Origin of the sequence: Streptomyces hawaiiensis, assembly GCF_004803895.1 — a bacterium.
Classification (GTDB): domain Bacteria; phylum Actinomycetota; class Actinomycetes; order Streptomycetales; family Streptomycetaceae; genus Streptomyces; species Streptomyces hawaiiensis.
In genome coordinates this window covers 7,449,464-7,506,617 of record NZ_CP021978.1, presented here as the reverse complement: position 1 = coordinate 7,506,617, position 57,154 = coordinate 7,449,464, and the positions used below count along the sequence as shown (strand labels likewise).

Below are 57,154 nucleotides of genomic sequence, written 5' to 3'. Positions count from 1 at the left end.
GCATGGCGGTGAACCCTTTCCTCAGGTCGTGCTCGCGGTACGGCGCTGGACCAGCACGGCGGCGACGATGATCGCGCCCTTGGCGATCTGCTGGACGTCGCTCTGCAGGTTGTTCAGGGCGAAGATGTTGGTGATCGTGGTGAAGATCAGGACGCCGAGCACGGAGCCGGTGATGGTGCCCCGGCCGCCGGTGAGGAGGGTGCCGCCGATGATCGCGGCGGCGATGGCGTCGAGTTCGTAGAGGTTGCCGTTGGTGTTCTGGCCGGACCCGGCCAGGATGATCAGCAGGAAGGCGGCGATGCCGCAGCACAGCCCGGACAGCAGGTAGAGGTAGAGCCGCTGGCGGCGGACGTCGATGCCGGCGAGCCGGGCCGCCTCGGGGTTGCCGCCGACGGCGACCGTGCGGCGTCCGAAGGTGGTGCGGTTGAGGACCAGCCAGCCGATGACGGTGACGACGGCGAACACCATGACCAGCGGCGGGATGCCGAGGACGTAGGCGTCGCGCTCCCCCAGGTCGAGGACGGACGGCACGGTGACGATCTGCGTCTTGCCGTCGGTGATCTGCAGGGAGAGGCCGCGGGCGGAGGCCAGCATGGCGAGGGTGGCGATGAACGGCACCATCGCGCCGTAGGCGATGAGCACCCCGTTGACCAGGCCGCAGCCGACTCCGACGACGACCGCCGTGAAGAGGATGCCGGCGAAGCCGTACTCCTGGGTGGCGACGGTGGTGGCCCACACGGAGGCGAGGGCGACGATCGCGCCGACCGACAGGTCGATGCCGCCGGAGACGATGACGAAGGTCATGCCGACGGTGACGACACCGATCACCGACGCCTGGGTGAGGACGAGTTGGAGGTTGCGGGTGTCGAGGAACTCGTCGGGCTTGGTGATGCCACCGATGAGGATCAGCGCGGCGAGCACGCCGAGCAGGGACAGGGTGCGGACGTCGGCGCGGATCAGCATGCCGCGCCAGGCGGGGGGCTGGGCCGGGGGCACCTTGTCGGTGCTGCTGTCCCGCGGCGGGGAGACGGGCTGCGTCATGACGCCGGGCTTCCTTCCATGACCAGGTCGAGTACGCGGTGTTCGTCGAGTTCGCGCGCGGGTGCCGTGTGGACGACACGGCCTTCGCGCAGCACCAGGACGCGGTCGGCGAGGCCGAGCACCTCGGGCACTTCGCTGGAGACCAGCAGGACGGCGAGGCCCTCGTCCGCGAGTCGGCGGATGACCGCGTAGAGCTCGGCGCGGGCTCCGACGTCGACGCCGCGGGTGGGTTCGTCGAGCAGCAGCACCTTGCAGCCGCGCAGCAGCCAGCGGGCCAGGACGGCCTTCTGCTGGTTGCCGCCGGACAGGGTGCGCACGGGCACGGACGGGTTGTCGGGCCGGAGCGACAGCTCGCGGGTCGCGGCCCGGGCGGCGCCGAGTTCGGCGCCCCGGTCGATCCAGCCGCCGCGCGCGAAGCGGGACATGGAGGAGACCGACACGTTGCGGGTGACGGACTCCAGCATCAGCAGGGCCTGCGCCTTGCGTTCCTCGGGGGCGAGACCGAGTCCGGCCCGGACGGCGGCCCGTACGCTGCCCGGCTTCAGCGCCTTGCCGTCGACCAGTACGTGACCGGACGTCGGTTTGCGGGCGCCGTAGACGGTCTCCAGGATCTCGGAGCGGCCCGAGCCCACGAGTCCCGCGAGGCCGACGATCTCGCCCGGCCGCACCTCCAGGTCGAACGGCTCGAACTCTCCTCGCCTGGACAGCCCTTGGATCTTCAGCACGGGATCGAGGGGCGGCGGTGCGATGGGCCGGTCCGGGAAGACGTACTCGACGTTGCGGCCCGTCATCAGCGCGACGACCTCGCGGGTCGGGGTCGACTTCGCCGGGAGCCCGTTCGCGACGGCCCGTCCGTCCTTCAGCACCGTCACCCGGTCGCCGATGCGGCGGATCTCCTCCAGGCGGTGCGAGATGTAGACGACGGCGACTCCGGCGGCGGTGAGGTCGCCGACGATACGGAAGAGGTTGTCGACCTCGTCCGGGTCGAGGGCGGCGGACGGCTCGTCCATCACGATGAGCCGTACGTCGTGGGAGAGCGCCCGCGCCATGGACACGATCTGCTGCTGCGCCGCCGACAGCTCCCCCACGAGCCGGGCCGGATCGATCTCCGCATGCCCGAGGCGCTTCAGCAGAGCGGCCGTCGAGGACTTGGCGGCCTTCCCCCGTACGACGAAGCCGGCGGCGGTCGGCTCATGCCCGAGGTGGACGTTCTCGGCGACCGACAGGTGCTCCACCAGGTCGAGTTCCTGGTAGATGGTGGCGATGCCCAGGCGCATGGCGGCGATCGGCGAGCGGAGGGTGACCTCGTCGCCGCGCCAGCGGAGGCGGCCGGTGTCGGGCTGGTGGGCGCCGGCGAGCACCTTGATGAGGGTGGACTTGCCGGCCCCGTTCTGGCCGAGCAGGCAGTGCACCTCGCCGGCCTGGACGTCGAGGTCGACGCCGTCGAGGGCCCGGACTCCGGGGAACGACTTGGTGATGCCGGACATGCTGAGCAGCGGTGGTTCTGATGCCATGAGGTCCCCTTGGCGGGCGTGCGGGCCGGTTTCAGGGCAGGGCAAAGCAGGGCGCGGTGCTGATACGCCGTACGGAACTGAGTGCTTACGCGGGTGAGAACAGGTGGTCGCTGATGAGCCGGGCCGCGCCGATGACTCCGGCGGTGGGGCCGAGCTCGCCCAGAACGATGGGCAGGTTGCCGGTCGCCAGCGGCAGCGACTGGCGGTAGACCTGGGTTCGGATCGCGGCGAGCAGGGTGTGGCCGAGGCCGGTCACCCCGCCGCCGATCACCACCAGGCCCGGGTTGAAGAAGCTGACCAGGCCGGCGATGACCTGACCGGTGCGGTTGCCGCCCTCGCGGATCAGCTCGAGGGCGGTGGCGTCACCGGCGGCGGCCGCGGCGGCGACGTCGACGGCGGTGAGGGAGCCGTTCGTCTCCAGCCGCGAGGCCAGTTCGGCCGAGAGCCCCTGCTTGACGGCCTCCACGGCGTCGCGGGCCAGGGCCGCCCCGCTGAAGTGGGCCTCCAGGCAGCCCCGGTTGCCGCAGGCGCAGGGGCGGCCGTCGGGGACGGCCTGGATGTGCCCGATGTCGCCGGCGCTGCCCGTCGTACCGCGGTAGACCTCGCCGCCGACGACGATGCCGCAGCCGATGCCGGTGCCGATCTTGACGCAGAGGAAGTCGGCGACGGTGCGGGCGACGCCCGCGTGCTGCTCCCCCATCGCCATGAGGTTCACGTCGTTGTCGACCATGACGGGGCAGCCGAGTTCCTGGCTGAGCGCCTCCCGCACGGGGAAGCCGTCCCAGCCGGGCATGATCGGCGGTGCCACCGGGATGCCCTCGGGGAAGCGGACCGGGCCCGGGACGCCGATGCCGGCGCCGTCGAACCCTTCCGCGAGTCCGGAGGCCCTCAGTTTCGCGGCCATGGCGAGGACCTGCTCGAAGACCGCGACGGGGCCTTCGCGCACGTCCATGGGATGGTTGAGGTGGCCGAGGGTCTCCAGCTCGGCGTTGGTGACGGCGACGTCGATCGAGGTCGCGCCGATGTCGACGCCGAGGAAGCGCAGTTCAGGGTTGAGCCGGACGTTGTGGGAGCGGCGGCCACCGCGCGAGGCGGCGAGTCCGTCGGCCACGACCAGGCCCGTCTCCAGCAGCCGGTCCACCTCCACGGCCAGCTTGGACCGCGAGAGGTCGACCTGGTCGCCCAGCTGGGCACGGGAGTTGGGCCCGCCGTCACGCAACAGCTTGAGAAGTCGGGCCTGATGGGCGTTGGCGGGTCGTGCGGTCATACGTCTCACGAGCCCCTCCCCGCCTCGATCGGCCTGTGCGTGCCGGTCTTCCGCCACCTCGGTGGCTTGCTTTCGAAGGGAACGTAGCAGCGGCTGCCGGAGGTGGGAAGAAGTCACGCGGGAATTGCCCTCTACTTTTTCCACTCACAGGACAAAGGAGTGGTCACGAGTGCCTTGCCTCGCAGGACGGGCGTGACGGCACTACGAGCGCGAACGCGTGTGACGGCACTACGAGCGCGAACGCGATGTGACGGCACTACGAGCGCGAACGCGTGTGACGGCACTATGAGCGCGAACGCCCGTGGTACGACCGGCGTGTGTGTTCGGTGTGTTCGCGCATCAGCTGGGTGGCGCGCTGTTCGTCCCGGCCGGCGACCGCGGCGATCAGTTCGCGGTGCTCGATCCAGGACTGGTGGCCTCGTTGGCGGGCCACCGGCGTGTAGTACCAGCGCACACGCCGGTCGACCTGGGCGGCGAGTTCGGCGAGGACCGCGTTGCCGGCGAGCTCCATGATCTTGGCGTGGAAGCGGGCGTTCATGGCGACGGCCCCGTCCACGTCGTCGGCCTCGACGGCCTTCTCGCCCTCCGCGCACAACGCTTCCAGGGCGGCGATGCCCGCGCTGTTCGCGCCCGCCGCCGCGAGGCGGGCCGCCTCGGCCTCCAGGAGCGTACGGACCGTGAGCAGCTGGTCGGCCTCCTGCTCCGTCGGCTCGTGCACGAACGCGCCCTGCGCGGGCCGCAGATCGACCCACCCCTCGGTGTTGAGCCGCTGCAGTGCCTCGCGCACCGGCTGCCGGGAGACCCCGAGATGCCCGGCGAGTTCACTCTCGACGAGATGCTGACCGGGCTGCAGCGCACGGGTGGTGATGAGTTCGAGCAGTGCCTCGTAGACACGGTCGCGCAGCGGACCCGGGCGTTCCAGCTTGGGTACCGCCCCCTGGGGCAGGCCTGTCGACAGCATCGCGGTCCCCCTCCTCGGCAGGGCCGTGCACAGCGCGGCGCGGGCCGGTATCGCCGCAGAGTCAGTATCGATTGTCTTTCGTCTACAGTCTACGGCGCACAAGAGCCAGCGTTTCGGGGAGTTGACCGCGTCACACCGCCCTGGCCCTCACGGGCAGCGCACGACCTGCCCCGCGTACGACAGGTTCCCGCCGAAGCCGAACAGCAGCACCGGGTCGCCCGTGACGACGGCCCCCTGCTCGATGAGCTTCGAGAAGGCCAGCGGGATGCTCGCGGCCGAGGTGTTGCCGGACTCGGTGACATCGCGCGCGACGACAGCGTTGACGGCGCCGATCTTCTCCGCGAGGGGTTCGATGATGCGCAGGTTCGCCTGGTGCAGCACGACCCCGGCGAGGTCGGCCGGCTCCAGACCGGCCCGCTCGCAGGCCCGGCGCGCGATGGGCGGCAGCTGCGTGGTGGCCCAGCGGTAGACGCTCTGCCCCTCCTGGGCGAAGCGCGGCGGGGTGCCCTCGATGCGCACCGCGTTGCCCATCTCGGGCACCGAGCCCCACAGCACCGGCCCGATGGCCGGCTCGTCGGCGGCCTCCACCACCGCGGCGCCCGCCCCGTCGCCGACGAGCACGCACGTGGTGCGGTCGCTCCAGTCGGCCACCTCGGACATCTTGTCGGCCCCGATGACCAGCACCCGGCTCGCGCCCCCCGCGCGCACGGCGTGGTCGGCGGTGGCCAGGGCGTGGGTGAAGCCGGCGCACACGACGTTGAGGTCCATGGTGGCGGCCTGCGGGATGCCCAGGCGGGCCGCGACCCGGGCGGCCATGTTGGGCGAGCGGTCGACGGCGGTGGAGGTGGCGACCAGCACCAGGTCGATGTCCGCCGGGGTCAGTCCGGCGGCTGCGAGGGCCTTGGCGGCGGCGTGGGCGGCCAGTTCGTCGACCGGTTCGTCGGGTCCGGCGATGTGGCGCGTGCGGATGCCCACCCGGCTCCTGATCCACTCGTCACTGGTGTCCACCAGGCCCGCCAGGTCCTCGTTGGTGAGCACCTTGGCGGGCTGGTAGTGGCCGACGGCGGCGATGCGCGAGCCGTTCATTGGGTGGATCCCCCTCGTTGCCTTGGGTAGCGGATCCTCCAGTCTGATCAGTGACTCACGGGTACGACGGCAGCCAAGGCGACAGGAAACCGGCCCCGGGGTTGTCAGCTTCGGTCAGCACCTCAAACTCCCGGGCACCTGTCGAACCCCCTACCCGGTGAACAGTTGCGTCGCCTTTCGCACCAGTTCGTACAGCCCGTAGGCGAGGGGTACGCCCACCCACGCCCAGGCGAGGGCGATCAGCCACCGCCGGTCCGGGCTAGGCGGACTCTGAGCGCTGTCGCCGGACATGGGCGGCCTCCTTCGGGGCGGGGACGTGGTGGCGGGGGTCGACGGGCCGGATCAGTTCGTTGGCGACGAAACCGATCACGAGCAGCCCGATCATGATGACGAACGACAGCCCGTACAGGGACGCGCCGTGCCGGCCCGCCTCCTCCTGCCGGTCGGCGATCCAGTTCACGATCAGCGGGCCGAGCACCCCGGCCGTGGACCAGGCGGTGAGCAGCCGCCCGTGGATGGCACCGACCTGGTACGTACCGAACAAATCCTTCAAATATGCCGGAACCGTGGCGAAACCACCGCCGTAGAAGGAGAGGATGACCAGCGCGCTCAGGATGAACAGCGGCTTGGAGGAGTCGCCGAACAGGGCGATGAGCGCGTACATCAGCGCGCCGGCGCCCAGGTAGAGGCGGTAGATGTTCTTGCGGCCGATGAGGTCGGACGTCGACGACCAGCCGATGCGGCCGGCCATGTTCGCCGCGGACAGCAGGGCGACGAAGCCGGCGGCGGCCGTCACCGACACGGGGGTGGAGGTGTCCGAGAAGAAGTCCGTGATCATCGGCGCGGCCTTCTCCAGGATGCCGATGCCGGCGGTGACGTTCATGCAGAGCACGATCCACAGGAGCCAGAACTGCGGGGTGCGGATGGCCCGGTTCGCGGAGACCTGCGGGCCGGCCGGAGCCTGCCGCGCGGTTCCCGGCACCCCCGGGGCACTGCTCGGAACCCGCACCAGGAGGACACCCAGCAGCATGAAGACGGCGTACGACAGCCCGTGCACGAGGAAGGCCAGCGCGATGCCGGAGCTGTCGCCGCCGAACGACTCCAGCATCTGGGCCGACCACGGCGAGGCGATGAGCGCCCCGCCGCCGAAGCCCATGATGGCGATGCCGGTGGCCATGCCGGGCCGGTCCGGGAACCACTTGATCAGCGTGGAGACGGGCGAGATGTAGCCGATGCCGAGACCGATGCCGCCGACGAAACCGTAGCCGAAGACGATCAGCCAGTACTGCTCCAGGGACGCTCCCAGCGCGGAGAGCAGGAAGCCGGAGGAGAAGCAGAGCAGGGCGACGGTCATGGCCCAGCGCGGGCCCTTGCGCTCCACGAGCGTGCCGCCGAACGCGGCGGACAGGCCCAGCATGACGATGCCCAGCTGGAAGGGCAGCGCGCTCTGCGTGCCGCTGAGGCCGAGCGCGGACTCCAGGGGCGGCTTGAACACGCTCCAGGCGTAGGCCTGGCCGATGGAGAGATGGACGGAGAGAGCGGCGGGCGGAACGAGCCAGCGGCTCCAGCCCGGGGGCGCGACTGGGGGACTCATGAACCCCGGACGGTAGGGATCCGCACGGGGGTTGAGAAGGCGGCGCGTCGACCGTATGCGGTGAGCGGTATCCAGCATGCGCCGAACGGTCGGCGCACAGACCCTTGCCGCCCCAACCTCCATACTGTAGACAATATTTCGTCGACACAAGCCGTCCGCGAGCCATACGAGGCCCGTGGGCGGCCGGACGGCAGCCACCTCCGCGGTATCCCTCAAACCGAACGGAGTGTTCCTGTGAAAGTGGCAGTTCTCGGCGCCGGTGCCATCGGCGCCTACGTCGGCGCCGCGCTCCACCGCGCGGGTGCCGAGGTGCATCTCATCGCCCGTGGACCGCATCTGACGGCCATGAGGCAGCACGGAGTCCGGGTGCGCAGCCCACGCGGCGACTTCACCGCGCACCCCCACGCCACCGACGACCCGGCCGAAGTCGGCCCGGTCGACCATGTCTTCCTGGGCCTGAAGGCCAACGCGTACGCGGCGTGCGGGCCGCTGATCGCACCCTTGCTGCACGAGACGACCTCGGTCGTCGCGGCCCAGAACGGCATCCCCTGGTGGTACTTCCACCGGCACGGCGGCCCCTACGACGGCCACCGTGTCGAGAGTGTCGACCCGGACGGCGCGGTCAGTGCGGTGCTCGCGCCCGAACGGGCCATCGGATGCGTCGTCTACGCGGCGACCGAGCTCGAAGGGCCGGGCCTCGTCCGGCACTTGGAGGGCACGCGGTTCTCCATCGGCGAGCCCGACCGCAGCCGCTCCGCCCGCTGTCTCGCCTTCAGCGAGGCCATGCAGGCGGGCGGACTGAAGTGCCCGGTCGAACCGGACCTGCGGAGCGACATCTGGCTCAAGCTGCTCGGCAACATCTCCTTCAACCCGATCAGCGCGCTGGCCCGCGCGACCATGCGGCAGATGTGCCTGCACGGCGGCACCCGCAAGGTCATCGAGATCATGATGACCGAGACACTGTCGGTCGCCGAGGCCCTCGGCTGCGAGGTCGGGGTCTCCATCGAGCGCCGGCTCGCGGGGGCCGAGCGGGTCGGTGACCACCGCACCTCCACGCTCCAGGACCTGGAGCGCGGCAAGCCGCTCGAACTCGACGTGCTGCTCGCGGCGGTCGTCGAGCTGGCGGAGATCACCGGCGTGGAGGTGCCCACCCTGCGCACCGTGCACGCCATCTCGGACCTGCTCGCGCTGAGGAGCGCCGCATGAGGAAACGCGACCGGACCCCCAAGACCTACACCCGGCTCACCCACCCCCTCGTCAGGGACTCCCGCGACGAGCCGTTCCGGCAGGCCACCTGGGAGGAGGCCCTGGACCGGGCCGCCCTGGGCCTCGGGCGCCACCGCGACGCCTTCGGCATGTTCAGCTGCGCCCGCGCCACCAACGAGATGAACTACGTGGCGCAGAAGTTCGCCCGGGTCGTCATGGGCACCAACAACGTCGACTCCTGCAACCGCACCTGTCACGCCCCGAGCGTGGCGGGCCTGTCGGCGGCGTTCGGCTCGGGCGGCGGGACGTCGTCGTACGAGGAGATCGAGCACACCGACGTCATCGTGATGTGGGGCTCCAACGCCCGGTTCGCGCACCCGATCTTCTTCCAGCACGTGCTGAAGGGGATCAGGAACGGCGCCCGGATGTACGCGGTCGATCCGCGCCGGACCTCGACCGCCGAGTGGGCGGAGAGCTGGATGGGGCTGAACGTCGGCACGGACATCCCGATGGCGCACGCGATCGGCCGCGAGATCATCCACGCGGGGCTCGCGAACGAGGCGTTCATCGATCGGGCGACCAGCGGCTTCGAGGAGTACAAGGCCCTGGTCGAGCCGTGGACGCTGTCGCTCGCCGAGAAGGTGACCGGCGTACCGGCCGCGGCCATACGGGAGCTGGCGCATGCCTACGCCTGTGCCGAACGGGCCCAGTTGTGCTGGACCCTGGGCATCACCGAGCACCACAACGGCACCGACAACGTCCGCGCCCTGATCAACCTGTCCCTGCTCACCGGCCATGTCGGCCGCTTCGGCTCGGGCCTGCAACCCCTGCGCGGGCAGAACAACGTGCAGGGCGGCGGCGACATGGGCGCGATCCCCAACCGGCTGCCCGGCTTCCAGGACATCCTGGACGCGAGCGTCCGGCTGAAGTTCGAGTCGGCCTGGGACACCGTGATCCAGCCGCACTACGGCCTGAACCTCACGGAGATGTTCGAGGCCATGGAGGACGGCACGCTCAAGGCCGTCTACTGCATCGGCGAGAACCCGGCGCAGTCCGAGGCGGACAGCGAGCAGGCCGTCCGGCGGCTGAAGGCGCTGGACTTCCTGGTGGTGCAGGACATCTTCCTCACCAAGACGGCCGAGCTCGCGGACGTCGTCCTGCCGGCCACCGCCGGCTGGGCGGAGACCGACGGCACCACCACCAACAGCGAGCGGCGGGTCCAGCGCGTCCGCAAGGCCGTCACCCCGCCCGGCGAGGCCCGCGAGGACATCGACATCCTCTGCGACCTCGCCGCCCGCCTCGGCCACGACTGGAAGTACGCCGACGCCGAGACCGTGTGGAACGAGTTGAGGGCCGTCTCGCCCGACCACTACGGCATGACGTACGAGCGTCTGGAGGAGCACCAGGGCATCCAGTGGCCCTGCCCGAGCACGGACGGGATCGAACCCACCTATCTGCACGGCCGGTTGTGGGAGACCGACCCCGCCCGGCGCGGCCCGCTGGCTCCGTTCGGGATCGTGCGGCACGACCCGCCCGTGGACCTCACCGACGAGCGGTACCCGGTCCGGCTCACCACCGGGCGGCGGCTCGACTCCTACAACACCGGGGTGCAGAGCGGAAGTTACGCCTCGCCGCTGAGGCGCGGCGAGTACATCGAGCTGAGCCCGGAGGACGCCGAGCGCTACGGGGTCGTCGTCGGCGAGCAGGTGCAGGTGGCCTCGCGGCGCGGGTCGGTGACCGCGCCTGTGTGGGTGGACCCCGCGCTGCGGCCGGGGCTCGCCTTCATGACCATGCACTTCCCGGACGAGGTGGACACCAACCAGCTGACGATCGAGGCGAACTGCCCGATCGCGGGGACGGCGGAGTTCAAGGCGTCGGCGATCCGGATCGAGAAGCTGCCCATCGCGACCATCGTGGGGTGACGTAAGTGGACCTGCACTTCGGTGACAGCAAACCGACGGACGAGGAACGGGCGGCAGTCGACGCCCTGCTCGGGCCTCCGGAGTCCTCCTGGGAGGGCGCCGCCCGCGATGAGATGCGAGCCGCCGATCTGAGGTGGGCGCGTGGCGGGCGTGAGGCACGGGACCGCCGCGAGCTGCTGCTGCCGGGGCTGCACGCGATCAACGACCGGATCGGCTGGATCAGCGAGGGCGCCCTGGACTACCTGTGCCGGCGGCTGACGGTGCCGCCGGCGGAGGCGTACGGGGTCGCCACCTTCTACGCCATGTTCTCGGTCGAGCCGCGTCCGGCGACCGTGCTCCACGTGTGTACGGACCTGGCGTGTGCGGCGGCCGGGGCGCCGCAGCTGTGCGCCGGGATCGAGGAGCGGCTGGGCCTCGGCAGCGGCGTGAGTGTCGAGCGCAGCCCGTGCCTGGGCCTGTGCGAACGGGCCCCGGCCGCGCTGGCCGTCAAGGCCGGGGACCCCGTGCGTACGGCGGTCTCGGCGCCGGCGAGCGTCCAGGAGGCCGTGCTCGCCGCGAGTTCGCCCGGCTCCGCGCCCGAGGAGCCGCCGGTCGCGCTGGCGGTGCCCCAGGCGGGGCAGGACGGTCTGCTGCTGTTGCACCGCGTCGGCGTGGTCGACCCCGCGTCCCTCGACGACTACCGCGCCCACGGCGGCTACACCGCCCTGCGCCGGGCCTTCGAGCTGGGTCCCGCCGGGGTCATCCGCGAGATCACCGACTCGGGCCTGGCCGGGCGCGGCGGCGCCGCCTTCCCCACCGGCCGCAAGTGGCAGGCCACGGCGTCCCAGCCGGACCATCCGCACTACCTCGTCTGCAACGCCGACGAGTCCGAGCCGGGCACCTTCAAGGACCGGGTGCTCATGGAGGGCGACCCGTACGCGCTCGTCGAGGCGATGACGATCGCCGGGTACGCGACGGGGGCACACAAGGGCTATCTCTACCTGCGCGGCGAATACCCGCGCGCCCTGCATCTGCTGGAGCACGCGATCGCGCAGGCACGCGCGCGCGGACTGCTCGGCGACGACGTCCTCGGCCAGGGCTACGCCTTCGACATCGAGATCCGGCGCGGTGCGGGCGCCTACATCTGCGGTGAGGAGACGGCCCTGTTCAACTCCATCGAGGGTTACCGGGGCGAGCCGCGCTCGAAACCGCCGTTCCCCGTGGAGAAGGGCCTGTTCGGCAAGCCGACGGCCGAGAACAACGTGGAGACGCTGGTCAACGTCCTGCCGATCCTGACCATGGGCGCCCCGGCGTACGCGGCGATCGGCACCCCGCGCTCCACCGGACCGAAGCTGTTCTGCGTGTCCGGGACCGTGCAGCGGCCGGGTGTCTACGAGCTGCCGTTCGGCGCGACACTGGGCGATCTGCTCGCGCTCGCCGGGGTGCGTGACGGGCTGCGGGCAGTGCTGCTCGGCGGCGCGGCCGGCGGGTTCGTACGCGCCGACGAGCTGGACATCCCGCTCACCTTCGAGGGGACGAGGGAGGCCGGCACGACACTGGGCTCCGGAGTCGTCATGGCCTTCGACGACAGCGTGCCCCTGCCCCGGCTGCTGCTGCGCATCGCGGAGTTCTTCCGGGACGAGTCGTGCGGTCAGTGCGTGCCGTGCCGGGTCGGGACGGTACGGCAGGAGGAGGCGCTGCACCGGATCGTGGAGCGCACCGGCGTCGACGCCGCCGGCGACATCGCGCTGCTGCGGGAGGTCGGCCGCGCCATGCGGGACGCCTCGATCTGCGGTCTGGGGCAGACCGCGTGGAACGCCGTGGAATCCGCCATCGACCGTCTGGGGGCGTACGAATGACCGTCACACCGCTGGGGATCCCGCGCCGCATGCTGGAGTTCACCCTCGACGGCGAGGAGGCCCGGGTCCCCGAGGGCTCGACCATCCTGGACGCCTGCCGGGCGGCCGGGAAGGACATCCCGACCCTGTGCGAGGGCGACACCCTGCGCCCCAAGAACGCCTGCCGGGTCTGTGTCGTCGAGGTCGAGGGGCCAGGACGCTCGTCCCGGCCTGCTCCCGCAAGGCCGAGCCGGGCATGGAGGTGCGCACCGGCACCGAGCGCGCCCGGCACAGCCGCAAGGTCGTCCTCGAGCTGCTCGCGTCCTCGGTCGACCTGTCGACGACGCCGAAGGTCGCCGGGTGGCTCAAGGAGTACGAGGCGAAGCCGGACCGCTTCGGCCCGGACGCGGCGCGGCTGAACGAGGAGCCGAGGGTCGACAACGACCTGTACGTGCGCGACTACGACAAGTGCATCCTCTGCTACAAGTGCGTCGACGCCTGCGGCGACCAGTGGCAGAACTCCTTCGCGATCTCGGTCGCGGGGCGCGGTTTCGACGCCCGGATCGCCGTGGAGCACGACGCGCCGCTGACCGACTCGGCGTGCGTGTACTGCGGGAACTGCATCGAGGTGTGCCCCACGGGCGCGCTGTCCTTCAAGTCCGAGTTCGACATGCGCGCGGCGGGTACGTGGGACGCGTCGCGGCAGACGGAGACGACCACGGTGTGCGCGTACTGCGGAGTGGGCTGCAACCTGACGCTGCACGTGCAGGACAATGAGATCGTGAAGGTCACCTCGCCGCACGACAACCCGGTGACCCACGGCAACCTCTGCATCAAGGGCCGCTTCGGCTACCAGCACGTACAGAACCGGGGCTGATCAGGACATGGGACGAGTCACGGAACGACGCAAGGTGCTCCGCATCCGGGACGGGGTGGTCTCCAGCCGCCCGGACACGCTCGTCGCCGAGGAACCGCTGGAGATCCGGCTGAACGGCAAGCCCCTGGCGATCACCATGCGCACCCCGGGCGACGATTTCGCGCTGGCGGCGGGCTTCCTGGTGAGCGAGGGGGTGCTCGGCGGGCAGCGTGACCTGCGGAACATCGTCTACTGCGCGGGCGCCACGGCCGACGGGTCGAACACGTACAACGTGGTCGACGTGCAGACGGCCCCGGACGTGGTGATCCCCGACATCACGCTGGAACGGAACGTCTACACGACGTCCTCCTGCGGGCTGTGCGGCAAGGCGTCGCTGGACGCGGTGCGTACCACGGCCCGGTGGCCCGTCGCCGACACTCCCCCGCTCCGGGTCTCACCCGAGCTGCTCGCGGACCTTCCCGACCGGCTGCGCGCGGCCCAGCGGGTCTTCGACCGGACCGGGGGCCTGCACGCGGCGGCCCTGTTCTCGGAAGGCGGCGAGCTGCTGGACGTCCGGGAGGACGTGGGCCGGCACAACGCGGTCGACAAGCTGGTCGGCCGGGCCCTGCAGAACGGGGAGCTGCCGCTGTCCCGGGCGGTGCTGCTCGTGTCGGGCCGGGCCTCCTTCGAGCTGGCGCAGAAGGCCGTGATGGCCGGCATTCCGGTCCTGGCGGCGGTGTCGGCCCCGTCCTCGCTGGCGGTGGACCTGGCCGCCGAGACGGGCCTGACGCTGGTGGGCTTCCTGCGGGGCAGCTCCATGAACGTGTACGCGGGTGAGGACCGAATCGTCCTGCGGGCCGCGGCCGCCCAGGGCTGAGCAGGTCCTTCCGCGACACGGCGGCGGGGCCCCGACCGGCGGGGAGCGCCCCCTGCGCCGCAGGGGCCCCGTCTCGGCCTGCCGTCATGACCTCAGCCGGTCACGCCGGATATCCGCCGCAGCATGTCCGTGAACCGCTCCCGTTCGGCCGCCGACAGCGGGGCGAGCAGTTCGTCGTTGGCGGCGCGGGCCGCCACCTCGCAGCGCTTCAGCAGCCGGGCGCCCTCCCCGGTGAGGGACACCGCGTTCTTGCGGCGGTCCCTCGGGTCCGGCTCGCGTACCACCAGGCCGGCCGTCTGGAGGTCGTTGAGGACGCCGACCAGGTCCTTGGGGTCCAGCCGGACCCCGCGCCCGAGGTCGGCCTGGGCGACGGGGCCGAGGTCGCGGACCGCGGACAGCACCACGTGGTGCCACATCCGCATGTCCTCCTCGGCCAGCGCCTCGGCCACCAGGGCGCGGCCGCGGGCGGCGGCGCGGCCGAGCAGCCAGCTGGGCAGGGAGCGGATCGCGGGGAGGGGGGCTTCCGACATGGCCGCAGCCTAACCAAGAAATCGTTGGTTCTTCCTATGATCCTCCTATACCGTTGGGCCCCCCAACGAATCCGTCGGGACCACCGACGATCCCGGAGGTGCGATGCGCCGCGTCCGCTACGAATCCCGAGGCGGCCCCCTGTTCGTGGAGGAGGCGTCGCTCCCCGAGCCCGGCCCCGGAGAGCTGCTCGTGCGCGCGGAGGCGATCGGCGTCACGCTCCCGGTCGTACGCAAGGTCACCGAGGCGGCCGAGCCCGCCCCGCTCGGCGGCGAGATCGCCGGGGAGGTCACCGCCGTCGGCGAGGGCGTCACCCGCTACGGCACCGGCGACCGGGTGACCGGGCTGTGCCTCGGCCACGGCTACGCCGACTTCGCACTGCTGCACGAGGCCATGGCCTCCCCGGTCCCGCGGGACGCGAGCGCCCTCGACGCGGTCGCCCTGGTCCGCAGCGGCCTGGTCGCCCTCGGCGCCCTGGAGGCGGCCCGCCCCCAGCCGGGCGAGGCGGCCCTGGTCACCGCGGCCGCGAGCGGCGTCGGCCACCTGGCCGTGCAGCTGGCCGGGACGCGCGGCGCCGGACGGGTCGTGGGAGCCGTCTCCGACCCGGCCAAGGCCGACTTCGTCCGGGCCCTCGGCGCAGACCACGTCATCACGTACGGCGACGACAGCTGGGGCACCCCGGTCGACTACGCCCTGGACGCGGTCGGCGGCGAGCTGCTCGCCCCGGCCCTCGCCGCACTCGCCCCGGAGGGACGGCTGGTGGCGTACAGCTCGGGCGGCGGCACGATCCAGGCGCACGACCTGCTCCTGGGCGCCAAGTCGGTGATCGGGTTCCAGGTGGCCCGTATCGCCCGCGGGAGGCCGGAGTTGTACGAGCAGTGGCGCGAGGAACTGTGGCAGTTGTTCGCGGCGGGAGAGCTCAGGCCCGTCGTCCACGGGGAGTTCACCCTGGAGGACGCGGCCAAGGCACACGGGGAGATCGAGGGGCGGTCCAACCTGGGCAAGGTCGTCCTCATCCCCTGACGCACGCTTCTTGTGGGGGGTCTGTGAACCCAAGTACCGCCTGTCGCCCGCACATGGGACGTGGGATCTCCGAATGACCGGAAGTCTGTTCCATGTCCCGGTGGTCCAGCCGACAGACGCATGAAGGGCAGGTCGCACCATGCCGTCAAGTCTTCGCGCACGTCTGAGATCCACCCTGACAACCGCCCTCGCCGCCGGGGCGCTGCTCGCGCCAACCGCCCCGGCACACAGCCAGTCCGGCACGGCCTTACCGGAGTTCGAACAGCGGGTGCTCTTCAAGGCGTCCCAGGACCCGGGCTACGCCTGCTTCCGGATCCCGGCGATCGTGCGCACCACCGGCGGCACACTGCTGGCCTTCGCCGAGGGCCGCGTCCTCAACTGCGGTGACGCGGCCGACATCGACATCGTCCTCAAGCGCTCCACCGACGGCGGCCGAACTTGGGGCCCACTCCAGGTCGTCACCGAGGGCGCGGGCGACACGCACGGCAACCCGGCGCCCCTCGTGGACCGCAGGACCGGCCGGATCCTGCTGGCCGAGACGTACAACACCGGCCGCACGGACGCCGGCAACTGCACCGTCCCCTGCGACCGCACCCCGCACCTTCAGTACAGCGACGACGACGGCCGGACCTGGTCCGAACCGCGCGATCTGAGCGACGAGATCCTGCCCGAGCACTGGAACTCCTGGTACGCGACCGGTCCGGTGCACGGCATCCAGCTGACCCGCGGCAAGCACGCCGGGCGGCTCGTGTTCGGCGTCAACACCGAGACGTGGAACGGCAGCCGGGTCTCCGCCAACCACGCCGCGCTCATCGTCAGCGAAGACGGCGGCGACTCCTGGCGGGTCGGCGCCACGGACACCTGGCCCATGGCGCAGGACGGCATGTTCCGGCAGAAGCCGTCCGAGGTGACGCTCACCGAGCGCGCCGACGGCGCCCTGCTCGTCAGCGGCCGGGAACAGGACGGCACCGACCTGGGCCACCGCTCCCAGACCCTCAGCCTGGACGGTGGCGACAGCTTCGACACACCGTTCCGCGACCTCCCGGACCTGTACACGCCGCAGGTCCAGGGCGCGACGCTGCGCCTGGGCCACCGGATGCTGCTGTCCGCCCCGGCCGACCCCGACCGCCGCCGCACGATGATGGTCCGTTCCTCCTACGACGGCGGGCGCACCTGGGAGAGCGTGGACCGGGGCACGGTCGTCACCACGGACTGGTCCGGCTACTGCGACATGGCGGCCGTGGGCGACACGACGGTGGGCCTGCTGTACGAGGGCGGCGCGGTCGACGCCCGTGACGAGATCCGCTTCGCCCGCTTCACCGAGGACTGGCTGAAACCGCGCCGGGGCGCCGACCCGACCACGCGCGACGCGGCGGCGGGCGCCAAGCCCGCGGTGGTGCTCGGCGGTGCCGGGCGGACGGCCGGTGTCAGCGGCGGCGCGCTGTCCTTCGACGGCACCGACGACGCCGTACGCCTGCCCTACCGCTCTCGGCTCCCGCTCGGGGAGGGGGACTTCACGGCCTCGCTGCACTTCCGCTACACGGCCACGACCGGCGAGCAGCCCTTCCTGTGGATGGGCGGCATCGGCAGCACCCAGCCGCAGATCTGGCTGCGCGGGGAGCCGGCGAGCGACCGGGTCCGGGGACTGATGACCACCCGGTCGGGCGCGACGACCGTCAGGTCGGCCTCGGTCTGGACCGACGGCGCCCACAACGACGGCCGTTGGCACCATCTGGCGCTGCGCCGCGGCGGAGGGCGGCTGACGCTCTTCCTCGACGGCGAGGTGCTCGGCACCGCGGACGTGCCGGGCTCGGTCAGCCGCAACTCCCCGTTCGGCGTGCACATCGGCCAGCGCATGGACAGCCGGGCGTTCCTCACCGGGGCGATCGACGACGTCCGGGTGTGGGACCGGGCCCTGAGCGACAAGGAGCTGACCTCCGGCGCCTCGGGCGCGTCCTCCCGGGGCTCGGTGCTGTGGCTGCCCATGGACCAGGTGAGCGGCAGCAACTAACGTCACGAGGCGTGCCCGACGACTCAGGAGCAGCACGAGCACGACAGCGCACGGGAACCGGGATCGGCCTTCTGCTGGTCCTGGTGCTCGGCGCCGCCCTGCTCATCGCCCTGCCGGACGACGACGGTTCGAGCGACGACGGTGCCTGCCGGGGCCTCACGGTCGGCTCCTGGAAGGCGGACGACGGCCTCACCGCCGAGTTCGCCCGCTACGGCGACGACGCGAACCGCACCGACGACTGGACCGGGGGTGACGGCACCCACTCGGTGCGGCTGCCGGACGGCCGGGTGCTGTGGCTGTTCTCGGACACCTACCTGGGCCGGGTGTACGGCCCGCCCAACCCGCACGGCGAGTCCTACGCCTGGCGGGACGCCACCACGCCGCTGGTGCGCAACTCCGCCGTGCTGATGCGCGACGGCCGGCTCGAATCCACCCTGCCCGCCCCGCTGTTCGCCGACCCCGCGCCGAACCAGTGGCGCTGGCCGGTCGCCGCCCTCGTCGAACCCCGCTCCCCCGGCTCCTCGGAGCAGGTCGTGCGGGTGCTGCTGTGGGTGCGCACGGCAGGGCAGGCCCCGTGGATCTACGGGGTGCCCACCGCCACCGAGGTCGCCACCCTGTCGCTGCCCGGCCTGCGCCTGGAGTCGATCGTCGAGGTGCTCGACCAGCAGCCGGTCCCCGACCCTTCCCGGCGCGTGCTGTTCGGCACGACGCTGGTCGAGGAGGGCGGCTGGACCTATGTGTTCGGCGGCGACGACGGCCGGCCCGCCTCCCGTCCCGCCTCGCACGCGTACGCGGCCCGGGTACCGGAGGGCGGGCTCGCGGATCCGGACGCCTGGCAGTACTGGAGCGGCTCGGCGTGGGTGCCCGGCGCCCGCCCCCGGCCCGTGCTCGGGGACGGGCGGCGCACGGGCGTGGGCAGCGCGTTCACGGTCGTCCGGGACGGTGGCACGTACGTGCTGTTCACGATGGCCGCCGGCCCGAAGGGGCTGACCACGGTGGCGTCCTACTGGGCCTGCTCCCCGGCCGGGCCGTGGCACGGTCCGGCGAAGGAGTTCAGCCCGCCGCTGCCGCAGGGGCAGGTGGCCGCGTACAACCCGCAGGCGCATCCGGTGCTCAGCGGCGGCGGACGGCTCGTCCTGAGCTACGACGTCAACTGGCTGGAGACGACGGGCGCCGCCGCCCAGCTCAGCCGGAACGTGTCCCTGTACCGACCGCGGTTTTTGTCGTTGCGACTGGCTGCGGCGCGGTGACCTCGCTCGCCGCTTCCCGCGCGCGGCGCTTGGCGATCACCGCGCACACGATCAGCTGCGTCTGGTGGAAGAGCATCAGCGGCAGCACGGCGAGCGCCGCCTGCGCGCCGAACAGGACGCTCGCCATGGGCAGCCCGGCGGCCAGGGACTTCTTCGAGCCGGCGAACTGGATCGCGATCCGGTCCGCCCGGCCGAAGCGCAGCGCCTTGCCGCCGTACCAGGTGAGCAGCAGCATCACGGCCAGGATCACCGCCTCGACGACGAACAGGCCCCCCAGGCGCGCGGGGCTGACCTGGTGCCAGATGCCCTGGACCATGCCCGCGCTGAACGCGGTGTAGACGACGAGCAGGATCGAGCCGCGGTCCACCAGCCCGAGGACCTGCTTGTGGCGGGTGACGAAGCCGCCGATCCAGCGTCGCAGCAGCTGCCCCGCGAGGAACGGCACCAGCAGTTGCAGCACGATCTTCAGCAGCGAGTCGGCGGAGAACCCGCCGCTGCTGCCGAGCAGCGAGGCCGCGAGCAGCGGGGTGGCGATGATGCCGACGAGGGAGGAGAAGGAGCCCGCGCAGATCGCGGCGGGCACGTTGCCGCGGGCCATCGAGGTGAAGGCGATCGACGACTGGACGGTCGAGGGGACGAGCGTGAGGAAGAGCAGGCCCTGGTAGAGCGGGTGCGTCAGGATCACCGGCACCAGCCCGCGGGCCGCGAGCCCGAGCAGCGGGAAGACGAGGAAGGTGCAGGCCAGGACCGTGGCGTGGAGCCGCCAGTGCCGCAGGCCGTCGAGGGCCTCACGTGTGGAGAGCCTGGCGCCGTACAGGAAGAAGAGGAGGGCGACCGCGGCTGTGGAGGCACCGGAGGCGACATCGGCGGCCGACCCGCGCGCCGGGACCAGTGCGGCGAGGCCGACCGTCCCGAGGAGTAGCAGGATGTAGGGGTCGATCGGCATCCAACTCGGCCAGTGCAGGCGTTTCACGGTGCTCCACTTGCTGGGTACTTCGGTCGGTCCGGGGCCGCAGCGGCCCCCTTCCATCCTGCTCCCCTACCTGGCGATCGGGAATCCCGTATACGGCTCTCACTGCCATCACGTTCCGCGATAACCTGGGGGTCATGTACGACCCGTCCCAGCTGCGCACGTTCCTGTCGGTGGCGCAGACGCTGAGCTTCACGCAGGCCGCGCGGCGGCTCGGGCTGCGGCAGTCGACGGTCAGCCAGCACGTGCGGCGGCTGGAGGACGCGACCGGGCGGACGCTGTTCACCCGGGACACGCACTCGGTGGAGCTGACGGAGGACGGCGAGGCCATGCTCGGCTTCGCGCGCCGGATCCTGGAGGTGCACGAGCAGGCGGCGGCGTTCTTCACGGGCACCCGGCTGCGTGGCCGGCTGCGGTTCGGCGCCTCGGAGGACTTCGTGCTGACCCGGCTGCCCGAGATCCTCGAGGGCTTCCGGCACGAGCACCCTGAGGTCGACCTGGAGCTGACGGTGGAGCTGTCGGGCACGCTGCACGAGCAGCTGGCCGCCGGGAAGCTGGATCTGGTCCTGGCCAAGCGGCGGCCCGAGGACCCGCGGGGCGAGCTGGTCCGGCACGACCGGCTGGTGTGGATCGGCGCGGAACGCCTCCGGCTCGACCCGGACCGCCCGGTGCCGCTCATCGTCTACCCGCCGCCGGGCATCACCCGCGCGCTCGCTCTGGAGGCCCTGGAGCGGCAGGGCCGCCAGTGGCGCGTGGTGTGCACCAGCGGCAGCCTCAACGGCCTCGTCGCGGCGGCCCGGGCCGGTCTCGGCGTCATGGCCCATTCCCGCGGCCTCATCCCGCCGGGCCTGGTCCGGGTCCCGGACCGGGCGGGGCTGCCGGAACTGGGGCAGGTCGACTTCGTGCTCGTCCACGGCCGGCGCCGGCCCTCCGCCCAGGGCGCGGCGGACGCTCTGGCGGCGGCGATCCTGGCGGGCGGGGACCGGCTGCACCGCAGTGAGCGCAAGGGCCTGTGACGAACCGGAGTGACAGAATCCGCCGCCGTCCCGCTGACAGAGGAGAGCCCGCCCGAAGGCGCATCGCGCTACAGCCGGGCTCGTACAGATTCGGTGGAGATTACGGCACCGAAACTTACTCAACCGTCAGGATTGTGTCCGACCCTTCCCCATGTGAGCGCTTTTTCCCTCGCTGACCAGCGCAGACAAGAGCGATGCTCGCCTTCGTACCCCCTCCCGCCCCCTGGCCGGGTGGGGTAGCTTTCACGGCGCTGTGCGGAGTGTCACTCGACAGGAGCGCTGAGGAGCGGGGAGCGGGGTTTGCGCGAGTTCACCAACCCTCCGTTGGCGTTGGCACCTCCGGTGGGCGGTCTGGCCGACGTGGTCTTCGAGCATGCCCAGGAAGACCCGCTGTACATCGCGCTGGGCCGCAAGGACGAGTCCGGCCAGTGGCGGGACGTCACCAGCGCGGAGTTCCGCGACGAGGTGCTCGCCCTGGCCAAAGGCCTGCTGGCGAGCGGCATCCGGTTCGGCGACCGGGTCGCGATCATGTCCCGCACGCGCTACGAGTGGACCCTGTTCGACTACGCGCTGTGGACGATCGGCGCCCAGGTCGTACCGGTCTACCCGACGTCCTCGGCCGAGCAGTGCTTCTGGATGCTGTACGACGCCGAGGTGACGGCCGCGGTCGTGGAGCACGAGGACCACGCGATGACGATCGCCACCGTCATCGACCGGCTGCCCCAGCTGCGCCGGCTGTGGCAGCTCGACTCGGGCGCCGTGCACGAGCTCTACGATGCGGGCGCGCACCTCGACGACGAGGTGGTGCACCGCCACCGGCAGGCCGTCACACCCGACTCGGTCGCCACGATCATCTACACCTCGGGCACCACCGGCCGTCCCAAGGGCTGTGTCCTCACACACGGCAACTTCATGTACGAGGCGGACACCGTCATCGAGCGCTGGGAGCCGGTGTTCCACTCCAGGCGCGGCGACGAGGCGGCGACCCTGCTGTTCCTGCCGCTCGCGCACGTCTTCGGGCGGATGGTCCAGGTCGCGGGGATCCGCGGCAAGGTGAAGTTCGGCCATCAGCCGCAGCTGAACGCGGCGGCCCTGCTGCCGGACCTCGCCGCGTTCAAGCCGACGTTCTTCCTGGCGGTGCCGTACATCTTCGAGAAGGTGTTCAACGCGGCCCGCCGCAAGGCCGAGAAGGAGGGCCGCTCCGGCCCCTTCGAGAAGGCCGTCGACATCGCGATCAAGTACGCGGACGCGATGGAGGCCAAGGCCTGGGGCACCGGCCCCGGCCCGTCGGCGGGCCTGCGCATGCAGCACCAGCTGTTCGACAAGCTGGTCTACGCCAAGATCCGCGCCGCGATGGGCGGCCGCATCAAGCACGCCATGTCCGGCGGCTCGGCGATGGACCGCCGGCTCGGCCTGTTCTTCGCCGGCGCGGGCGTGCACATCTACGAGGGCTACGGCCTGACGGAGTCCACGGCCGCCGCGACCGCCAACCCGCCCGCGCGTACCCGCTTCGGCACGGTCGGACAGCCCATCCCCGGCATGACCGTGCACATCGCGGACGACGGCGAGATCTGGCTGCACGGCGAGAACGTCTTCCAGGGGTACCTCAACAACCAGAAGGCCACCGACGCGACCCTGCACGACGGCTGGCTCGCCACCGGGGACCTCGGCGCGCTGGACGGGGACGGCTTCCTCACCATCACCGGCCGCAAGAAGGAGATCCTGGTCACATCCGGTGGCAAGAGCGTTTCGCCCGGAGTGCTGGAGGAACGCGTCCGGGACCATCCGCTGGTCAACCAGTGCATCCTCGTCGGCAACGACCGCCCGTACATCGCCGCCCTGGTGACCCTCGACCAGGAGGCCGTGGAGCACTGGCTGGCCATGCGGGCCAAGCCACAGCTGTCCCCGGCGGAGCTGGTGCGTGACGCGGATCTGGAGACGGAGGTGCGCCGCGCGGTGGTCGCCGCCAACACCCTTGTCTCGCAGGCCGAGTCGATCCGCACCTTCCGCATACTGGCCCAGCCGTTCACGGAGGAGCACGGGTTGCTGACCCCGTCCCTGAAGCTGAAGCGGAAGGCGATCGAGAAGGCGTACGAGAACGAGGTCGAGGCGCTCTACCGGGCGTGACATGCGCCCCTCGGGGCAGGTGTGACTTCGGAATTCTCCCGTCAGGAATGCATCACCGCCCGTGATCGTTGACGATGGGAAGCACACCTGACCACTTACCGAAGGATCGAGAGCTCGTGAGCAAGGTCCCCCCGATCATCCTGAACAACGGCGTCGAGATGCCCCAGCTGGGCTTCGGCGTCTGGCAGGTGCCGGACGACGAGGCCGAGACGGCCGTCGCGGCGGCGCTGGAGGCCGGGTACCGCAGCATCGACACCGCGGCGATCTACGGCAACGAGGAGGGCACCGGCAAGGCCATCGCCGCCGCCGGTCTCCCCCGCGAGGAGCTCTTCGTCACCACGAAGCTCTGGAACGCCGACCAGGGATACGACTCCACGCTGCGCGCCTTCGACACGTCGCTGGAGAAGCTCGGCCTGGACTACGTCGACCTGTACCTGATCCACTGGCCGACGCCGGAGCGGGCTCTGTACGTCGACACCTACAAGGCGTTCGAGAAGCTGCACGCCGACGGCCGGATCCGGGCCATCGGTGTCTCCAACTTCCTTCCCGAGCACCTGGAGAAGCTGATCGGTGAGACGTCGGTCGTCCCGGCGGTGAACCAGATCGAGCTGCACCCCCACCTCCAGCAGCAGGCCGCCCGTGAGTACCACGCGGAGCGGGGCATCGCCACGGAGGCGTGGTCGCCGCTCGGCCAGGGCAAGGGCCTGCTGGAGGTCCCCGCGATCGTGGCCATCGCCCGCAAGCACGACCGCACCCCGGCCCAGGTGGTGCTGCGGTGGCACCTCCAGCTGGGCAACGTGGTGATCCCGAAGTCCGTGACGCCGTCGCGGATCAAGGAGAACATCGAGGTCTTCGACTTCAGCCTCGACGACGAGGACCTGGCGGCGATCAGCGCCCTGAACGAGGACCGGCGTCTGGGCCCGGACCCGGCGGAGTTCAACGGAGCCTGAGCCGCACCGGAAGCGCCCCGGTCCCGATGCCCTGGTGGGCCGGGACCGGGGCGCCACCGGTTCTCCGCCCGCTCGGACCGGCCGCCCGACCGGCCCTACGACCACCGCGTTGACGTCGTCCCCGTCCGGGCACTTTCGACGTCGAGGGCCGCCGACGCTACGCGGGCCGGACCGCCGTGTGCACCGTGTGGGCCTCCAGCACGAACACGTCCGGGCGGCGGTGCAGGCTGGCCTCGTCGTCGGGGTCGAGCAGACGGTCGACGGTCGCGAGGTCCTCGGCGTCGAGCCCCTCGGCGAGCTTGTCGCGCATGTGCGACAGGGACGCCACGACATACGCACGCGCCCGGTCCGAGGCGGGCGCCGGGAGGTCGAGCAGGAAGCTGTGCGTCCTCGTGTGCTTGAGGCCCGCGGCGGCCAGCAGCACCGGCCAGTCCTCCGTCTCGGCGACGTGCCCGGGCAGCTCGGTGCGCATCCGGGTGAACCACTCCGACTCCACGGCGTCGATCCGCGCCTGGAGGCCGGGCCTGCCGATGCCGATGTCGCGCGGCAGGAACCGCGGGGGCAGACCGCCCTCCAGGAGAGCCAGCGTGCCGCCGGGTGCCAGCCGTGCCGCGAACGCGGCGAGTGCCGCCCGCTGGTCGCCGAGGTGGTGCAGGCTGCGACTCGCCCACAGCAGGTCCGCCGGATAGTCCAACTCGCCGAGGACATCGGGGAGTTCCCCGGCCAGGGTGCTGAAGCGGTCGGCGACCCCCTGCCGCTCGGCCCGCGCCCGGGCCCGTTCGAGCAGCGGCTCGGAGCCGTCCACGGCCACGATCCGCGCACCCGGGAACGTCTCCGCGAACAGGCACGACACGACGCCCGGCCCGCTGCCCGCGTCGACGATCAGGCCCGGCTCGGTCACCTCCTTCGCCAGCCAGCCCAGTGCCCGCTCGTACAGGGGCGCGAAGAGCTCCGCCGAGGACTCCAGCATCGGGCCCATCTCGGCCCAGTCGAGGTCTGTGTGGCCGTGATGACGGCCGTGCTCAGGCTTGTGGTCGTGGTCGTGGTCGTGGTCGTGCCGGTGCGCCATGGTGGTCAGCCTCTCGCTCGGATGCGGTCAGCGTGCGCCGACGCACCGGGCTGAGGCCACTGCTGTTGCCGGTCCCGCAAAATCCGCCGGGGCCCGAGCCCCGGCGGATCCGCGGATCAGCACGGACAGGTCAGGACAGCGGCGGGTACGCGTTCTGCATCAGCTGCCGGAACTGGGCGGAGAACCAGTGCCCGGACAGCGGCGCGTCCGGCAGGGCACCGGACATGTTGTTGTTGTTGCGCGGGTTGCCCTCGTACGTCGGGTCGCACATGCGGTCGAAGCCCTTGCCCTCAGGGTTCGGGATCTCCTTGCTCGCGCCGTCGGACTCGCCCGGGGGCTTCATCCACACGTAGGCGTCGATCCCGGCGGCCGGGCTGGCCTGCGGCCGCTCGCCGAGGCCGGCTCCGGACTGGTTGCACCAGTTGCCGGGGTTGATGCGGCGGTCGTAGCGGCCGCCGTCGACGTAGGTGTCGACGGAGGTCTGGGCGCCGGGGCCGGTGGGCCGGGCGGCGCCGCCCCAGCCGTTGCGGGAGGTGTCGATCAGCATGCCGATGCCGGAGTTGAAGCCGGCCGAGACCAGCTGGTTGCGGAACGCCTGGGCGAAGGACAGCTCGTCGACGTAGCGGTTCCAGTCGACCCACTTCGACTCGCGGACGGACTTGCCGGCCACGTTGTCGCCGATGGAGAAGTGATCCTCCTTCAGGGCGCTGTAGTTCGCCGTGTTGGTGATGAAGCCGTGGACGTCGTTGACGGTCGCGCCCTCGGCGGTCGCCGCCTCCTTGAACAGGGTCGCGGAGGGACCGAAGTTGTCGTCCCAGCCGATCCAGCCGTGGTGGCCGGCGTCGACGTAGTTGTAGACGTTCGGCACGTCACCGAGCTTGTTCAGCGCGTATCCGACGCCCTTGATGTAGTTGCCGTTGGCCTTCATCACGTCGCACTGCGGGGTGGCCGTCGGGCGGCTGCCGGTGTTGGTGACGAGGTTCGGCAGCGAGTCGATCTCGACGGTGGTGACGATCCGCAGCGAGGAGTACTTCGCGTCGGCGAGGATCGCCTTGATCGGGTCGATGTACTGCGTCTTGTACTTGTCGATCTCGTCGGGCTTCAGCTCGCCGTTGGAGGCGAGGGCCGCGCAGTCACGGCCGGGCAGGTTGTAGATGACGAGCTGGACGACGAGTTCGCCGGAGCCCTTCTGGCGCAGCGCCTCGTCGAGGTGGGCGCGCAGGCCCATGCCGCCGTTGACGCCGTTGATGGCCGCGGTCCGGTCCAGCCAGACACCCGTGGGCTGGTTGGAGATGCGGCTGCCGCCCGGCTCGGCGGCGGCCTTCGCGGACCACTCGGGGTTCACGTACACCTTGGCGCCCTCGTAGGGGTTGTTCACCCGGTTGGCGGGGCCGCCCGGGTCCGGCGGATCGGTGGGTCCGCCGGGGCCGCCGCCGTCGTCGACGTTGCAGGTCACGCCGTCGAGAGTGAAGGTGGCCGGGATCGCGTTGCTGCCGCTGTAGCTGCCCTGGAAGCCGAAGCTGACCGAGCCGCCGGTCGCCAGCTGGGCGTTGTAGCTCTCGTTGGCGGCGGTGACGGCGGCCCCGCTCTGGCTGAGTTTGGCGTTCCAGCCGCTGGTGACCTTCTGGTTCCCGGCGTACGACCACTTCAGCGACCACGAGGACTTGGCGGCGCTGTTGTTGGTGAGGGTCACGGCGGCGGTGAAGCCGGTGCTCCACTGGTTCTGGATCTTGTAGTCGACGGTGCAGGGAACGGCGGCGATGCCGGCATTGCCCGGGTCGACGGCGAAGGCGGTGCCGGTCGCGCCGGCGACCAGGGTGATGGCGGCCAGTAACGCGGTTCTCGTACGGCTCATGAGTGGGGGTCCCTCTTCCGTTGGGTTCCTTGCGATTTCCGGGGTTCCGTGGGGGGTCTTCCGGTGCGGTGAGGATTTCGCGGGCATGCCGGAGCCGGTGCGGCGCCTTACGCGGCCGAGGCGGGGCGGCAACTGTCCGCCGCACGCGGCGTCTCGCGCCGGCGGCGGCTCAAAGTACTGAACGCGGGGGGTGTCGCATGAGCGACTCCTTGCAGGTCGGGCGTGCCGTGACGGACGCGTCGACTGATGGAACCGCTCCCACTGGTGTCAAGGAAGGTAGCGCCAAGTGACAGTAAAGAACAGGGGAGTTACTGACTTTTGCTCAACGCGCGGCATCGAATCTTTTCGACTCTTCAAGGACCTTGACCGATACCTGACGTGTCCTCACTATGGGAGCGCTCCCACTGGTTCAAGCCTTGACTTCTCCGAGCCGCAAGGAGGAACCAGCACCATGCATCCCCCACCCCGGAGACGCGGAGCGGTACGGCGGTTGTGGACCGCCGCCCTCGCAGCTCTCGCACTTCCGTTGACGATGCTCTCCTCAGGGTCGACTCCCGCGCAGGCAGCGGCACTTCAGTGCAGTGTCGACTACAAGACGAACGACTGGGGCTCCGGTTTCACGGTGGACCTGACCCTCACCAACCGCGGCACGGACGTCATCGACGGCTGGACGCTGACCTACGCCTACGCCGGCAACCAGCGGCTGGGCAACGGCTGGAACGGCACCTGGTCGCAGTCCGGCCAGAACATCACCGTGAAGAACGCCTCCCACAACGCACGGGTCGCCGCGGGCGCCGCCGTCTCCACCGGCGCCCAGTTCTCCTACAGCGGCGGCAACACCGCGCCGACGTCCTTCTCGGTCAACGGCACGCCCTGCACCGGCGCGCACCAACCGCCGATCGCCGTGCTGACCAGTCCGAGCGCGGGCGCCGTCTACACCCAGGGCCAGGCGGTGCCGCTGGCGGCCACCGCCGCCGCCGCGGACAACGCCACGATCAGCAAGGTGGAGTTCTACGACGACACCAAGCTGCTGGGCACGGACACGAGCGCGCCCTACGCGCTGTCCGTCTCAGACTTGACCGTGGGCAGTCACTCCCTGGTGGCGAAGGCCTACGACAGCATGGGCGCCTCCGCCGACTCCACCCCGGTCGGCATCACCGTCGCCTCCGGCCCGACCGTCGTCGCCTCGCCGCTCCAACTGGGCGTCCAGTCGGGCAAGTCGGGCACTTACGAGGTGAAACTGTCCAAGCAGCCTTCAGCGAACGTGACGGTGGCCTCGGCCCGAGCGAGCGGCAACTCGGGTCTTTCGGTCTCGGCCGGCGCCTCGCTGACCTTCACGCCGCAGAACTGGAACACCGCGCAGAAGGTGACCGTCACCGCCGCGGGCTCCGGTAGCGGATCCGCCGTGTTCGAGTCGACGGCGCAGGGCCACGCCAAGGCCTCGGTCACCGTGACACAGCTGGCGGCGGCGAAGGTGTACGACGCCCGCTTCCTGGAGCTCTACGGGAAGATCACCAACCCGGCGAACGGCTACTTCTCCCCCGAGGGCATCCCCTACCACTCGGTCGAGACGCTGATCGTCGAGGCGCCGGACCACGGCCACGAGACCACGTCGGAGGCGTACAGCTACCTCCTGTGGCTCCAGGCCATGTACGGCAAGGTGACGGGTGACTGGTCGAAGTTCAACGGGGCGTGGGAGCTCATGGAGAAGTACATGATCCCCACCCACGCCGACCAGCCGACCAACTCCTTCTACAACGCCTCCAAGCCCGCCACCTACGCGCCCGAGTTGGACACGCCGAACGAGTATCCGGCCAAGCTCGACACCGGTGTCTCGGTCGGCCCCGACCCGATCGCGGGCGAGCTGAAGAGCGCGTACGGCACGGACGACGTCTACGGCATGCACTGGCTGCAGGACGTGGACAACGTCTACGGCTACGGCAACTCGCCCGGCAAGTGCGAGGCGGGTCCGTCGGACACCGGCCCGTCGTACATCAACACCTTCCAGCGCGGCTCGCAGGAGTCGGTGTGGGAGACGGTGCCGCAGCCGACCTGTGACGCCTTCAAGTACGGCGGCAAGAACGGCTATCTGGACCTGTTCACCGGTGACGCCTCCTACGCCAAGCAGTGGAAGTTCACCAATGCGCCGGACGCCGACGCGCGGGCCGTACAGGCCGCCTACTGGGCGGATCTGTGGGCGAAGGAGCAGGGCAAGGGCGGGGACGTCTCCGCGACGGTCGGCAAGGCCGCCAAGATGGGTGACTACCTGCGCTACTCGATGTTCGACAAGTACTTCAAGAAGATCGGCAACTGCGTCGGGCCGTCGACCTGTGCGGCCGGCACCGGCAAGGACGCCTCGATGTACCTGATGTCCTGGTACTACGCGTGGGGCGGTGCCACCGACACCTCGGCCGGCTGGGCCTGGCGCATCGGCTCCAGCCACGCCCACGGCGGCTACCAGAACCCGCTGGCCGCCTACGCGCTCGCCAACTACGCCCCGCTGAAGCCGAAGTCGGCGACGGGTGCGGCGGACTGGGCCAAGTCCCTGGACCGGCAGCTGGAGTTCTACCGCTGGCTGCAGTCGAACGAGGGCGCCATCGCCGGTGGCGCGACCAACAGCTGGGCGGGCCGGTACGCGACCCCGCCCGCCGGGAAGTCGACGTTCTACGGCATGTACTACGACGAGAAGCCCGTGTACCACGACCCGCCGTCCAACCAGTGGTTCGGCTTCCAGGCGTGGTCCATGGAGCGCGTCGCCGAGCTGTACCAGCAGACGGGGAACGCGAAGGCCAAGACGGTCCTCGACAAGTGGGTCGACTGGGCGCTGTCCAAGACCACGTTCAACCCGGACGGCACGTTCCGCATCCCGTCGACGCTCCAGTGGTCGGGCCAGCCCGACACCTGGAACGCCTCCAGCCCCGGCTCCAACAGCGGGCTGCGCGTCACCGTCGCCGACTACACCAACGACGTCGGTGTGGCGGCCGCGTACGCCAAGACCCTGACGTACTACGCGGACCGCTCCGGTGACACGGAGGCCGCGACGGCGGCGAAGAAGCTGCTGGACGGCATGTGGGCGAACCACCAGACCGATCTGGGGATCGCCGTCGCGGAGAACCGCGCGGACTACAACCGGTTCGACGACCCGGTGCACGTCCCGAGTGGCTGGACGGGCACGATGCCGAACGGTGACGCGATCAACTCGTCGTCGACGTTCGACTCGATCCGCTCCTTCTACGAGGACGATCCGGCCTGGTCGAAGATCGAGAGTTATCTCGCGGGCGGTGCGGTGCCGTCGTTCACGTACCACCGGTTCTGGGCTCAGGCGGACATCGCGCTGGCCATGGGCTCGTACGCGGAGCTTCTCGAATAACCCCGCCGGACGCTCCGCGGGTGGGGCCGTGCTCGACTGCGGGTCCGTCGTGGTTGGTCGCGCAGTTCCCCGCGCTCCCGAGCAGCGTCCGAAGCTCCGCGTTCGTGGTCTCGTCACCTGACGACGAGGCCGACCGGCCGGGCGGTCCCCACCCGCACTGGGGGCCGCCCGGCCCTCGCACGTTCCCCCTCACGGAAGGACCCCCACCGTGCGAAGAACCCGTATCCTCACGGCGGTGCTGGCGCTGGCGGCCGGTCTGCTCTCGGGTGCCCCCACCGCCCTGGCCGCCGATCCTCCGGCGACGAAGCTCGCCGCGGACACGTACACCTGGAAGAACGCCCGGATCGACGGGGGCGGGTTCGTACCCGGCATCGTCTTCAACCGCTCCGAGAAGAACCTGGCCTACGCCCGCACGGACATCGGCGGTGCCTACCGCTGGCAGGAGTCCTCGAAGACCTGGACGCCGCTGCTGGACTCGGTCGGGTGGGACGACTGGGGGCACACGGGCGTCGTCAGCATCGCGTCCGACTCCGTGGATCCGAACCGGGTGTACGCGGCGGTCGGGACGTACACCAACGACTGGGATCCGAAGAACGGCGCCGTCATGCGCTCCGCCAACCGGGGCGCGAGCTGGCAGAAGGCGCATCTGCCGTTCAAGCTGGGTGGCAACATGCCGGGGCGGGGCATGGGCGAGCGGCTGGCCGTCGACCCGAACCGCAACAGCGTGCTGTACTTGGGCGCACCCAGCGGCAAGGGACTGTGGCGGTCGACGGACTCGGGGGTCACCTGGTCGCAGGTGGCGAACTTCCCCAACGTGGGCGACTACGTGGCGGATCCGAGCGACACGTCCGGCTACTCCAGCGACAAACAGGGCATCGTCTGGGTCACCTTCGACGAGTCCACCGGCACCGCCGGGAACCCTACGAAGACGATCTACGTCGGGGTCGCCGACAAGGACAACGCGGTGTACCGGTCGACGGACGCGGGCGCGACCTGGCAGCGGCTGGCCGGGCAGCCCACCGGCCACCTCGCCCACAAGGGCGTCCTGGACGCGAAGAACGGCCACCTCTACCTGGCCTACAGCGACAAGGGCGGCCCGTACGACGGCGGCAAGGGCCAGGTGTGGCGGTACGCGACCGGGACGGGGACCTGGACGAACATCAGCCCGGTGGCCGAGGCCGACACCTCCTACGGCTTCAGCGGGCTGACGGTGGACCGGCAGAAGCCGGGCACGGTCATGGCGACCGCGTACAGCTCCTGGTGGCCGGACACGCAGATCTTCCGCTCCACGGACAGCGGTGCGACCTGGAGCAAGGCCTGGGACTACACGTCGTATCCGAACCGCGAGAACCGCTACACGATGGACGTCTCCTCCTCGCCGTGGCTGACCTGGGGCGCGAACCCGCAGCCGCCCGAGCAGACGCCGAAGCTGGGCTGGATGACGGAGGCCCTGGAGATCGACCCGTTCGACTCGAACCGCATGATGTACGGCACGGGTGCGACGATCTACGGCACCGAGAACCTCACGAACTGGGACAGCGGAAGCAAGTTCGCCATCAAGCCGATGGTCCAGGGCCTGGAGGAGACGGCGGTCAACGACCTCGCCTCTCCCCCGTCGGGTGCCCCGCTGCTGAGCGCGCTGGGTGACATCGGCGGCTTCCGCCACACGGATCTGACCAAGGTCCCGCCGATGATGTTCACGCAGCCGAACTTCACGACGACGACGAGCCTGGACTTCGCCGAGTCGAACCCGAACACCGTCGTCCGGGTGGGCAACCTGGACTCGGGCCCGCACATCGCGTTCTCGACGGACAACGGCGCCAACTGGTTCGCCGGGACCGACCCTTCGGGCGTGAGCGGTGGCGGCACGGTCGCCTCGGCGGCCGACGGCAGCCGGTTCGTCTGGAGCCCCGAGGGCGCCGGCGTGCACCACACGACGGGCTTCGGCACGTCGTGGCAGGCCTCCTCCGGGATCCCCGCCGGGGCGATCGTCGAGTCGGACCGGGTCGACGCGAAGACTTTCTACGGCTTCAAGTCCGGGAAGTTCTACGTCAGTACGGACGGCGGGGCGACCTTCAAGGAGTCACCGGCCACCGGCCTGCCGGGTGGTGACAGCGTCCGCTTCAAGGCGCTGCCGGGCGGGAAGGGCGACGTCTGGCTGGCGGGTGGCGCGACGGACGGCGCGTACGGCCTGTGGCACTCCACGGACGGCGGGACGAGCTTCACCAAGCTCTCCGATGTCGAGCAGGCCGACACCATCGGCTTCGGCAAGGCGGCGCCCGGCGCCTCCTACCAGACCCTCTTCACCAGCGCGAAGATCGGCGGCGTGCGCGGCGTCTTCCGCTCCACGGACAAGGGCGCGAGCTGGACACGCATCAACGACGACGCCCACCAGTGGGGCTGGACGGGTGCGGCGATCACCGGCGACCCGCGGGTGTACGGCCGTGTCTACGTCTCCACGAACGGCCGGGGCGTCATCTACGGTGACAGCTCCGGCGGCGGCACGACGGATCCGGGGCCGGGCCCCGACCCGACCCCGACCGGCGCCTGCAAGGTGACGTACAAGGTCACCAGCCAGTGGTCGGGCGGCTTCCAGGCGGACGTCCAGCTCACCAACACGGGCACCGGCGCCTGGAACGGCTGGTCCCTGAACTGGACCTTCCCCGACGGCCAGAAGCTGACCCAGGCGTGGAACACCGAGGCGGCACAGTCGGGTTCGGCGGTGACGGCGAAGAACGTCGGCTGGAACGCGAACGTGGCGGCGGGTTCATCGGTGAGCTTCGGCTTCACGGCGAACCGGTCGGCCACGAACACGAATCCGGCCGCCTTCAAGCTGGGTGATCAGACCTGCACGGTTGCGTGACCGGGCGGTTCGAGGGCGTGTACCGAAAACGGTATGCGTCCTCTCCGCATGCCAGAACCGATCACAAGTCACGCAAGGCCGTCCTGGTACCCGCCACCGCCGTCGTCCTCTTCATCGGCGTGGGCATCGGCTCCGCCGGGAACGGCGGTGACGGCGGTGACGGCGGTGACGGCGGTGACGGCGGTGACGGCGGTGACGGCGGTGACGGCGAGAAGACCGTACCGGGTGACCGCCCAGCTCAGCGGCGATTTCAGCGGCGGTTTCAGCCAGCCGGCGCGCCGGCCTTCCGGAAGGCGCGCAGGCTGAACACCGGGTCGGGGCGCGGGCGGTCCTGGTCGGGGAGCTGGGCGAGCCGGGTGGCGAATCCGTCGGCGAGGGGGTCGCCCGGCGGCAGGGTGACGAACCAGCCCCGGCGCAGGTCGGCGATCGTGCGGCGAGGGCTGCGGCCCTGGCCATGACCGGTGAAGCGGGCCTGCCCGGCCGGGACCAGGCCGTGGGCGGCGGCGCAGGACTCGACGTCCGCCGCCGCGTCCCGGACCGGGCTGGGCGGCCGGGAGGACAGGACGACATCGATGTCACTGCCCACGTTGTGGGAGGCGGCCTTGTCGACCGTGGTGACGTAGATCCCGCCCGGCCGCAGCACCCGCGCGCACTCGCCGACGATGGCCCGCACCTCGGCGGGCCCGGCGGCCAGGTGCAGCAGCCACACGCTGCACACGGCGTCGAACTGCCCGTCCCGGAAGGGCAGCCGACGGCTGTCGGCGCGCACGACGGCACCCGGGAGCCGGGTGGAGGCCTGCCGGGCCATCGCCGGGGCGAGGTCGACGCCGGTCACCCGCATGCCGTCACGGGCGGCAGCGAGCCGACGGGTCACGATGCCGGTGCCGCAGGCGACGTCGAGCAGACCGCGGGTGTCCGGCGGTACGAGACTCAGCACGGCTTCCGCGGCGGCCGCCGCCCGGGGCTCGCCGCCGCGCGAGGCGTCGTACCGCTCCGCTTCCTTGTCGTAGTCGAGCACCCGGTCAGTGTGCCCCGTGCCCGGGGGCGAGGTCCTCCACCCTGCGGGCGAGCTCGAAGTCCTTCTCGGTGACGGCGCCGCCCGCGCTGTGCGTGTGCACGGCCAGGCAGACGGTGTTGTAGCCGAGCGTGAGGTCGGAGTGGTGGTTAAGTTCCTCCTGCACCTGGGCGATGTGCACGACCATCGCCGTCGCCGCGAAGTGCGAGCCGAGCCGGTAGGAGCGGATGAGGTGGTCCTTGTCGAGCGACCAGCCCGGCAACTCGGCCAGCCGGTCCTCGACCTCCTTCTGCGACAACGGTTCGACGGGCATGGGCCGCGCTCCTTCCCTGGCTGCTGTGTCCTCTCAGCCTGCCACAGCGGGGCGTCCGGGACCCTGGTCAGAGGGGTGTACCTGTCCGGCACGACCGGTTCTCGACTACGGTCCCGGCATGACCACTCACCCGTCCACCGCCGAGAAGGGCGTGGGCCCGCTGCTGCGGGCCTGGCGGGAGCAGCGGCGGGTCAGCCAGCTGGAGCTGGCCCTGCGCGCGGACTCCTCGGCCCGGCACATCAGCTTCGTCGAGACCGGCCGCTCCCGCCCCAGCGAGGAGATGGTGCTGCGGCTGGCCGAACATCTGGACGTCCCCGTGCGGGAGCGCAACGCGCTGCTGCTGGCGGCCGGTTATGCCCCCCGCTACCCGGAGACCCCGCTGGACGACCCGGCGCTGGGCGCGCTGCGGGAGGGCATCGAACGGCTGATCAGCGGCTACGAGCCGTATCCGGCGCTGGTGGTGGACGCGCTGTACAACGTGGTGGCCGCCAACCGGGGGATCATGACGCTGGTCGAGGGCGTCGGCGAGTCGCTGCTGGAACCGCCGCTGAACGCGATGCGGCTGGCCCTGCACCCACAGGGCCTCGCGCCCCGCATCCGCAATCTGCGCGCCTGGCGGGGGCATCTGCTGGAGCAGATGGAGCGGCAGATCGCACTGCACCGCTCGGAGCCGCTGCGGGCGCTGTACGAGGAGGTGGCGGCGTATCCCGTGCCCGACGCCGATCCGGCGGACGAGCCGTCGGAGCCGGTGCCGTACTTCGCGCTGCCGCTGCGGATCGAGCACGAGGGGCGGACGCTGTCGTTCATCTCCTCGATCTCCACGTTCAACACACCGATGGACGTGACGGTCGCCGAGCTGGCCATCGAGACACTGCTCCCGGCCGACCCGGCGACGGTGAAGTACCTTCAGGCGCTCGTGCTCTGACGGGCCCTCAGGGTCATGTGCTGAAGGACGGCGAACCCGGCCACGACCAGGGCCTGGAGCACCGTCCACACGGCGCCCGGCGTGCTCGGCGTGAGCCACAGCGCCAGGGCCGCGAGGCTCACCGCCGCCCAGGCGAGGTTGGCCTCGATGACGGCCCGCACGCCGAACGCCGGCGGCTTTCTGCGGGCCGCCAGCACGCCCACGCCCGCCGTGTAGAGGGCGAGGAACACGCCCAGGGCGAGCAGCAGCGTGGCGCCGACGCCGAGGAACCGTCCCAGCGGGCCGGAGAACGCCAGGTAGGCGAGCGCGTTGGCTCCGGTCACGAGGGCGTCCAGGGCGAGGAAGCGGCGCAGCATCGACTGCGGCTCGGAGGTCCGGGCGAGTGCGGCGAGCTGGATCGCGGACATGGGGAATCACCCTCCGTCGGGTCGTGGTGCGGCGGCTGGGCCGGGTCCCGGACCGGAGTGCGCCGGTCCGGGAGCCGGTACGTTCACGATCCCGGTCCGGCGGCGTCCGGTCGATTACCCGCGGGGTCATGCCCGGGGGGTTCCTCCGCTTTCGGCGATCTCCTCGGTGCGAGCCCTGTGACGCGGCCACCAGGTCGTGACAGACTGATCACAGACTTGGGCACGTTCGGGGAGGCGTGGCGTGAGTGAACGGCGGGCCGCACCCACCGTGGGCCAGGTGGTCCTCGGCAAGCGGTTGCAGGAGCTGCGCGAGGCCGCGGGCCTCAGTCGTGACGAGGCCGCCAAGGTGCTGCGGGTCGCCCCGGCGACCGTCCGGCGGATGGAGACCGCCGACGTCGCGCTGAAGATCCCGTACGTGCAGATCCTGCTGACGGCCTACGGGGTGGCCGAGGAGGAGGTGACCGCGTTCGTCGATCTCGCGGAGGAGGCGAACCGGCCGGGCTGGTGGCAGCGGTTCCACGACGTGCTGCCGGAGTGGTTCAGCCTGTACGTGAGCCTGGAGGGCGCCGCCCGGATCATCAGGTCGTACGAGCCGCACTTCGTGCCGGGGCTGCTGCAGACCGAGGGGTATGCGCGGGCCGTGCTGAAGGCCGGCACCATCGCGAACGCCGGGCCGGAGGCCGTCGAGCGGCATGTCTCGCTGCGCATGGAGCGGCAGCGGCTCCTGGACCGCCCGAACCCGCCCCACCTGTGGGTCATCATGGACGAGACCGTGCTGCGCCGCCCGGTGAGCGTCGACGGCCGGGTGATGCGCGACCAGCTGGACAAACTGCTGGAGTACGCCGCGCGCGACCGGGTCACGCTCCAGATCGCCGAGTTCGCGGACGGCCCCCATCCGGGGACGTACGCGCCGTTCTCGCTGTTCCGCTTCGCCGAGCCGGAGCTGCCCGACATGGTCTTCACCGAGTATCTGACCGGCGCGCTGTACCTGGACTCCCGCAAGGAGGTCTCGGCGCATCTGGAGGTGCTGGACCACATGACGGCCGGGGCGGGCTCGGCGCAGCGCACGGAGGAGCTGCTGCGGGAGTACCGCGAGCACTACTGAGGGTCCTCGCCTCCCGCCCTGACGTCATGGCACGGGTTCTGACCCATACGGGCGCCGTCGGCAGGTGTGCTCCCCGGACCGCCCCTAGCGTCGGGATGACGGCAGGCAAGGGAGCGCACGCGAAGGAGGTCCGATGCCCGGATTCGAGGTGCTGTACCAGGCGGCCGCGCTGTGCCTGATGTACCCCGACGACGACTTCCGCGCCCGGCTGCCGCTGTTGCGCGAAGCCGCCCCGCAGCTGCGCGAGTTCGCCGACCACGCGGCCGTCACCCCGCCGATGGAAATGGCCGCGCACTACGTCGAGGTGTTCGAAGCCGGGCAGGACCACAGCCTGTACCTGAGCGTCTGGCGCGAGGCGGCGCCGGCGCCCTCCGAGGAGCTGTACCGCGCGCACGGCCTGGAGACCACCGGCGAGGAGCCGCCGGACTTCCTGCCCGCGGTCCTCGAACTCGCGGCCCGCACCGGCACCACCGACCTCCTGACGGACCACCGCGACGGCCTCGACCGCCTGCGCACCGGCCTCACGGCCTTCGGCACGCCGTACGCGACGGTCCTGGACGCGGTGTGCGCGACACTGCCGCCCGCGCACACCGGGGCCTAGTGAGCTGGTCCGGAGATGCGTGAGCAGTAACGGCAGATGCGGTCGAGGATCTGGTCGGCGGTCTTGGTCGATTTGAACGGTTGAGCCTCGTCCGTTCCAGACCTTGATCCAGTCCTCAAATGCGGCCTTGAGGCTGTCCAGTGAGCAGAACACTGCGCGCTCCAGGCAGCGCCGCTCCACCTCGGCGAACCACCGCTCGACCTGATTGATCCACCACGAGTACGTGGGGGTGAAACGCAGGCGGAAGAGGGGGTGCGCGAGCAGCCACTTGTGCACCGCCGGTGCCTTGTGAGCCGACGGGAGTTCGGACTACGCGGCGCCGCCCTTCTTCTCCTCCCGCCCGTTCGTCTCGTCCCGCCCGTTCCTCTCGTCGTCCACGATCTCCGCGTCGACCACGCCCTCCTCGTCCTGCGGGGTGCCGGAGGGCTCCTCCGTGGGGGTCTGCTGGGTCTGGGCGTACATCGCCTGGCCCATCTTCTGGCTGACGGAGGCGAGTTTCTCGACGCCGGCGCGCAGGGCGGCGGTGTCCGCCTGCTGTTCCAGCCGCTCCTTCACCTCGGCGACGGCCGACTCGACCTCGGACTTCGTGTCGGCCGGGACCCGGTCGCCGTTCTCGCGGAGGAAGTTCTCGGTCTGGTAGACGAGTTGCTCGGCCTGGTTGCGGGTCTCGGCGGCCTCGCGGCGTTTGCTGTCCTCCTCGGCGTACTGCTCGGCCTCGCGCATCATGCGGTCGATGTCGTCCTTGGGCAGGGCCGAGCCGCCGGTGACGGTCATCTTCTGCTCTCGGCCGGTCGCCAGGTCCTTGGCGGAGACGTGCATGATGCCGTTGGCGTCGATGTCGAACGCCACCTCGATCTGCGGCACACCGCGCGGCGCCGGCGGCAGGCCCGTCAGGTCGAAGACGCCGAGCTTCTTGTTGTACGCGGCGATCTCCCGTTCGCCCTGGTAGACCTGGATGCCGACCGAGGGCTGGTTGTCGGCCGCCGTCGTGAAGATCTCCGAACGCCGGGTCGGAATGGTCGTGTTGCGCTCGATGAGCTTGGTCATGATGCCGCCCTTGGTCTCGATGCCCAGGGACAGCGGGGTGACGTCGAGCAGCAGGACGTCCTTGACGTCGCCGCGGATGACGCCTGCCTGGAGCGCCGCGCCCACGGCCACGACCTCGTCGGGGTTGACGCCCTTGTGCGGCTCCTTGCCGGTGAGTTCCTTGACCAGGTCCGTCACCGCGGGCATCCGCGTCGAGCCGCCGACGAGGATGACGTGGTCGATCGCCGAGAGCTGCACGCCGGCGTCCTGGACCGCCTGATGGAAGGGCGCCTTGCAGCGGTCCAGCAGGTCTGCGGTGAGCTCCTGGAACTGAGCCCGGGTCAGCTTCTCGTCGAGATGCAGGGGTCCTTCGGCGGAGGCCGTGATGTACGGCAGGTTGATCGTGGTCTCGGTCGAGCTGGACAGCTCGATCTTGGCCCGCTCGGCGCCCTCGCGCAGCCGCTGCACCGCCATCTTGTCCTTGCCGAGGTCGACGCCGTTCTGGCCCTTGAAACGCTTGATCAGGTACTCGACGACCCGCTGGTCCCAGTCGTCGCCGCCGAGGTGCGTGTCGCCGTTGGTGGCCTTCACCTCGATGACGCCCTCGCCCATCTCCAGCAGCGACACGTCGAAGGTGCCGCCGCCGAGGTCGAAGACCAGCACCGTCTGGTCGTTCTCCTTGTCCAGTCCGTAGGCGAGTGCCGCGGCCGTCGGCTCGTTGATGATCCGCAGCACCTTCAGGCCCGCGACCTCACCGGCTTCCTTGGTCGCCTGCCGCTGGCTGTCGTCGAAGTACGCCGGGACGGTGATCACCGCGTCCGTGACGTCCTCGCCGAGGTAGGACTCCGCGTCCCGCTTCAGCTTCTGCAGCACCCGCGCGGACAGCTCCTGCGCCCGGTAGCGGGTGCCGTCCACGTCGCCCTCGTCGGGGAAGCGCCAGTGCGCGTCGCCCATGTACCGCTTGACCGAGCGGGCGGTACGCTCCACGTTCGTCACGGCCTGCCGCTTGGCCACCTCTCCGACCAGCACCTCGCCGTTCTTGGCGAACGCCACGACCGATGGTGTGGTCCTGGCCCCCTCCGCGTTGGCGATGACGGTGGGCTCACCGCCCTCCAGCACGGCGACCACCGAGTTCGTGGTTCCGAGATCGATCCCGACCGCTCGTCCCATCGCTGTCCCCTTCCGCCAGGGCGACGACACTCTCCACCCACTCCAGCACAAAACTTGAGTGCGCTGTTGTCAATGCCGCGATGGGGTGATCGGCCCGCGCAGCGCCACGGCGCGCCGAGGCCGGTCGGTGACGAGCACGTCGACGCGCGGGTGGGCGAGGAAGGCCCGCATGAGGGTGTCGTCGTTGACGGTCCAGACCATGGTGAACAGGCCGTGCCGGGTCGCCTCGCGCAGCACGTTGGTCCTGGCCAGCCGCTGGTGCACGGCGACGCCGTGCGCCCCGCAGGCCCGGATGCGGCGGGCGGGGAACAACTCGCTCAGCCGGGTCCCGGGCAGCCGGGCCAGGGCCAGCTCCCTGCGGTCGCGCCCGAGGGACAGGGCGGTGCGCACGGCGGGGAAGGCCCGGGTCACGGCGGCGACGGACCGGTCCTCCAGGGTCGTCACGACGAGCCCGTCCGCGCCGAGCAGGGCGACCGCCCGGTCGACCACCTCCTGCTCGTAGCCGACCTCCTTGAGGTCCAGGTGGGCCACGAGTTTCCCGGCGATCAACGCCATGACCTCGTCCACCACGGGCACGGCGTATCCGGCCCGCTCGCACAGCTCGGCGTGCGTGAGCGCGGACAGCGGCGGCCCGGCGGGGCCGACCCGGGGGTCGTGGTAGACGACGAGGACGCCGTCCCTGGTGCGGCGGATGTCGAATTCGGCGTACTCCGCGCCGGACTCGATCGCGTCCTCGTACGCCTCCCAGGTGGCGGGGCCGGCGCGCTCGGAGCCGCCCCGGTGGGCGGAGACGGCGGGCTGTGGCGTCATGGTCGTCGGTTTCCGGAGGGCGAGCGGGGAGGCGGGACGGGTGCGAAGCCGTCGTCGGGCGCGGGCAGCAGCGAGCCGGAGCGGGTTCTGACCCGTCCGAGCAGGACCCAGCCGATCACCACGAGGACGACGAAGGGCAGCCAGGCCAGCGCGTAGGCGGTGCCGTAGGCGCGCAGGTCGAGGATGGAGCGGTGCTCGTCGACGTTCGTGCCGTTCACGCCGAAGAAGGCCAGCAGCGGGGTCGGCGGCAGGGCGATCAGGGTGGCGGCGGCGACCAGGCCGGAGACCGTGCGGTCGCGGCGCTCGTCGCGTTCGGCGAGTTCGGCGTCCAGGGCGGCGGAACGGGCGCTGATCACCGAGGTGAGCCGTTCGACCATGCGGGCCGAGTTCTCCAGGCTGTCGCGGATGCCGAGGGCGTCGCGCAGGGAGGACTGGAAGGCCTCCGTGACCATCTCGGGGATCAGCAGGCTGTCCACGTAGGCCTCGACGCCGAAGGCCAGGTCCAGCTGGAGTTCGTTGACGCCGGCGGACAGGCGGGAGATCAGGGAGCGGATCTCGGTGGGCGAGTCGGTCAGCGCCTGCTCGTTGGCCTTCATCATGGCGAAGGCCGCCAGCCGGGTGCGCTGGAGCACGGACAGGGCGGAGATCATGCCGACGGCGACGAGGGCCAGGCCGTTCTCCACGTGCGGGGCCCAGCCGGCCTGGACGGAGACGCCCCGGCCGAGGGCGGACAGGGTGAGGCCGTGGTTCCTGAGGTGCGGTGCGAGGCTCGCGTCGTAGGGCGTGGCGGGGTTCCACGGCATCCGGCCGCGGTAGACGATCTCGTTCAGCAGGACGGCCTTGCGGGCCTCGTCGGCGCTGAGCAGTTCCCGTTGTAACCGGCCGCCGGGAAAGACGAGTTGGTGCACGTTCTGGCCGAGGGCGAGCGGCCGGCCGCCGAGTCGCGCGGTCAGTGTCTGCAGGAGCGGGCGGTCGTCGAGTTCGATGCGCTCCCGGTCGAAACAGGTGGTGGCCAGCCAGACGGCGAGGTCGCCGGCGGTGGTCTCGCCCGCGAAGGCGCAGTCGACGACGAGGGTGGCGTCGCCGCGGGGGGTGGTGACGACGAGGATCCGCAAGGTCGCGAGGCCGAGGCCGTGGTCGCCGTGCGGCAGCCGCAGCCGCCGGGGCGCGACCTGCTCGTCGAGGACCGGGACCGGCAGCACGTCCTGGCTGGTCAGCAGGTGGGTGGCGAAGCGGCCGTAGTCGTAGCGGTCGACGAGGGCGCCGAGGGCGGTGTCGTGGGGGCGGAGCCGTCCGGAGAGGCTGAACAGCAGCAGGACGCGGGTCCGGTCACGGGTGGCGGAGTCGAGCACCGTCGCGTTCGTGGACGTTCCCGGCAGCATCGCGTTCCTTCCGGCCCGGCGGTTCGAGGCGTCTGGTTTCATACCCCGGCCGGGGGTGGTGAACCGACGACGACGCGCGGGCCGGCCCTGGTGGGCGGGCCCGCGCGTCGGGGTGCGGCAGGTCAGGCGAGCTTGGCGGTCAGCGTGATGGGCGTGGCCTTGAGGGCCTGGCTGACCGGGCAGCCGACCTTGGCCTCGTCGGCGGCGGCCTGGAAGGCCTCCTCGTCGATGCCGGGGACGGTGCCCTCGACGGTGAGGTGGATGCCGGTGATGCCCTCACCGGGCTGGAAGGTGACGTCGGCCGAGGTGATGAGCTTGGTGGGCGGCGTCCCGGCCTTGTTGAGGATGTTGGAGAAGGCCATGGAGAAGCAGCTGGAGTGGGCGGCCGCGATCAGCTCCTCGGGGCTGGTCTTGCCGTTCGCCTCCTGGGCGCGCGAGGCCCACGTGACCGGCTGCTCGCCGATGGCGCCGGAGGAGTCGAAGGTGACGACACCGTTGCCCTCGAGCAGGTTGCCTTCCCAGACGGTGTGTGCGGAGCGCGTGGTAGCCACGAGTTCTTCCTTTCGCGTACGGACTCGCGTGCGGGCCCGTCTCCGGGCCCCGTGCCCCCCATCCGATCACACTACGGCTCAACTCACGCGAAAGACCTCCCCTCTGGCGGTGAACGGCAGCCGCGCTCCTCGCGGGATCAGGTACGCGTGCTCGCGCCGCACCCGCAGGACGTCGCACCAGCCGTCGGTGATGATCAGGACGGGCGCACCGGGCGGGAAGTCGTCGGCGCGGTGCAGCAGGTCGATGCCGGGTTGCAGGACGGTGCCGCCGCGGCCGTGGACGCGGACCCGGCCGGCGATCTCGGTGACGGGCAGGTAGCCGACGTCGTGCGGGGCGGCGTCGCAGAACACGACCCGGGCGGCCGGCACGTCCCGCGCCCCGGCGTAGGACGCGATGGCGCCCAGCGCCTTGCCCAGCAGGACGCGGTTCATGGAGCCGGAGGTGTCCAGGACGACTCCGAAGGTGCAGCGGGCGATCTCCTCGGGCGGGAAGTACCGTCCGGCGCGCGGGATGCCGGGGGTGGCCGCCTGGCGCCGCGAGGGGCGGGCGTAGGAGCGGACGGGCTCGGGGCGGGGCACGAACTCGTCGAACCAGCGGGCCAGTCGGGCGTCCCACGGCAGCGGCGGATGGCTGAGCGCGCGGATCTCCTCGACCAGGCCGCCGGGCAGGAAGCCCCGCTCCTGCCGCTGGTGCAGGTCGAGGCCCTGGGCGAGGCCGCGGCGGTAGAAGGCGTCGAGGTCGACGTAGTCTCCGGGCGGGCCGAGCGGGCCGCCGAGGATGTCCCCGACACCCTTGCCGCGCAGGGTGGCCGGCCGGCGTTTGCGACGCAGATCGCCGGTGATGCGGTCGTAGACCTCCTCGGCGGACAGGCCCGCGAGCTCCGGGTCGTACAACAGCCCCTCGGGCATGGCGCCGACCTGCATCTCTCGCAGCCAGCTGTTGACGACGTAGTCGCAGGCGACGTTGAAGAGGTACGGGTCGCGGGTGCCGCAGCGGTCGCCGTGGCGCAGGGCGGCGTGCAGCATCTCGTGGGCGAGGACGAACCGCCACTCCTCGTCGTCGAACCCGCGCAGCGGGTTGATGTAGATCTCGGCCGCCTCGGCGTCGACCGCGGCGATGGCGATGCCGTGGGCGCGGGCGAGTTCGGCGTCGGCGACGAGCTTGATGCCGGACGCGATGCCGCCGAGCAGCGGGTAGGAGGAGATGAACCAGCTCAGGGCCCGCTGCCAGGGGCGCGGCCGGGGCGCCTCGCCGTCGAGGCTGTCGCGGCGGCCGCCCGCCATGTCCATCGCGGCGGACACGGTCCGGGTCAGGGCGGTGGCGAAGGCCAGCTGCCAGTCGGGCGGCCGGCCCCAGCCCACCCACCGCACCAGCACCTGGTCGGGCTCGTCGCCGGCCGTGCCGCAGCGTTCGTACACGGCGGGCAGTCCATCGCGGCGCCAGCGGGCGGCGAGCTGCTCCTCGTCGCCGTCCGGGTAGGAGGCGGGCAGGTGCTCGGGGGTCTCACCGATGGTGAAGCCGAGCAGGAAGCGGTTGACGACGACGCAGCGGGCGGCGAGGTCGTAGCGGTCGGGCTGGACGCGTTCGCCCTTGACCGCCGGGACGTGCCCGAAGCCGAGGTGGAGGACGGCGTGGGCGAGCGCCCAGGCCCAGGCGGCGGGCTCGGCGAGGCGCTGGGGGTGGACGTGCAGATCGCCGTCGGAGTCGACGGCCACGAGTCCGTCGCGGGGGGCGAAGCGGCACTCCTCGTGGCGGCAGACGTCGAACTCCACTGCCGCGAGGGCGGGGTTGGCCTTCATCAGCCGCATCCCCTCGGCGAAGGCCTCGCCGGCGAGGTCCCGCTTCTTCTTCTTGGCGGGGCTCCGGCTCACCGGCGGGCCTCCACGAGCCGGGGCATGTCCCGCGCGGCCTCGACGAGGAACCAGGAGGGCAGCACGGGGTTGCCGTCGCTGTCGGAGGCGATGACCGTCTGGGCGACCTCGACGGAGATCTCGGCGAGCTGCACCAGCAGGGACTTGGCGCGGTAGGCGGTCTGCCGGCCGTTCGCGGACATGTGCTCCTTGCTCGCCGGCAGGTCTTTGACCAGGCGGCCGCGGAAGGACTCGGCGAGGTAGTAGAGCAGGTCGCGGTCCTGCGGCCGGTTCGGCCAGGGGGCGTCGCCCTTGACGATGGCCTCGATGCCGTACCGGCTGCGGACGATCTTGACGTAGCCGCAGAAGGCGGTCGCGTGCGCCGGGGTCAGCGTGCCGTGCGCGAGGACCTTCAGGGTCTCCTCGTCGAGGTCCCGGCCGAAGGAGTGCAGGGCGTCGGAGAGCATGTGCCAGGAGCGGGGCGTGGAGAACGGCTCCTCGCTCTTCGGCGGCTTGGACCACAGGTGGTCGGGCCGGTCGGTGAGGTGGTCCACGATCCAGGGGTGGACGCCGCTGCTCCCGGCCCAGGTCAGCCAGTCCTTCGCGGAGGCCTCCAGGTGCACGTGCGCGAGGCGGTTGACGAGCGCGGAGGCGATGGGCCGGGCGAGGGCGTTGTCGGTGGCGCGGTTCCCGGCGCCGATGACGATCGAGCCCTTGGGCAGCTCGTAGTTCCCGATCCGGCGGTCCAGGATCAGCGAGTAGAACGCCTTCTGCACGTCCGGCGTGGCCGCGTTGAGCTCGTCCAGGAAGAGGCAGTACGGCTCGTCCCGGGCGATCGTCTCCGGCGGGCAGAACACCGAGCGGCCGTCGCGGATCTGCGGGACGCCGATGAGGTCCTCGGGGGCGAGCTGGGTGCCCAGCAGGCTCACGCACTCCAGGCCCAGCGACTCGGCGAAGTTCCGCACCAGGGAGGACTTCCCGATACCGGGGGCACCCCAGATGAAGACCGGCCGGACGGTGGCCAGACCGAGCAGCAGGTCGGGGATGCGGGCGGGCGTGACGGTGACGGCTGCCTGCAAAGCAGCAACTCCTCAGGGGGTGTTCGAGAGGGACGCGCGGGTGTGCGGCGCCCGGTACGAACAGTGTGTGCGTACGGCCCGGCGGGTGCAGCCGAATTTTCAGGCGGCGCGCTCCTCCTCGGTGGCCTCCAGCGGCACCTGCGGTCCGTTCGACTCGCGCAGCCAGCGGCGCAGCACCCGGTGCACGTGCTCGGCGCCCACGAGTTCCTCGCTCTCGGCGACCGGTGCCGAGAGGCCGAGCGGCGACAGCAGGAAGGGCCTGCCCTGGGCACCGCCGAGGCCGCCGTGGGAACCGATCTGCTCCTCGAAGGCGAGGACTTCGCCGTCGGCCGGGTCGTGGAAGGAGTTGACCATGATGTCGGCGGTGTGCGGGAAGGAGTGTGTACGGCGGACCGCGTCGGCGGCGCCCGGGCCGAACGCGGCGAGCGGGCCCGGGTTGTCGTCGAGGTCGGCCAGCGGGATCTCGGCGCCGTACGCGCCGAGGACGACACCGCCGTGCTCCTCGCTGCGGACCAGCAGGAAGCCGATGCCGGGGTGGTTGGCGAGGGTCGTCAGCAGCGCGGGGTGGCGGGCGTCGATCTCCTCCTTGCTCATGCGGTGCGCGACGTCCGGGAAGGAGATCAGGCCGAGGTTGCCGGAGGCCAGCACGATCGGCTCCTCGCGGCGCTCGGGGCGGTGCTGCTCGCCGGTCTCCTCCACCGGGATGCGCAGCGCGGCGCGGACGGCGGCTCGGGCCTCCGCCCCGCTGCGGGTGCGCTCGGCCTTGCGCGGTACGGGCATGCCGCAGCCGGCCCGCACCAGGTCGCCGAGGGTGAGGCCGTAGCGGGAGCGGAAGGTCTCGCCGGGGCTCTGGCCGTGGTCGGACAGCACGACGATCCGGTAGGGCCGCGGGGCGTGTTCGGCGACGTTCTCGATCAGGGCGAGGGAGCGGTCGAGGCCTTCGAGGACCTTCTGCGCGTCGCGGCTCGCCGGGCCGGAGTGGTGGGCGACCTCGTCGTAGGCCACGAGGTCGGCGTAGACGGCGGTGCGGCCGACGAGCATGTCGCCCGTCACCGCGGCGACGACGACGTCCCGCTCGACAACCGTCGCGAAGGCCCGGACGAGTGGGTAGAGGCCGCCGCGGGCGACGCGGGGGCGTTGCTCGCGCAGGCGTGCCCGGGTGGACTGGCCGATCTCCCGGCCCACCTCGGCGATGAAGGAGAGCGCCGTGCGCACGGCGTTGGCCGGGTCGGAGAAGTAGGCGAAGTAGCCCGCGCGGGAGCGGTTCTCCCGGCTGCGGCGGCGGGCGGCGATGGACAGCACGAGGGCCTGCTGCTCGGCGCCGCCGCTGAAGAGGTTGCCGCGGCTGGCGCCGTCGACGGTGAGCAGCCCGCCGTGCCCCGCGTACTCGACGGCGCGGCGCTGGAGTTCGGCCGCGCTGGTCGGGCGGTTGCAGACGACCACTTCACGGGTGTCCTTCTCGTACCAGCGGAAAGCGGGGACGTCGTGGTTGCTGCCGTGCAGGATGCCGAGCTGGCTGGCGCCGGTCTGGCTGGACCAGTCGGTGCGCCAGGGGGTGAGCCGGTGGGTGGGACGGCGGCCGTCGCCTATGTCGAGCCAGCGGGCGACGGTGGGCATCAGGCCCTTGCCGACCGCGTCGAGCAGGGTGTCGTGGCCGACGCCGTCGAGCTGCAGGAAGACCGTGCCGGGGCCGGCGGGGGCGGGCGGTCCGGACCGGCGGCGGCGGTCGGAGAGGCGGTACAGCCTGCGGCGGTAGGCGTCGTCGTCCCGCACGGCCAGGGCGGCGCCGGTCGCGGACGCCACGGCGGACATCACGGCGGCGACCACGACGGCGGTCTCCGGCGCGGCGGCGCCACGCTCGGCCGGGTTGAGGTTCAGGGCGAGCAGCAGCAGCGCGCCGTTGAGGAAGAACACCAGCAGCCCGAGCACGAGCGCCGGTACGAGGAGCAGGAGCCGGACGAGCAGCGGCCACACCACGGCCGACAGCAGACCGAAGGCGCCGGCGCCGAAGGCCGCCGTGACGGTGATGTCGGTGGCGCTGTCGCCGTTCTCCGAGCGGAGCCGGAAGTCCGGGAGGATCCCGGCGAGCACGAGCATGGTGACGGTGGAGACCGCCCACACGGCGACGCTCCGCCCCACCTGACTGGCGACCCGCCGCCACCGCACGCCCCGCACGCCCAGCCACCTCACGTCCCTGGCCCGCAGCCGTCGCGGGTCCTCCCCCACAGTGTCTCAACGCCCGGTCGTGCCTCTTCGTCCCCGGGCCGCGCTCCCCGGAAGGGACGTCAGCGCCCGTCGTAGCCGGCCGTCGGCATCGACAGCCGCCGGTGCACGCACGCCTTCATCGCCGCGTCGTACGCCGGTTCCGCATGCCCCACCGTCTCGACGCGTACACCGCGCCGGGCGCACTCGGCGGTGAATTCCTCGACGGAGGCGAGCGCGCTCCGCAGTACCCGCAGGCTGGGGGCGACGAACAGGTCGAGGCCGGGCCGGACGCCGTCCCACAGCGCGCCGTGGTCGGGCCGCAGTCCCCGGACCAGTAACTCCCGGCTGACCACGTAGCCCCGCTCGGCGGCCCAGCGGGCGCACATCGCGTGCTGACTGCGGGAGTCGACCAGGAACGGATCGTCGTCCAGCTCCTCCAGCGGCGTCAGACTCGCGATCGCCGTGACCCGCACCGGCACCATGGCGTCCCCCTCACCTCCGGTTTCGCCGCCGACCCTACTCCTGCACGTAGGCTTCGGGGAGTCGCGCGAAGGAGGCAAAGAAGTGCCGGTGGAGATCACCTGGTGGGGTCACGCCACTTGCACCGTCGAGGACTCGAACGTGCGCGTGCTCACGGATCCCCTGTTCGCACGCCGGCTCGCGCACCTGCGCCGCCGGCGCGGAGCCCTGCCGCCCCCGGGCGCCCCGCACGCGGACGTGGCGCTGGTGTCGCATCTGCACGCCGACCATCTGCACGTGCCGTCGCTGATGCGGCTCGCTCCCGGCACGCGCCTGCTCGTGCCCCGGGGCGCGCGCCGGGCGGTGCCCGGACTGCGCCGGCTCACGCACCTGCGGGTGAGCGAGGTGGCCCCCGGGGACGAGACCCCGGTCGGCGACATCGTCGTACGGGCCGTGCCCGCGCTGCACGACGGGCGGCGGCTGCCGTTCGGGCCGCACCGCTCCCCCGCGCTCGGCTACGTCATAGCCGGCGAGGCCCGGACCTACTTCGCCGGGGACACCGGGTTGTTCGACGAGATGGCCAAGGAGGTCGGGCCGGTCGAGGTGGCGTTGCTGCCGGTGGGCGGCTGGGGGCCGTACCTGGGCGAGGGGCACCTGGACGCGGGCCGGGCGGCGCGGGCACTGGAGCGGCTGGCACCGCACAGTGCGGTGCCGGTGCACTACGGCACGTACTGGCCGATCGGCATGGACGCCGTGCGCCCCCACGAGTTCCACGCGCCGGGGGACGAGTTCGTCCGGCTGGCGGCCCGGCACGCACCGTCCGTGGCGGTGCACCGGCTCGGACACGGGGAGAGCGTGCGCCTGAAGGTCGCTCGGTGAGCTGGTCCGCGCCCCTGGCGCTCGCGCCCCTGCTCGCGGCGTCGGCCGTCACACCGGCGTCCCTGGTTCCGGAGTCCACGCAGCAGGCGATCGGGTATCCGACGCTCTTTCTGCTGGTGCTGGCCGGGGCGCTGGTGCCGGTGATTCCGACCGGGGCGCTGGTGAGTTCGGCGGCGGTGGTCGCCGTTCATCAGACGACGCCGTTCTCGCTGGCGATGGTCTTCGTGACGGCGTCGCTGGCGGCGTTCCTGGGCGATGCGGCGCTGTACTGGCTGGGGCGGCGCGGGCTGAAGTCGAAGAACGGTTCGCGGTGGCTGGAGGCGATCCGGTCTCGGGCGCCGGAGGACCGGCTGGAGCAGGCGCAGGAGAAACTGGCCGCGCACGGGGTGGCGGTGCTGGTGCTGTCCCGGCTGGTGCCGGCGGGGCGTATCCCGGTGATGCTGGCCTGTCTGCTGGCCGAGTGGCCGATGCGGAGGTTCTCGCGGGGGAACCTGCCGGCGTGTCTGGCCTGGGCCGTGACCTACCAGTTGATCGGGATTCTCGGGGGGTCGCTGTTCGCCGAGCCGTGGGAGGGCGTGGTGGCGGTGATCGGGCTGACCTTGCTGATCAGCGCGGTGCCGAGTGTGGTGCGGCGGATGCGGTAGCGCCGTTGCGCCACACGGTTGTCCTCGGGGCGCGGGCTGTGGACGGCTGGTCGCGCCGTTCCCCGCGCCCCTTGATTCACCGCAGGACCCGTGAGGCGCCGACCGGCATGTCCCACAGGTCTTCCCGGGGCAGCCCCGCCTTCTTCCATGCCGCCCGCACGCGCGTCAGGGGCTCCATGACCGGTTCCGCCGACAGGACGAACGTCGCCCAGTGCATGGGTGCCATCCGCCTCGCGCCCAGGTCCTGGGCCGCGCGGACCGCTTCCTCCGGGTCGCAGTGGACGTCGCGGAGCCACCAGCGGGGGTCGTAGGCGCCGATGGGCAGGAGGGCCAGGTCGATGCCGGGGTAGCGGCGGCCGATGCGGGAGAACCAGTGGCCGTAGCCCGTGTCACCCGCGAAGTAGACGCGCCGGCCGTCCCGGTCGGTGAGGACCCAGCCGCCCCACAGGCTGTGGCAGGTGTCGGTGAGGCTGCGCTTGGACCAGTGGTGGGACGGGACGAAGTCGAAGCGCACGCCGTCCAGTTCGGCCGCCTCCCACCAGTCGAGCTCCGTCACGCGCGTGAAGCGGCGGCGGTGGAACCAGCGGGCGAGCCCGGCCGGGGCGAACACCGGGGTGTCGCGCGGCAGGCGGCGCAGCGTGGGGGCGTCCAGGTGGTCGTAGTGGTTGTGGCTGATGACGACGGCGTCGACGCGCGGCAGGTCCTCCCAGGGGACGCCCACGGGGGTGATCCGGGCCGGGGTGCCGAGGATGCGGCGGGACCACACCGGGTCGGTGAGGACGGTCAGTCCGCCGATGCGCAACACCCAACTGGCGTGTCCCGCCCACGTGACGGCGACGGTGCGGGTGTCGACGCGGGGCAGCGGGGCCGGGGCGTAGGGCAGCCGGGGGATGTCGGCGAGGCCCTCGGGGCCCGGTCTCACCGCGCCCTCCCTGGCGAAACGGGCCATGGCCTTCAGGCCCGGGAGCGGCGCGGTCAGCCGGTCGTGGAAGGTGCGCGGCCACACCCGCCGCTCGGCTAGCGGGCGGGGTTCGGCCAGGGGCGGATGCGGGGGCGCGAGGGGTGACGGGAGTGCGGGCTCGTCGGCTTCCCGGGTGGTCGTGCTGGTGGTCGACTCGGACTGCTGCGTCATCGAGGAGGCTCCCATCGCTGAGCGTCGTCGCGGAGATCGTCGAAGACCGACTTCAGTCGGATCAACGCGCGTTGCACCTGCGGCAGTTCCAACGGCGTGGGTGAGGTGAGGCACTCCGCGCGTTCCGTGTCGGAACCGGCCACCAGCGCGCCGGTGGAAAGCCGCACGCGCGGGGCTTCGAGGTCGTCGCCGAAGCGGTGTCCGCCCGGGGCGGGCATGCCGAGGCGTGCGGTGAGGAAGTCCTCCAGTTCCTGTGCGTCGTCGACGCCGTGCGCGGTCAGCGCGGGACGCAGCGGGGCCAGGTCCACGTACAGGTGGCGGCCGGAGCGCGGGGGCCGGGCGAGGGCGCCCGCGGCGATGACGGCGGCGTGCGCCTCGGCGGCCAGGAGCGCGTGCAGGCGCACGCTGGTCGCCACGCGCGCGGTGACCGGTTCCGGCTCCCCCAGCGCGTACGCGGCCGCCGCGGCGATGGGCGCGGCGACGCGGGCGTCGAGGGCGGTGAGGATGTCGAGCACGCGCGCGTGCAGGCCCTCGCCGTCCTCCCCGGCCGGGAAGCGGGCCACGGCGGCCGGCCAGCCGGGCGGGAGCATGGCCCCGGCCAGATCGGTGACGACGGTGACCCGGCCGGGCACCATCTCGGCGGGGCTGAGCAGCACGGTGTCGCGGGGCTCGTGCAGGGTGTCGCGCCAGGTCTCGTCACTGACCAGGTGCAGGCCCTCGCCCTGGGCGGCCTCGACGGTCTCGTGGAGCAGTTCGGGAGGGGCGACGGTCGCGGTGGGGTCGTCGGCGACGGACAGTACGAGCAGCCGCGGGTCGCCGCCCTCGGCGCGGACCCGGCGCACGGTCTCCAGCAGCGCGTACGGGTCGGGAACACCGCCGCTCTCCGGCGGGGTCGGCACATGGAAGGCGGGGCGCCCCAGCAGACGTGCGTAGGGCGCCCACCAGGCGGCGCAGGGTCTCGGGACGAGGACGTCGCCGTCGAGGGCGGCGGTCAGCGCGAGCAGCAGGGCGGGCGAGCCGGGGCCGGCGGCCACACGGTCCGGGTCGCAGTGCAGTCCGCGCCGGTCCCAGTAGCCGCAGGCGGCCTCGCGCAGAGTCCGGCCGCCGCCGACCGGCTCGTGGCCGCCCCGGGACGCCGCGGCGGCGAGCACCGCGGACAGCTCCGGCAGGACGGGCAGCCCGTCCTCGGGGAGCGGCGGCCCGAACCGGACGGGGCCGTGACCTTCCGGGGCCGTCCGCCGCATCCGTACCTCCGCAGTGCCAGTGCCTGGTGCCGCCGTGTCGTGCCGCCCTCGTGTCCTTGGCCACTGAGTACCCAGGGTGCCGCCGCCCCATGGGCGCCCGGCCGGGTTGTGACGGTCACAGCATGAGCGGGCCCGGGCCGGGGAAACCGGGCCCTTCCGGGGTGGTGGAACGGGCCGGGCGGGTCAGCGGTAGGGGTCGCTCTCCCGGTTGCGCAGCCGGTGCAGGGCGGCTCCGAACGCTCCCGCGATCAGCACCCCGCCCGCGACCAGGGCCGGTACGGAGTCGGTGAAGGCGCCGCCGTCACCGGCCCGCACCCCGCGCTGGACCGCTGCCGCGTCGCACTCGGTGTGGTGCCGTTCGCGGTGGTGCGAGGGCTCAGGGCAGGGCTCGTGAGTGGGTCTGTGCGTGGGCTTGTGCGACGGCCTGTGAGGTCCGGAGCCGTGCGCCACGGTGAACGTCGCGCTCCACTGCTTGCCCTCCCCGCCGGGAGCGGCCGGGCAGGTGCCGTCGACGGTCCACGCCGAGTCCTCCCCCGTGGCGTCCGGATCACCCTCGAAGTTCTCCGCGGAGGCGATGCGGGCCGTGCCGCGGTAGGCGGGGCCGGACACCTTGTCGTCGTTGCCGGTGACCCGGCGCAGTGGCACCGTGCCCTCGTCGAAGGCCTGCGAGGTCGCGTCGATGGTGTCGGGCGGCGGCCCCCCGGTCGGATCGCAGCTGACCGAGACGGTGAGCGTGCCTCCGGGGTGGACGGTGGCGGGACTGACCTCGGCGGCCGGTTCGGCGAAGACGGCCGGCGCGAAACCCACCAGGGCTGAGCCGGCCAGAGCGGCGGCGGACAGGGCGTGCAGGCTGCGGCGCATCGAGGGGACTCCTTCGGTAGTCATACCCCTCTGCCATGACAGCCAGGCCTCTGTATCGTCGCGCGCGGCGAGGCCCCATTGGCGGGACAGCGCCACTCAACCGAGTGAATCGGAGCGACCCGGGGGCGCGGGGCTGTATCGACATGCGGCTCCGCCGCGTGGGCGCGACAAGCCACCACGGGCCCGCACCCGCACGACCGCGTCGACCCCTGCGGCGCTAGGCGACATCCCGCATGACCTGTTCCCGCACCCGGCCGCAGCACCGGCTGATCAGCCGGGACACGTGCATCTGCGAGATCCCCAGTTCCTCGGCGATCCGGCTCTGTGTCATGTCCCCGAAGAACCGCATGTACAGGATCGCCCGCTCCCGCTCGGGCAGCGCCGCCAGCCGGGCCTTCACGGACTCGCGGTCGACGACCGTGTCCAGCGCCGGGTCCTGGGACCCCAGGGCGTCGCTCAGGGAGTACCCGTCCTCGCTGCCGGGCAGCTCCGCGTCCAGGGACAGCGCCGTGAAGCTCTCCAGCGCCTCCTGGCCGGCCCGGACGTCCTCCTCGCTCAGGTTCGTGTGCTCGGCGATCTCGCTCACGGTGGGGCGGCGGCCGGAGATGGTCTGGGAGAGGTCCTGGCCGGCGAAACGCACGCGGTTGCGCAGGTCCTGGACGCGGCGGGGTACGTGCAGGGTCCACATGTGGTCACGGAAGTGCCGCTTGATCTCGCCGGTGATGGTCGGCACGGCGTAGCTCTCGAAGGCGTTGCCGCGCTCGGGGTCGTAGCGGTCGACGGCCTTGACCAGGCCGAGGGCGGCGACCTGGCGCAGGTCCTCGAAGCTCTCGCCGCGGCTGCGGAAGCGTCCGGCGAGGCGGTCCGCCATGGGCAGCCAGGCCTCGACGATCTTGTCGCGGAGCGCGTCGCGCTCCGGGCCGGCGGGCATCGAGGTGAGCCTGCGGAAGGCTTCGGCGGTGTCGGGGGCGTCGTCGTGGGGGTGCCGCTTCGTGCTGGTTCGGGTCTGCATGATGCGTCGCAATTCCCTTGAGAGTGCACTGGGTTGGACGGTCACCGTGGAAGCGCATCCGCTGTGGGACAGGGCCTCGGTGGCGGCGCGCGACGCCGCTCCCACGGGCGTGCCTCCTGTCCGAAGCACTCAAGGGCGCCTGCCCCCGGCCCCCACCCGCAAACCCGGAGAGGTTTTCCGCCGTCGCGCAGGGTGACTCGTACTGCTGGCTCTGTCCCCCATACGCCCGGGAGGTCGTACATGAGCACCAAGGTCGCCGACCATGTCCTGCGCAGGCTGCGCGAGTGGGGAGTGGAGCAGGTCTTCGGCTATCCGGGGGACGGCATCAACGGCCTGCTCGCCGCGTGGGGCAGGGCCGAGAACGAGCCGCGTTTCGTGCAGTCGCGGCACGAGGAGATGTCCGCGTTCCAGGCGGTCGGCTACGCCAAGTTCAGCGGCCGTCTCGGGGTGTGCGCCGCGACGTCGGGGCCGGGCGCGATCCATCTGCTGAACGGCCTGTACGACGCCAAGCTGGACCATGTGCCGGTGCTGGCGATCGTCGGCCAGACGCACCGCACCGCGATGGGCGGGTCGTACCAGCAGGAAGTGGATCTGCACACGCTGTTCAAGGACGTCGCCTCCGAGTTCGTGGAGACGGTGACGGTGCCCGAGCAGCTGCCGAACGTGCTGGACCGGGCGATCCGCACGGCGTACGCGCGCCGCTGCCCGACCGCGATCATCATCCCCGGCGATGTGCAGGAGCTGGACTACGCGCCGCCGACGCACGAGTTCAAGATGGTGCCCTCCAGCCTGGACCGCAGCTCGTGGACGGCGGTGCCGTCCGACGACTCGGTGCGGCGGGCCGCCGAGATCCTCAACTCCGGTGACAAGGTGGCGATCCTGGCCGGCCAGGGCGCGGCCGGCGCACGGGCCGAGGTGGAGCGGATCGCGGAGCTGCTCGGCGCGGGCGTCGCCAAGGCACTGCTCGGCAAGGACGTCCTCAGCGACGAACTGCCGTACGTCACCGGCTCGATCGGCCTGCTGGGCACCCGCCCCTCGTACGAGCTGATGCGGGACTGCGACACACTGCTGACCATCGGGTCGTCGTTCCCGTACAGCCAGTTCCTGCCGGAGTTCGGCAAGGCGCGGGGCGTGCAGATCGACATCGATCCGCACATGGTCGGGATGCGCTACCCGTACGAGGTGAACCTGGTCGGGGACGCGAAGGCCACCCTGGAGCGGCTGATCCCGCTGATCGAGGAGGGGCGCGGGCGCGAGTGGTACGACACCGTGTGCGCGAACGTCACGCGCTGGCGTGAGGTCATGGAGCGCCGGGCGGGGCTCGACGCCGACCCGATCAATCCGGAGTACGTGGCCCGCGCGTTGGATCCGCTGCTGCCGGACGACGCGATCGTCACGTGCGACTCGGGCTCCACGGCCAACTGGTACGCACGGCACCTGACCATGAAGCCGGGCATGCGCGGCTCGCTGTCCGGCACGCTGGCGACGATGGGCTGCGGGGTGCCGTACGCGATAGGCGCGAAGTTCGCGCACCCGGACCGGCCCGCGATCGCCCTGGTCGGGGACGGTGCGATGCAGATGAACGGGATGGCGGAACTGATCACGGCCGCCAAGTACCGGCACCTGTGGGACGACCCGCGGCTGGTGATCGCGGTGTTCAACAACCACGATCTGAATCAGGTCACGTGGGAGCTGCGGGCCATGGGGGGAGCACCGTCGTTCCTGCCCTCGCAGGAGCTTCCGGACGTGCAGTACGCCGCGTTCGCCCGTTCCCTGGGGCTGACCGGCATCCGGGTGGAGAAGCCGGACGACGTCGAGGCGGCCTGGCGGGCCGCGCTGGAGGCGGACGGTCCCGCGGTGGTGGAGTTCCTGACCGATCCGGCTGTCCCACCGATCCCGCCGCACGCCACCTGGGACCAGATGGAGGCGACCGCCGCGTCGGTCCTGAAGGGCGACGCGGACCGGGGATCGATGGTCAAGCGGGGCTTCAAGGCGAAGGTGCAGGAGTTCCTGCCGGGGCGGGGGGAGAAGTAGCAGCAGCGGTGTTGAACGGCACTGAGTAGTTCAGTTGCGCACGAAACAGTTCAGTAGGTAGTTCAGTAGCGCAGTGAACTGTTCAGTGCCGTACATGTCGGCGTGGCTGTTTCTGTCTCCTTGGTCTACGTCACCGTCTCGGTGGTCCCAGCGCCAATCCTCGACGAGTCGCGGACGATGCTCCGGCCAGCAGGAGGGGCGTACGGCGTCAACCAGACCATCGTGACCCAAGGCTCGAACATCGAACGAATACCGCCGCAAGGAAGAGTCATGGACATGCGTGGACGAGCAATGCTCGAAGCCTGGCCTGCGCCGGGCTGTGCAGCGCAGCCCTCGCCGCTGCTGCCGTAGTCGGCCGATCACAGCAGCAGGGCGACATCAGTCGGCTTCATCCGCCGTGCCGTCGTCGGCATCCTCGTCGAAGTGGAAGGAAAGCTGTCCGAGACTGCACTTCTTCGAGTCCGCTGCCGACGGATCCGCCAGGGGATCCACCACCTCCTCCTCATCGTGTGGCAGCGCGTATTCGTCCGCGAGCCGAGCCAGGTGGAGCGCCAGGGGAAGGCCGAGCACGTCCCGATAGTCGTCCCTGCAAATCCTCTGCTGATGGACGAAGGCCGCCCACGCCTCGGGATCGTCACCCGGCTGAAGGCAGGCAACGGTGACTTCGAGAAGCTCCGGGTTCCAGCCGTTCGCCGTCGGACGATAGGCATTCTTGCCCTTAGCGTTGACGTGCGGCGTCAGCTTCGCGTCGTCGTTCGTCAGCTTGGTCTGAGTGCTCGCCTTGTCGGCCGTGCTGTAGAAGACCCGACCGGACTCGCCGGGTGTCCGGGGCAGCCACAGGCCCATCGTGAAGCCGCCGCGCTTCTGCCCTGCCAGTTCTTCGTCGTTCTCCTCCCGCTCCGCCCACCACTGGGCGGTCTCGTCACGGTCGCTGTCGGCAACCCTGATGACCCGCAGCTGCTTTCCGTAGAGCTTGATCCGCTGCGACGGTCCGCTGTCGAGACCGATCCGATCTTGTTCCAGACCGTCGTTCCTGAGCCACGGCCACCTCTTGCGGAGATCCTGGGCATGGGCCAGGACGAGGGTGGGCGAGCTGCGCAGCCCGGCCAGGGTGTTCTTGACGAAGGCCGCCGTGAGGGCGGACTGCTGCACCACTGTTCTACAGTCCTCGTCCCTCACCCGCCCGGTCAGGCCCTTGAGAAGCTCTGAATACGGCACCCAGGCGTGCATGTCGGCGCTGCGGCCAAGAACGCAGTTCGCACCAGGGCGCAGCAAC

The 57,154-nt window shown here is 71.4% G+C and carries 46 protein-coding genes and 1 pseudogene (2 of these 47 cut by a window edge); 19 read left to right on the top strand and 28 right to left on the bottom strand.

Going from position 1 to position 57,154, the window contains the following annotated elements; translation table 11 throughout:
* From CEB94_RS34300 to CEB94_RS34265, 8 genes are all read right to left on the bottom strand, one after another.
* Nucleotides 1-4, bottom strand: partial view of a substrate-binding domain-containing protein gene (locus CEB94_RS34300; RefSeq protein WP_175435838.1) — the 5' portion only. Its footprint begins 1,043 nt before the window's first position; 4 of the gene's 1,047 nt are visible here — the first part of the coding sequence; it begins with the start codon at nucleotides 2-4; the stop codon falls past the left edge of the window.
* A 17-nt stretch (nucleotides 5-21) separates the two neighbouring features.
* Complete coding sequence (locus CEB94_RS34295) at nucleotides 22-1,041, bottom strand: ABC transporter permease (RefSeq protein WP_175435837.1); 1,020 nt, start codon at nucleotides 1,039-1,041, stop codon at nucleotides 22-24.
* Nucleotides 1,038-2,555: a sugar ABC transporter ATP-binding protein gene (locus tag CEB94_RS34290; RefSeq protein ID WP_175435836.1), complete on the bottom strand. Its 1,518-nt coding sequence runs from the start codon at nucleotides 2,553-2,555 to the stop codon at nucleotides 1,038-1,040. Before CEB94_RS34290 ends, CEB94_RS34295 begins: the two co-directional genes overlap by 4 nt.
* Nucleotides 2,556-2,640: 85 nt before the next feature.
* A complete protein-coding gene (locus CEB94_RS34285) occupies nucleotides 2,641-3,822 on the bottom strand; it encodes an ROK family transcriptional regulator (RefSeq protein WP_175435835.1) in 1,182 nt (393 codons plus the stop codon).
* 283 nt (nucleotides 3,823-4,105) lie between these two features.
* The gene (locus tag CEB94_RS34280) at nucleotides 4,106-4,783 is read right to left on the bottom strand and encodes a GntR family transcriptional regulator (protein WP_175435834.1); all 678 of its coding nucleotides are present in this window, start codon (nucleotides 4,781-4,783) and stop codon (nucleotides 4,106-4,108) included.
* A gap of 147 nt (nucleotides 4,784-4,930) precedes the next feature.
* Nucleotides 4,931-5,869, bottom strand: a complete 939-nt coding sequence (locus CEB94_RS34275) for a beta-ketoacyl-ACP synthase III (protein WP_175435833.1) — start codon at nucleotides 5,867-5,869, stop codon at nucleotides 4,931-4,933.
* Nucleotides 5,870-6,019: 150 nt separating this feature from the next.
* On the bottom strand, nucleotides 6,020-6,160 hold the full coding sequence (locus CEB94_RS34270; protein WP_175435832.1) for an MFS transporter small subunit: 141 nt from the start codon (nucleotides 6,158-6,160) through the stop codon (nucleotides 6,020-6,022).
* Complete coding sequence (locus CEB94_RS34265; protein WP_175435831.1) at nucleotides 6,129-7,463, bottom strand: OFA family MFS transporter; 1,335 nt, start codon at nucleotides 7,461-7,463, stop codon at nucleotides 6,129-6,131. The genes CEB94_RS34270 and CEB94_RS34265 overlap by 32 nt, the downstream gene beginning before the upstream one ends.
* A gap of 234 nt (nucleotides 7,464-7,697) precedes the next feature.
* Between CEB94_RS34265 and CEB94_RS34260 the strand changes: the two genes are divergently transcribed.
* The 5 genes and pseudogenes from CEB94_RS34260 (at nucleotide 7,698) to fdhD (ending at nucleotide 14,141) form a co-directional block, all read left to right on the top strand.
* A complete protein-coding gene (locus CEB94_RS34260; RefSeq protein WP_175435830.1) occupies nucleotides 7,698-8,669 on the top strand; it encodes a 2-dehydropantoate 2-reductase in 972 nt (323 codons plus the stop codon).
* Entirely contained in the window at nucleotides 8,666-10,591 is a 1,926-nt protein-coding gene (locus CEB94_RS34255; RefSeq protein WP_175435829.1) for a molybdopterin oxidoreductase family protein, read from the top strand. The genes CEB94_RS34260 and CEB94_RS34255 overlap by 4 nt, the downstream gene beginning before the upstream one ends.
* A gap of 5 nt (nucleotides 10,592-10,596) precedes the next feature.
* The gene (locus CEB94_RS34250) at nucleotides 10,597-12,429 is read left to right on the top strand and encodes an NAD(P)H-dependent oxidoreductase subunit E (RefSeq protein WP_175435828.1); all 1,833 of its coding nucleotides are present in this window, start codon (nucleotides 10,597-10,599) and stop codon (nucleotides 12,427-12,429) included.
* Nucleotides 12,426-13,285: pseudogene (locus CEB94_RS34245) on the top strand (2Fe-2S iron-sulfur cluster-binding protein). Before CEB94_RS34250 ends, CEB94_RS34245 begins: the two are co-directional and overlap by 4 nt.
* A 7-nt stretch (nucleotides 13,286-13,292) precedes the next feature.
* Nucleotides 13,293-14,141 carry a formate dehydrogenase accessory sulfurtransferase FdhD gene (fdhD, locus tag CEB94_RS34240; RefSeq protein ID WP_175435827.1) on the top strand — a complete coding sequence of 283 codons (849 nt, stop codon included), beginning with the start codon at nucleotides 13,293-13,295 and terminating at the stop codon, nucleotides 14,139-14,141.
* 92 nt (nucleotides 14,142-14,233) lie between these two features.
* Here the strand turns inward: fdhD and CEB94_RS34235 are convergent, their stop codons facing one another.
* Nucleotides 14,234-14,671, bottom strand: coding sequence for a MarR family winged helix-turn-helix transcriptional regulator (locus CEB94_RS34235; protein ID WP_175435826.1), 438 nt, complete (start codon nucleotides 14,669-14,671; stop codon nucleotides 14,234-14,236).
* A 103-nt stretch (nucleotides 14,672-14,774) separates the two neighbouring features.
* Between CEB94_RS34235 and CEB94_RS34230 the strand changes: the two genes are divergently transcribed.
* The 3 genes from CEB94_RS34230 (at nucleotide 14,775) to CEB94_RS34220 (ending at nucleotide 18,953) form a co-directional block, all read left to right on the top strand.
* Nucleotides 14,775-15,692, top strand: coding sequence for a quinone oxidoreductase family protein (locus tag CEB94_RS34230; RefSeq protein WP_175435825.1), 918 nt, complete (start codon nucleotides 14,775-14,777; stop codon nucleotides 15,690-15,692).
* A gap of 139 nt (nucleotides 15,693-15,831) precedes the next feature.
* Complete coding sequence (locus tag CEB94_RS34225) at nucleotides 15,832-17,703, top strand: sialidase family protein (protein ID WP_175435824.1); 1,872 nt, start codon at nucleotides 15,832-15,834, stop codon at nucleotides 17,701-17,703.
* 11 nt (nucleotides 17,704-17,714) lie between these two features.
* A complete protein-coding gene (locus tag CEB94_RS34220) occupies nucleotides 17,715-18,953 on the top strand; it encodes a DUF4185 domain-containing protein (protein ID WP_175435823.1) in 1,239 nt (412 codons plus the stop codon).
* On the opposite strand, the gene CEB94_RS34215 is transcribed toward CEB94_RS34220, so the two are convergent.
* Nucleotides 18,889-19,899: a bile acid:sodium symporter family protein gene (locus CEB94_RS34215; RefSeq protein ID WP_175437288.1), complete on the bottom strand. Its 1,011-nt coding sequence runs from the start codon at nucleotides 19,897-19,899 to the stop codon at nucleotides 18,889-18,891. The genes CEB94_RS34220 and CEB94_RS34215 overlap by 65 nt on opposite strands.
* A gap of 161 nt (nucleotides 19,900-20,060) precedes the next feature.
* Here CEB94_RS34215 and CEB94_RS34210 point away from each other — a divergent pair, with 161 nt between their 5' ends.
* The 3 genes from CEB94_RS34210 (at nucleotide 20,061) to CEB94_RS34200 (ending at nucleotide 24,016) form a co-directional block, all read left to right on the top strand.
* Entirely contained in the window at nucleotides 20,061-20,939 is an 879-nt protein-coding gene (locus tag CEB94_RS34210) for a LysR substrate-binding domain-containing protein (protein WP_175435822.1), read from the top strand.
* Nucleotides 20,940-21,239: 300 nt separating this feature from the next.
* Nucleotides 21,240-23,066: an AMP-dependent synthetase/ligase gene (locus tag CEB94_RS34205; RefSeq protein ID WP_175435821.1), complete on the top strand. Its 1,827-nt coding sequence runs from the start codon at nucleotides 21,240-21,242 to the stop codon at nucleotides 23,064-23,066.
* A 158-nt stretch (nucleotides 23,067-23,224) separates the two neighbouring features.
* A complete protein-coding gene (locus CEB94_RS34200) occupies nucleotides 23,225-24,016 on the top strand; it encodes an aldo/keto reductase (protein WP_218945978.1) in 792 nt (263 codons plus the stop codon).
* A gap of 157 nt (nucleotides 24,017-24,173) precedes the next feature.
* On the opposite strand, the gene CEB94_RS34195 is transcribed toward CEB94_RS34200, so the two are convergent.
* Together CEB94_RS34195 and CEB94_RS34190 are read right to left on the bottom strand one after the other, a co-directional pair.
* The gene (locus tag CEB94_RS34195) at nucleotides 24,174-25,085 is read right to left on the bottom strand and encodes a class I SAM-dependent methyltransferase (RefSeq protein ID WP_175435819.1); all 912 of its coding nucleotides are present in this window, start codon (nucleotides 25,083-25,085) and stop codon (nucleotides 24,174-24,176) included.
* 130 nt (nucleotides 25,086-25,215) lie between these two features.
* Nucleotides 25,216-26,940: a glycoside hydrolase family 6 protein gene (locus CEB94_RS34190; RefSeq protein ID WP_175435818.1), complete on the bottom strand. Its 1,725-nt coding sequence runs from the start codon at nucleotides 26,938-26,940 to the stop codon at nucleotides 25,216-25,218.
* Between the two features lie 451 nt (nucleotides 26,941-27,391).
* Between CEB94_RS34190 and CEB94_RS34185 the strand changes: the two genes are divergently transcribed.
* Both CEB94_RS34185 and CEB94_RS34180 read left to right on the top strand, forming a co-directional pair.
* A complete protein-coding gene (locus tag CEB94_RS34185; RefSeq protein ID WP_175435817.1) occupies nucleotides 27,392-30,310 on the top strand; it encodes a glycoside hydrolase family 48 protein in 2,919 nt (972 codons plus the stop codon).
* A gap of 208 nt (nucleotides 30,311-30,518) precedes the next feature.
* Complete coding sequence (locus CEB94_RS34180) at nucleotides 30,519-33,173, top strand: cellulose binding domain-containing protein (protein ID WP_175435816.1); 2,655 nt, start codon at nucleotides 30,519-30,521, stop codon at nucleotides 33,171-33,173.
* 262 nt (nucleotides 33,174-33,435) lie between these two features.
* Here CEB94_RS34180 and CEB94_RS34175 read toward each other — a convergent pair whose 3' ends face one another.
* Entirely contained in the window at nucleotides 33,436-34,191 is a 756-nt protein-coding gene (locus CEB94_RS34175) for a class I SAM-dependent methyltransferase (RefSeq protein WP_175435815.1), read from the bottom strand.
* Between the two features lie 4 nt (nucleotides 34,192-34,195).
* Nucleotides 34,196-34,501 (bottom strand): 4a-hydroxytetrahydrobiopterin dehydratase, encoded by a 306-nt coding sequence (locus tag CEB94_RS34170; RefSeq protein WP_175435814.1) that lies wholly within the window; start codon nucleotides 34,499-34,501, stop codon nucleotides 34,196-34,198.
* Between the two features lie 118 nt (nucleotides 34,502-34,619).
* Here CEB94_RS34170 and CEB94_RS34165 point away from each other — a divergent pair, with 118 nt between their 5' ends.
* Entirely contained in the window at nucleotides 34,620-35,426 is an 807-nt protein-coding gene (locus tag CEB94_RS34165) for a helix-turn-helix domain-containing protein (protein ID WP_175435813.1), read from the top strand.
* Here the strand turns inward: CEB94_RS34165 and CEB94_RS34160 are convergent.
* A complete protein-coding gene (locus tag CEB94_RS34160; protein WP_175435812.1) occupies nucleotides 35,408-35,833 on the bottom strand; it encodes a hypothetical protein in 426 nt (141 codons plus the stop codon). The genes CEB94_RS34165 and CEB94_RS34160 overlap by 19 nt on opposite strands.
* A 241-nt stretch (nucleotides 35,834-36,074) precedes the next feature.
* On the opposite strand from CEB94_RS34160, the gene CEB94_RS34155 reads away from it, so the two are divergent.
* Nucleotides 36,075-36,938 carry a helix-turn-helix domain-containing protein gene (locus CEB94_RS34155; RefSeq protein WP_175435811.1) on the top strand — a complete coding sequence of 288 codons (864 nt, stop codon included), beginning with the start codon at nucleotides 36,075-36,077 and terminating at the stop codon, nucleotides 36,936-36,938.
* A gap of 133 nt (nucleotides 36,939-37,071) precedes the next feature.
* The gene (locus tag CEB94_RS34150) at nucleotides 37,072-37,539 is read left to right on the top strand and encodes a nitrate reductase molybdenum cofactor assembly chaperone (protein ID WP_175435810.1); all 468 of its coding nucleotides are present in this window, start codon (nucleotides 37,072-37,074) and stop codon (nucleotides 37,537-37,539) included.
* 309 nt (nucleotides 37,540-37,848) lie between these two features.
* Here CEB94_RS34150 and dnaK read toward each other — a convergent pair whose 3' ends face one another.
* From dnaK to CEB94_RS34105, 8 genes are all read right to left on the bottom strand, one after another.
* Nucleotides 37,849-39,735, bottom strand: coding sequence for a molecular chaperone DnaK (gene dnaK / locus CEB94_RS34140; RefSeq protein ID WP_175435809.1), 1,887 nt, complete (start codon nucleotides 39,733-39,735; stop codon nucleotides 37,849-37,851).
* Nucleotides 39,736-39,804: 69 nt separating this feature from the next.
* Nucleotides 39,805-40,545 carry a glycerophosphodiester phosphodiesterase family protein gene (locus CEB94_RS34135; protein ID WP_175435808.1) on the bottom strand — a complete coding sequence of 247 codons (741 nt, stop codon included), beginning with the start codon at nucleotides 40,543-40,545 and terminating at the stop codon, nucleotides 39,805-39,807.
* On the bottom strand, nucleotides 40,542-41,927 hold the full coding sequence (locus CEB94_RS34130; protein WP_175435807.1) for a hypothetical protein: 1,386 nt from the start codon (nucleotides 41,925-41,927) through the stop codon (nucleotides 40,542-40,544). Before CEB94_RS34130 ends, CEB94_RS34135 begins: the two co-directional genes overlap by 4 nt.
* A 122-nt stretch (nucleotides 41,928-42,049) precedes the next feature.
* Entirely contained in the window at nucleotides 42,050-42,478 is a 429-nt protein-coding gene (locus CEB94_RS34125) for an OsmC family protein (protein WP_175435806.1), read from the bottom strand.
* Nucleotides 42,479-42,556: 78 nt separating this feature from the next.
* Complete coding sequence (locus CEB94_RS34120; RefSeq protein WP_381104056.1) at nucleotides 42,557-44,287, bottom strand: vWA domain-containing protein; 1,731 nt, start codon at nucleotides 44,285-44,287, stop codon at nucleotides 42,557-42,559.
* 59 nt (nucleotides 44,288-44,346) lie between these two features.
* Nucleotides 44,347-45,408 carry an ATP-binding protein gene (locus tag CEB94_RS34115; RefSeq protein WP_175435804.1) on the bottom strand — a complete coding sequence of 354 codons (1,062 nt, stop codon included), beginning with the start codon at nucleotides 45,406-45,408 and terminating at the stop codon, nucleotides 44,347-44,349.
* A gap of 99 nt (nucleotides 45,409-45,507) precedes the next feature.
* Entirely contained in the window at nucleotides 45,508-47,583 is a 2,076-nt protein-coding gene (locus tag CEB94_RS34110; protein WP_175435803.1) for a phage holin family protein, read from the bottom strand.
* A 110-nt stretch (nucleotides 47,584-47,693) separates the two neighbouring features.
* A complete protein-coding gene (locus CEB94_RS34105) occupies nucleotides 47,694-48,095 on the bottom strand; it encodes a hypothetical protein (protein WP_175435802.1) in 402 nt (133 codons plus the stop codon).
* Nucleotides 48,096-48,177: 82 nt separating this feature from the next.
* Between CEB94_RS34105 and CEB94_RS34100 the strand changes: the two genes are divergently transcribed.
* A complete protein-coding gene (locus CEB94_RS34100; protein WP_175435801.1) occupies nucleotides 48,178-48,951 on the top strand; it encodes an MBL fold metallo-hydrolase in 774 nt (257 codons plus the stop codon).
* Nucleotides 48,952-48,980: 29 nt separating this feature from the next.
* Nucleotides 48,981-49,595 carry a DedA family protein gene (locus CEB94_RS34095; RefSeq protein WP_175437287.1) on the top strand — a complete coding sequence of 205 codons (615 nt, stop codon included), beginning with the start codon at nucleotides 48,981-48,983 and terminating at the stop codon, nucleotides 49,593-49,595.
* Between the two features lie 76 nt (nucleotides 49,596-49,671).
* Here CEB94_RS34095 and CEB94_RS34090 read toward each other — a convergent pair whose 3' ends face one another.
* The 4 genes from CEB94_RS34090 to CEB94_RS34075 form a co-directional block, all read right to left on the bottom strand.
* Complete coding sequence (locus CEB94_RS34090; RefSeq protein WP_175435800.1) at nucleotides 49,672-50,727, bottom strand: MBL fold metallo-hydrolase; 1,056 nt, start codon at nucleotides 50,725-50,727, stop codon at nucleotides 49,672-49,674.
* Nucleotides 50,724-51,971 carry an aminotransferase class I/II-fold pyridoxal phosphate-dependent enzyme gene (locus CEB94_RS34085; RefSeq protein WP_175435799.1) on the bottom strand — a complete coding sequence of 416 codons (1,248 nt, stop codon included), beginning with the start codon at nucleotides 51,969-51,971 and terminating at the stop codon, nucleotides 50,724-50,726. The genes CEB94_RS34090 and CEB94_RS34085 overlap by 4 nt, the downstream gene beginning before the upstream one ends.
* Nucleotides 51,972-52,154: 183 nt before the next feature.
* The gene (locus CEB94_RS34080) at nucleotides 52,155-52,832 is read right to left on the bottom strand and encodes a hypothetical protein (protein ID WP_175435798.1); all 678 of its coding nucleotides are present in this window, start codon (nucleotides 52,830-52,832) and stop codon (nucleotides 52,155-52,157) included.
* 217 nt (nucleotides 52,833-53,049) lie between these two features.
* A complete protein-coding gene (locus tag CEB94_RS34075; RefSeq protein ID WP_175435797.1) occupies nucleotides 53,050-53,844 on the bottom strand; it encodes an RNA polymerase sigma factor SigF in 795 nt (264 codons plus the stop codon).
* Nucleotides 53,845-54,084: 240 nt separating this feature from the next.
* Between CEB94_RS34075 and CEB94_RS34070 the strand changes: the two genes are divergently transcribed.
* On the top strand, nucleotides 54,085-55,878 hold the full coding sequence (locus CEB94_RS34070) for a thiamine pyrophosphate-requiring protein (protein WP_175435796.1): 1,794 nt from the start codon (nucleotides 54,085-54,087) through the stop codon (nucleotides 55,876-55,878).
* Between the two features lie 378 nt (nucleotides 55,879-56,256).
* On the opposite strand, the gene CEB94_RS34065 is transcribed toward CEB94_RS34070, so the two are convergent.
* Nucleotides 56,257-57,154: the 3' end of a pPIWI_RE module domain-containing protein gene (locus CEB94_RS34065; RefSeq protein WP_175435795.1), read on the bottom strand. Its footprint extends 1,976 nt past the window's final position; 898 of the gene's 2,874 nt are visible here — the last part of the coding sequence; its start codon lies off the right edge, out of view; its stop codon occupies nucleotides 56,257-56,259.

What these genes read in the sequence shown, in the direction of transcription:
- CEB94_RS34275 (WP_175435833.1), bottom strand. Translation starts at nt 5,869, where the DNA reads ATGAACGGCTCGCGCATCGCCGCCGTCGGCCACTACCAGCCCGCCAAG.
- CEB94_RS34230 (WP_175435825.1), top strand. Translation starts at nt 14,775, where the DNA reads ATGCGCCGCGTCCGCTACGAATCCCGAGGCGGCCCCCTGTTCGTGGAG.
- CEB94_RS34135 (WP_175435808.1), bottom strand. Translation starts at nt 40,545, where the DNA reads ATGACGCCACAGCCCGCCGTCTCCGCCCACCGGGGCGGCTCCGAGCGC.
- CEB94_RS34075 (WP_175435797.1), bottom strand. Translation starts at nt 53,844, where the DNA reads ATGCAGACCCGAACCAGCACGAAGCGGCACCCCCACGACGACGCCCCC.
- CEB94_RS34265 (WP_175435831.1), bottom strand. Translation starts at nt 7,463, where the DNA reads ATGAGTCCCCCAGTCGCGCCCCCGGGCTGGAGCCGCTGGCTCGTTCCG.
- CEB94_RS34225 (WP_175435824.1), top strand. Translation starts at nt 15,832, where the DNA reads ATGCCGTCAAGTCTTCGCGCACGTCTGAGATCCACCCTGACAACCGCC.
- CEB94_RS34185 (WP_175435817.1), top strand. Translation starts at nt 27,392, where the DNA reads ATGCATCCCCCACCCCGGAGACGCGGAGCGGTACGGCGGTTGTGGACC.
- CEB94_RS34120 (WP_381104056.1), bottom strand. Translation starts at nt 44,287, where the DNA reads ATGCGGCTGATGAAGGCCAACCCCGCCCTCGCGGCAGTGGAGTTCGAC.
- CEB94_RS34165 (WP_175435813.1), top strand. Translation starts at nt 34,620, where the DNA reads ATGACCACTCACCCGTCCACCGCCGAGAAGGGCGTGGGCCCGCTGCTG.
- CEB94_RS34215 (WP_175437288.1), bottom strand. Translation starts at nt 19,899, where the DNA reads ATGCCGATCGACCCCTACATCCTGCTACTCCTCGGGACGGTCGGCCTC.
- CEB94_RS34130 (WP_175435807.1), bottom strand. Translation starts at nt 41,927, where the DNA reads ATGCTGCCGGGAACGTCCACGAACGCGACGGTGCTCGACTCCGCCACC.
- CEB94_RS34080 (WP_175435798.1), bottom strand. Translation starts at nt 52,832, where the DNA reads ATGCGCCGCAGCCTGCACGCCCTGTCCGCCGCCGCTCTGGCCGGCTCA.
- CEB94_RS34160 (WP_175435812.1), bottom strand. Translation starts at nt 35,833, where the DNA reads ATGTCCGCGATCCAGCTCGCCGCACTCGCCCGGACCTCCGAGCCGCAG.
- CEB94_RS34280 (WP_175435834.1), bottom strand. Translation starts at nt 4,783, where the DNA reads ATGCTGTCGACAGGCCTGCCCCAGGGGGCGGTACCCAAGCTGGAACGC.
- CEB94_RS34070 (WP_175435796.1), top strand. Translation starts at nt 54,085, where the DNA reads ATGAGCACCAAGGTCGCCGACCATGTCCTGCGCAGGCTGCGCGAGTGG.
- CEB94_RS34235 (WP_175435826.1), bottom strand. Translation starts at nt 14,671, where the DNA reads ATGTCGGAAGCCCCCCTCCCCGCGATCCGCTCCCTGCCCAGCTGGCTG.
- CEB94_RS34210 (WP_175435822.1), top strand. Translation starts at nt 20,061, where the DNA reads ATGTACGACCCGTCCCAGCTGCGCACGTTCCTGTCGGTGGCGCAGACG.
- CEB94_RS34195 (WP_175435819.1), bottom strand. Translation starts at nt 25,085, where the DNA reads ATGGCGCACCGGCACGACCACGACCACGACCACGACCACAAGCCTGAG.
- CEB94_RS34255 (WP_175435829.1), top strand. Translation starts at nt 8,666, where the DNA reads ATGAGGAAACGCGACCGGACCCCCAAGACCTACACCCGGCTCACCCAC.
- CEB94_RS34270 (WP_175435832.1), bottom strand. Translation starts at nt 6,160, where the DNA reads ATGTCCGGCGACAGCGCTCAGAGTCCGCCTAGCCCGGACCGGCGGTGG.
- CEB94_RS34285 (WP_175435835.1), bottom strand. Translation starts at nt 3,822, where the DNA reads ATGACCGCACGACCCGCCAACGCCCATCAGGCCCGACTTCTCAAGCTG.
- CEB94_RS34150 (WP_175435810.1), top strand. Translation starts at nt 37,072, where the DNA reads ATGCCCGGATTCGAGGTGCTGTACCAGGCGGCCGCGCTGTGCCTGATG.
- CEB94_RS34190 (WP_175435818.1), bottom strand. Translation starts at nt 26,940, where the DNA reads ATGAGCCGTACGAGAACCGCGTTACTGGCCGCCATCACCCTGGTCGCC.
- fdhD (WP_175435827.1), top strand. Translation starts at nt 13,293, where the DNA reads ATGGGACGAGTCACGGAACGACGCAAGGTGCTCCGCATCCGGGACGGG.
- CEB94_RS34170 (WP_175435814.1), bottom strand. Translation starts at nt 34,501, where the DNA reads ATGCCCGTCGAACCGTTGTCGCAGAAGGAGGTCGAGGACCGGCTGGCC.
- CEB94_RS34200 (WP_218945978.1), top strand. Translation starts at nt 23,225, where the DNA reads ATGCCCCAGCTGGGCTTCGGCGTCTGGCAGGTGCCGGACGACGAGGCC.
- CEB94_RS34105 (WP_175435802.1), bottom strand. Translation starts at nt 48,095, where the DNA reads ATGGTGCCGGTGCGGGTCACGGCGATCGCGAGTCTGACGCCGCTGGAG.
- CEB94_RS34290 (WP_175435836.1), bottom strand. Translation starts at nt 2,555, where the DNA reads ATGGCATCAGAACCACCGCTGCTCAGCATGTCCGGCATCACCAAGTCG.
- CEB94_RS34090 (WP_175435800.1), bottom strand. Translation starts at nt 50,727, where the DNA reads ATGACGCAGCAGTCCGAGTCGACCACCAGCACGACCACCCGGGAAGCC.
- CEB94_RS34295 (WP_175435837.1), bottom strand. Translation starts at nt 1,041, where the DNA reads ATGACGCAGCCCGTCTCCCCGCCGCGGGACAGCAGCACCGACAAGGTG.
- CEB94_RS34085 (WP_175435799.1), bottom strand. Translation starts at nt 51,971, where the DNA reads ATGCGGCGGACGGCCCCGGAAGGTCACGGCCCCGTCCGGTTCGGGCCG.
- dnaK (WP_175435809.1), bottom strand. Translation starts at nt 39,735, where the DNA reads ATGGGACGAGCGGTCGGGATCGATCTCGGAACCACGAACTCGGTGGTC.